47 protein-coding genes, 1 tRNA gene and 1 pseudogene (2 of these 49 cut by a window edge) are annotated in these 57,671 nt (G+C 44.6%); 28 read left to right on the top strand and 21 right to left on the bottom strand.

What is annotated here, in order from left to right:
- Both ppk1 and BQ7400_RS07520 read right to left on the bottom strand, forming a co-directional pair.
- Positions 1-686, bottom strand: the start of a protein-coding gene (gene ppk1 / locus BQ7400_RS07525; protein WP_072470010.1) for a polyphosphate kinase 1. Its footprint begins 1,465 nt before the window's first position; only the first 686 of its 2,151 coding nucleotides appear in the window; it begins with the start codon at positions 684-686; the stop codon falls past the left edge of the window.
- Positions 673-1,611 (bottom strand): Ppx/GppA phosphatase family protein, encoded by a 939-nt coding sequence (locus BQ7400_RS07520; protein WP_034439348.1) that lies wholly within the window; start codon positions 1,609-1,611, stop codon positions 673-675. Before BQ7400_RS07520 ends, ppk1 begins: the two co-directional genes overlap by 14 nt.
- Positions 1,612-1,768: 157 nt before the next feature.
- On the opposite strand from BQ7400_RS07520, the gene BQ7400_RS07515 reads away from it, so the two are divergent.
- Positions 1,769-3,331, top strand: a complete 1,563-nt coding sequence (locus BQ7400_RS07515; RefSeq protein WP_072470009.1) for a ClC family H(+)/Cl(-) exchange transporter — start codon at positions 1,769-1,771, stop codon at positions 3,329-3,331.
- 45 nt (positions 3,332-3,376) lie between these two features.
- On the opposite strand, the gene BQ7400_RS07510 is transcribed toward BQ7400_RS07515, so the two are convergent.
- Together BQ7400_RS07510 and BQ7400_RS07505 are read right to left on the bottom strand one after the other, a co-directional pair.
- Complete coding sequence (locus BQ7400_RS07510; RefSeq protein WP_072470008.1) at positions 3,377-3,943, bottom strand: pyridoxamine 5'-phosphate oxidase family protein; 567 nt, start codon at positions 3,941-3,943, stop codon at positions 3,377-3,379.
- Between the two features lie 9 nt (positions 3,944-3,952).
- Positions 3,953-4,837: a YitT family protein gene (locus tag BQ7400_RS07505; RefSeq protein ID WP_083553303.1), complete on the bottom strand. Its 885-nt coding sequence runs from the start codon at positions 4,835-4,837 to the stop codon at positions 3,953-3,955.
- 257 nt (positions 4,838-5,094) lie between these two features.
- Here BQ7400_RS07505 and BQ7400_RS07500 point away from each other — a divergent pair, with 257 nt between their 5' ends.
- The 4 genes and pseudogenes from BQ7400_RS07500 to BQ7400_RS07485 all read left to right on the top strand — a co-directional run bounded on the left by BQ7400_RS07500 (position 5,095) and on the right by BQ7400_RS07485 (position 8,264).
- A complete protein-coding gene (locus BQ7400_RS07500) occupies positions 5,095-5,784 on the top strand; it encodes a SagB/ThcOx family dehydrogenase (RefSeq protein WP_072470007.1) in 690 nt (229 codons plus the stop codon).
- Positions 5,785-5,832: 48 nt separating this feature from the next.
- Positions 5,833-6,372 (top strand): flavodoxin family protein, encoded by a 540-nt coding sequence (locus tag BQ7400_RS07495; protein WP_072470006.1) that lies wholly within the window; start codon positions 5,833-5,835, stop codon positions 6,370-6,372.
- Between the two features lie 10 nt (positions 6,373-6,382).
- On the top strand, positions 6,383-7,687 hold the full coding sequence (locus BQ7400_RS07490; RefSeq protein ID WP_180371969.1) for an aldehyde dehydrogenase family protein: 1,305 nt from the start codon (positions 6,383-6,385) through the stop codon (positions 7,685-7,687).
- Positions 7,684-8,264: pseudogene (locus BQ7400_RS07485) on the top strand (DNA-3-methyladenine glycosylase). Before BQ7400_RS07490 ends, BQ7400_RS07485 begins: the two are co-directional and overlap by 4 nt.
- A gap of 376 nt (positions 8,265-8,640) precedes the next feature.
- On the opposite strand, the gene BQ7400_RS07480 reads toward BQ7400_RS07485, so the two are convergent.
- The 5 genes from BQ7400_RS07480 to BQ7400_RS07475 all read right to left on the bottom strand — a co-directional run bounded on the left by BQ7400_RS07480 (position 8,641) and on the right by BQ7400_RS07475 (position 10,708).
- Positions 8,641-9,627, bottom strand: a complete 987-nt coding sequence (locus BQ7400_RS07480) for a DUF3644 domain-containing protein (RefSeq protein WP_245759423.1) — start codon at positions 9,625-9,627, stop codon at positions 8,641-8,643.
- A 166-nt stretch (positions 9,628-9,793) separates the two neighbouring features.
- Positions 9,794-9,949 (bottom strand): LexA family protein, encoded by a 156-nt coding sequence (locus tag BQ7400_RS10935; protein WP_308844299.1) that lies wholly within the window; start codon positions 9,947-9,949, stop codon positions 9,794-9,796.
- Positions 9,950-9,971: 22 nt separating this feature from the next.
- Positions 9,972-10,124, bottom strand: a complete 153-nt coding sequence (locus BQ7400_RS10930) for a LexA family protein (protein WP_180371968.1) — start codon at positions 10,122-10,124, stop codon at positions 9,972-9,974.
- Entirely contained in the window at positions 10,102-10,224 is a 123-nt protein-coding gene (locus BQ7400_RS10925) for a hypothetical protein (RefSeq protein ID WP_281245081.1), read from the bottom strand. The genes BQ7400_RS10930 and BQ7400_RS10925 overlap by 23 nt, the downstream gene beginning before the upstream one ends.
- A 408-nt stretch (positions 10,225-10,632) precedes the next feature.
- Positions 10,633-10,708, bottom strand: a tRNA-Val gene (locus BQ7400_RS07475).
- Between the two features lie 109 nt (positions 10,709-10,817).
- Between BQ7400_RS07475 and BQ7400_RS07470 the strand changes: the two genes are divergently transcribed.
- A complete protein-coding gene (locus tag BQ7400_RS07470) occupies positions 10,818-11,057 on the top strand; it encodes a hypothetical protein (protein ID WP_034439335.1) in 240 nt (79 codons plus the stop codon).
- 29 nt (positions 11,058-11,086) lie between these two features.
- Here the strand turns inward: BQ7400_RS07470 and BQ7400_RS07465 are convergent, their stop codons facing one another.
- Complete coding sequence (locus tag BQ7400_RS07465; protein WP_034439332.1) at positions 11,087-11,503, bottom strand: copper amine oxidase N-terminal domain-containing protein; 417 nt, start codon at positions 11,501-11,503, stop codon at positions 11,087-11,089.
- Between the two features lie 123 nt (positions 11,504-11,626).
- On the opposite strand from BQ7400_RS07465, the gene msrA reads away from it, so the two are divergent.
- The 8 genes from msrA (at position 11,627) to tnpA (BQ7400_RS07420) (ending at position 34,167) form a co-directional block, all read left to right on the top strand.
- A complete protein-coding gene (gene msrA, locus BQ7400_RS07460) occupies positions 11,627-12,562 on the top strand; it encodes a peptide-methionine (S)-S-oxide reductase MsrA (RefSeq protein ID WP_072470003.1) in 936 nt (311 codons plus the stop codon).
- The gene (locus BQ7400_RS07455; RefSeq protein WP_072470002.1) at positions 12,559-13,377 is read left to right on the top strand and encodes a tRNA lysidine(34) synthetase; all 819 of its coding nucleotides are present in this window, start codon (positions 12,559-12,561) and stop codon (positions 13,375-13,377) included. The genes msrA and BQ7400_RS07455 overlap by 4 nt, the downstream gene beginning before the upstream one ends.
- Before the next feature lie 93 nt (positions 13,378-13,470).
- Positions 13,471-14,691 (top strand): FprA family A-type flavoprotein, encoded by a 1,221-nt coding sequence (locus BQ7400_RS07450; protein ID WP_072470001.1) that lies wholly within the window; start codon positions 13,471-13,473, stop codon positions 14,689-14,691.
- A gap of 64 nt (positions 14,692-14,755) precedes the next feature.
- A complete protein-coding gene (locus BQ7400_RS07445; RefSeq protein WP_072470000.1) occupies positions 14,756-15,817 on the top strand; it encodes a copper amine oxidase N-terminal domain-containing protein in 1,062 nt (353 codons plus the stop codon).
- An 852-nt stretch (positions 15,818-16,669) separates the two neighbouring features.
- Positions 16,670-21,580 (top strand): hypothetical protein, encoded by a 4,911-nt coding sequence (locus BQ7400_RS07440; protein WP_072469999.1) that lies wholly within the window; start codon positions 16,670-16,672, stop codon positions 21,578-21,580.
- Between the two features lie 90 nt (positions 21,581-21,670).
- The gene (locus tag BQ7400_RS07435; protein ID WP_072469998.1) at positions 21,671-29,077 is read left to right on the top strand and encodes an Ig-like domain-containing protein; all 7,407 of its coding nucleotides are present in this window, start codon (positions 21,671-21,673) and stop codon (positions 29,075-29,077) included.
- Between the two features lie 61 nt (positions 29,078-29,138).
- Positions 29,139-33,275: an S-layer homology domain-containing protein gene (locus tag BQ7400_RS10350; RefSeq protein ID WP_083553301.1), complete on the top strand. Its 4,137-nt coding sequence runs from the start codon at positions 29,139-29,141 to the stop codon at positions 33,273-33,275.
- A gap of 433 nt (positions 33,276-33,708) precedes the next feature.
- The gene (gene tnpA / locus BQ7400_RS07420; protein WP_072469997.1) at positions 33,709-34,167 is read left to right on the top strand and encodes an IS200/IS605 family transposase; all 459 of its coding nucleotides are present in this window, start codon (positions 33,709-33,711) and stop codon (positions 34,165-34,167) included.
- Between the two features lie 661 nt (positions 34,168-34,828).
- Here tnpA (BQ7400_RS07420) and BQ7400_RS07415 read toward each other — a convergent pair.
- Genes BQ7400_RS07415 through BQ7400_RS07405 form a run of 3 tightly spaced genes read right to left on the bottom strand, consistent with a single transcriptional unit; the run spans position 34,829 to position 37,074 of the window.
- A complete protein-coding gene (locus tag BQ7400_RS07415) occupies positions 34,829-35,581 on the bottom strand; it encodes an Mrp/NBP35 family ATP-binding protein (protein WP_072469996.1) in 753 nt (250 codons plus the stop codon).
- Between the two features lie 16 nt (positions 35,582-35,597).
- Entirely contained in the window at positions 35,598-36,272 is a 675-nt protein-coding gene (locus BQ7400_RS07410; protein WP_072469995.1) for a hypothetical protein, read from the bottom strand.
- Positions 36,265-37,074: a histidinol-phosphatase HisJ family protein gene (locus BQ7400_RS07405; protein ID WP_072469994.1), complete on the bottom strand. Its 810-nt coding sequence runs from the start codon at positions 37,072-37,074 to the stop codon at positions 36,265-36,267. The genes BQ7400_RS07410 and BQ7400_RS07405 overlap by 8 nt, the downstream gene beginning before the upstream one ends.
- 176 nt (positions 37,075-37,250) lie before the next feature.
- On the opposite strand from BQ7400_RS07405, the gene BQ7400_RS07400 reads away from it, so the two are divergent.
- The 8 genes from BQ7400_RS07400 (at position 37,251) to tnpA (BQ7400_RS07365) (ending at position 43,696) form a co-directional block, all read left to right on the top strand.
- Entirely contained in the window at positions 37,251-37,808 is a 558-nt protein-coding gene (locus BQ7400_RS07400) for a YtxH domain-containing protein (RefSeq protein ID WP_072469993.1), read from the top strand.
- A gap of 18 nt (positions 37,809-37,826) precedes the next feature.
- Entirely contained in the window at positions 37,827-38,318 is a 492-nt protein-coding gene (locus tag BQ7400_RS07395) for a hypothetical protein (protein ID WP_072469992.1), read from the top strand.
- 202 nt (positions 38,319-38,520) lie between these two features.
- Complete coding sequence (locus tag BQ7400_RS07390; RefSeq protein ID WP_083553300.1) at positions 38,521-39,417, top strand: diacylglycerol/lipid kinase family protein; 897 nt, start codon at positions 38,521-38,523, stop codon at positions 39,415-39,417.
- An 11-nt stretch (positions 39,418-39,428) separates the two neighbouring features.
- Entirely contained in the window at positions 39,429-40,439 is a 1,011-nt protein-coding gene (locus BQ7400_RS07385) for a LacI family DNA-binding transcriptional regulator (RefSeq protein ID WP_034439313.1), read from the top strand.
- Complete coding sequence (locus BQ7400_RS07380; protein ID WP_072469990.1) at positions 40,417-40,884, top strand: response regulator transcription factor; 468 nt, start codon at positions 40,417-40,419, stop codon at positions 40,882-40,884. The genes BQ7400_RS07385 and BQ7400_RS07380 overlap by 23 nt, the downstream gene beginning before the upstream one ends.
- A 7-nt stretch (positions 40,885-40,891) precedes the next feature.
- The gene (locus tag BQ7400_RS07375) at positions 40,892-41,404 is read left to right on the top strand and encodes a cob(I)yrinic acid a,c-diamide adenosyltransferase (RefSeq protein WP_034439310.1); all 513 of its coding nucleotides are present in this window, start codon (positions 40,892-40,894) and stop codon (positions 41,402-41,404) included.
- Between the two features lie 13 nt (positions 41,405-41,417).
- Complete coding sequence (locus BQ7400_RS07370) at positions 41,418-42,995, top strand: S-layer homology domain-containing protein (protein WP_144019928.1); 1,578 nt, start codon at positions 41,418-41,420, stop codon at positions 42,993-42,995.
- A gap of 242 nt (positions 42,996-43,237) precedes the next feature.
- Positions 43,238-43,696 (top strand): IS200/IS605 family transposase, encoded by a 459-nt coding sequence (tnpA, locus tag BQ7400_RS07365; protein WP_072469988.1) that lies wholly within the window; start codon positions 43,238-43,240, stop codon positions 43,694-43,696.
- Positions 43,697-43,830: 134 nt separating this feature from the next.
- Here the strand turns inward: tnpA (BQ7400_RS07365) and BQ7400_RS07360 are convergent, their stop codons facing one another.
- Complete coding sequence (locus BQ7400_RS07360) at positions 43,831-45,444, bottom strand: SH3 domain-containing protein (RefSeq protein ID WP_072469987.1); 1,614 nt, start codon at positions 45,442-45,444, stop codon at positions 43,831-43,833.
- A gap of 109 nt (positions 45,445-45,553) precedes the next feature.
- Between BQ7400_RS07360 and BQ7400_RS07355 the strand changes: the two genes are divergently transcribed.
- Complete coding sequence (locus BQ7400_RS07355; protein ID WP_072469986.1) at positions 45,554-46,387, top strand: alpha/beta fold hydrolase; 834 nt, start codon at positions 45,554-45,556, stop codon at positions 46,385-46,387.
- Complete coding sequence (locus BQ7400_RS07350) at positions 46,384-47,316, top strand: NAD(P)-dependent oxidoreductase (protein WP_072469985.1); 933 nt, start codon at positions 46,384-46,386, stop codon at positions 47,314-47,316. Before BQ7400_RS07355 ends, BQ7400_RS07350 begins: the two co-directional genes overlap by 4 nt.
- Here BQ7400_RS07350 and BQ7400_RS07345 read toward each other — a convergent pair whose 3' ends face one another.
- The gene (locus BQ7400_RS07345) at positions 47,317-48,396 is read right to left on the bottom strand and encodes a pyridoxal phosphate-dependent aminotransferase (RefSeq protein ID WP_072469984.1); all 1,080 of its coding nucleotides are present in this window, start codon (positions 48,394-48,396) and stop codon (positions 47,317-47,319) included. It abuts the gene before it with no gap.
- 74 nt (positions 48,397-48,470) lie between these two features.
- Here BQ7400_RS07345 and BQ7400_RS07340 point away from each other — a divergent pair, with 74 nt between their 5' ends.
- Positions 48,471-49,496, top strand: a complete 1,026-nt coding sequence (locus BQ7400_RS07340; protein WP_072469983.1) for a threonine aldolase family protein — start codon at positions 48,471-48,473, stop codon at positions 49,494-49,496.
- Positions 49,497-49,631: 135 nt separating this feature from the next.
- On the opposite strand, the gene BQ7400_RS07335 is transcribed toward BQ7400_RS07340, so the two are convergent.
- The 4 genes from BQ7400_RS07335 to BQ7400_RS07320 are packed head-to-tail and all read right to left on the bottom strand — an operon-like array spanning position 49,632 to position 53,593.
- Entirely contained in the window at positions 49,632-50,897 is a 1,266-nt protein-coding gene (locus BQ7400_RS07335) for a dihydroorotase (RefSeq protein WP_083553298.1), read from the bottom strand.
- Positions 50,898-51,401 carry a nucleoside 2-deoxyribosyltransferase gene (locus BQ7400_RS07330; RefSeq protein WP_072469982.1) on the bottom strand — a complete coding sequence of 168 codons (504 nt, stop codon included), beginning with the start codon at positions 51,399-51,401 and terminating at the stop codon, positions 50,898-50,900.
- A 16-nt stretch (positions 51,402-51,417) separates the two neighbouring features.
- Positions 51,418-52,269 carry a hypothetical protein gene (locus tag BQ7400_RS10630; protein ID WP_072469981.1) on the bottom strand — a complete coding sequence of 284 codons (852 nt, stop codon included), beginning with the start codon at positions 52,267-52,269 and terminating at the stop codon, positions 51,418-51,420.
- Between the two features lies 1 nt (position 52,270).
- Positions 52,271-53,593 carry an MATE family efflux transporter gene (locus BQ7400_RS07320; protein ID WP_072469980.1) on the bottom strand — a complete coding sequence of 441 codons (1,323 nt, stop codon included), beginning with the start codon at positions 53,591-53,593 and terminating at the stop codon, positions 52,271-52,273.
- 179 nt (positions 53,594-53,772) lie between these two features.
- Here BQ7400_RS07320 and BQ7400_RS07315 point away from each other — a divergent pair, with 179 nt between their 5' ends.
- From BQ7400_RS07315 to BQ7400_RS07305, 3 genes are read left to right on the top strand one after another with little or no spacing between them, the layout of a single operon-like run.
- A complete protein-coding gene (locus BQ7400_RS07315; protein WP_072469979.1) occupies positions 53,773-54,570 on the top strand; it encodes an amino acid ABC transporter substrate-binding protein in 798 nt (265 codons plus the stop codon).
- Positions 54,567-55,217, top strand: coding sequence for an amino acid ABC transporter permease (locus BQ7400_RS07310; protein WP_072469978.1), 651 nt, complete (start codon positions 54,567-54,569; stop codon positions 55,215-55,217). The genes BQ7400_RS07315 and BQ7400_RS07310 overlap by 4 nt, the downstream gene beginning before the upstream one ends.
- The gene (locus BQ7400_RS07305) at positions 55,204-55,833 is read left to right on the top strand and encodes an amino acid ABC transporter ATP-binding protein (protein WP_072469977.1); all 630 of its coding nucleotides are present in this window, start codon (positions 55,204-55,206) and stop codon (positions 55,831-55,833) included. Before BQ7400_RS07310 ends, BQ7400_RS07305 begins: the two co-directional genes overlap by 14 nt.
- Here the strand turns inward: BQ7400_RS07305 and BQ7400_RS07300 are convergent.
- Together BQ7400_RS07300 and BQ7400_RS07295 are read right to left on the bottom strand one after the other, a co-directional pair.
- Positions 55,814-57,628 carry a bifunctional metallophosphatase/5'-nucleotidase gene (locus tag BQ7400_RS07300; RefSeq protein ID WP_072469976.1) on the bottom strand — a complete coding sequence of 605 codons (1,815 nt, stop codon included), beginning with the start codon at positions 57,626-57,628 and terminating at the stop codon, positions 55,814-55,816. The two genes, BQ7400_RS07305 and BQ7400_RS07300, sit on opposite strands and share 20 nt — an antisense overlap.
- A 16-nt stretch (positions 57,629-57,644) precedes the next feature.
- Positions 57,645-57,671, bottom strand: the end of a protein-coding gene (locus BQ7400_RS07295) for a nicotinate phosphoribosyltransferase (protein WP_083553297.1). The gene runs 1,452 nt beyond the window's last position; 27 of the gene's 1,479 nt are visible here — the last part of the coding sequence; its start codon lies off the right edge, out of view — the gene reads right to left on this strand; the stop codon is at positions 57,645-57,647.

The following is a 57,671-nucleotide window of genomic DNA, read 5'->3' as shown; positions in this document are numbered from 1 at the left end:
CCATTCCGGGTGACCCGAATCAGGGCCACTTCCTTGACTGTGTACTCCTTGAAAAGAGAGGGTGCATAGTAGGCGTGGACCTCTTCGCTTAAAATATACCGGGTTTTTTCGTCATTTAAAAAGATGATCTTTTTGGACTCTTGGGGGATGGCCACCAGGCCAAAGTAGTCCTTTCCATCCCGGTGGAGCCTTAAAATGGCATGGGTGTGGTTGTTGTCAATAAAGGGAAAAGGATTGTGAAAATCCACAATTTGCGGAGACAAGACGGGCTTGATGTGGGACTTGAAAAAAGCCTTGGCTCGGGATTTTTCTTCCTTGGAGACCTGGTCCATGGTCAAGTGGTAGATGCCCTTTTCCCGAAAGGCTTCTTCCAAGTCTTCCATGGTTTGGTCCTTTGTTTCATAGAGGTCCCGAACCCTGGCAAAAATCATATCCAGCTGGTCCTGGGGACTCAGGCCCGTTCGGCGTTCACTGTTGTCTTCGTCTAGAAGGGTATAGTCGCTTAAGCGGCCTACCCGGACCATAAAGTATTCAGTCAAATTGCTTTGGTAGATAGCGATAAATTTCAAGCGTTCCCCCAAGGGGACTCCTGGAGTGGCCCCTTCTTCTAGGACGCGTTCATTAAACTTGAGCCAGGAAAGTTCCCGGTTTTTCATATAGATAGGGGGCTGGTTATTCTTTTCCATGGTCTTGATCTAACCTCCAAATTAAGTAACCTTCACGAATTCCACAATTGCTTACCATGATTTCCTGGCAGGAAAAGACCTTGGCAACCTCCTGGAGGATTAGGATTCCAGGAGTCAGGGTGTGGATCCTAGAGGGGCAAACTCTCAGGACATTTCGGACATACACCGGGTCAAAAGTCATAAGGCCCTGGCTAATGGACTTACTTTGGGCCAGGCTAAAGCGGCCTGGAAGGTCTTCTCCGTCAGAGGAAAATTGGTAGTCAACAGGTTCAAACAACTCTGAGCACAGGTTGTTGCAGGCCCGGATGGTGCCACCAACACCTACAATGGGTAGAGAGCCCTTGACCTTGGGCAGGTCTAGGTCCTCTAACTTTCCCCGGATATATTTTTTGATTTCCTTACTTTCTTTCTTGTTAGGGAAAATACGTGAGACAAATTGCCGGTAGAGGGAGAGAGACCCCTCATCTAAACTGTTTTTATAGAGGACCTTGTCCTTTTTGTGGATTAAAATTTCCGTAGAACCACCACCAATATCCACATGGACACCTGCATCCAGGGTAAAGGAGGAATGGACCCCCAAATAGCCCAGCTCAGCCTCCATGGGACCGGAAATCAAGTCCACATTTAAGCCGGTGGCTTCCTCCAAGGTCTTTAAGACCTCCTTGGAGTTTTTTACATTCCGAATAGCTGCTGTGGCAAAGGTAAAGATAGCCTCTGCTTGAAAGAGCTTGTAGATGGGCTCATAGGTCTTTAAGACATGGACCAGACGCCAAACTCCCTGCTGGGTCATCTTGTTTCCCTTGATATAGTCAGCTAGGCCAACTTGTGATTTCTTCTTCATTAAAACTCTTGGCCGCCCATCCACAAGGTCATAAATCGTTAGGCGGATGGTGTTGGAGCCAATATCTGTTACAGCATATTTCATAGACTTCCCCCTTCTTACTTGTATTTTATCACAGCTGGGGGTCAAAAAATGTAAAGTTCATGAAAAGTTTTACCATTTCTAGAGGCCCTCCAGACTTGTCGACCCTTTCTCCTTTTTTCCCAAAGTGCTATACTATAAATAGATAAGGGAGGGAGCTATGAGAATAGACGATATAAATCAAGATCAAGACCTGGACCTAAAAAGGGTCAAGGGGATGGAAATATTGGGAAAATCCTTGTTAATCGGCATCTTAACAGGCCTGGTGATTAGTGGCTACCGGCTCTTGGGTTCCCAGCTGGGAGACCTTTTTAAAAGTGTCTACCTCTGGTCCTGCCAAGGGCCCCTGTATTTTGCCCTGGTGGCCTTGGTCCTGGTGGTCCTAGCCGTCTTGGTGGACTTTATGGTCCAAAAGGAACCCATGATTTCCGGGTCCGGGATTCCCCAAATGGAGGGAATCCTCCATAAAAAAATCCACTACAATTGGTTCAAGGTCCTCCTCTACAAGTTTATCGGCGGCATCATATGCCTGGCTGTAGGCATGAGCGTGGGCCGGGAGGGTCCCTCGGTCCAAATGGGGGCTTGCCTGGGCCAGGGGGTATCTGAAAAGAGCAAGGACTCGAAAAAATTGGACAATTACTTAATTACTGCTGGAGGGTCTGCAGGCCTTTCGGCGGCCTTTGGGGCTCCCCTGGCCGGGGTTTGCTTTGCCCTGGAAGAAGCCCACAAGAACTTTTCCTACTATGTCCTCCTGGGCTGTATGCTGTCTTCGGTGGTGGCGGACTTTATTACCAAAATCGTCTTTGGCATGGAACCCTCCCTGCAATTTCGGGAGCTGGACCTCTTGCCCCTGGAAGACTACTGGGCCTTTGTCCTCTTGGGCCTGGCCGTAGGGGTAAGCGGGGTTATCTTTAACCAGGGGATTTTAAGGACCAAGGCCTTTATTGGCAAGCAAAAGCTCCCCAGCTTTGTCCCCATGGCCCTGGCCTTTTTACTCAGTGCCGGGATCTCCATCTACCTGCCCATCCTGGCTGGGGGAGGTCACGAAACCATTATGGACCTTAAAACAGGGGATATGGCCATCCTCTTCTTGGTCTTTTTACTCCTGGTAAAATACATCTTTACCTTTATCTGCTTCGGGTCCAATGTTCCCGGGGGGATTTTCTTTCCCCTCCTGGCCATTGGGGCCCTGGTTGGCAGCATTATGGGGAAGATTTTTATCGGCCTGGGAGTGGACCAAAGCTTTTATGTCAACTTTGTGGTCCTGGCCATGGCTGGCCACTTTGCCGCCATTGTCAAGGCGCCCTTAACGGGCCTCATCCTGATTTTCGAAATGACCGGGTCCATGAGCCAGTTCCTGGGCCTGGCCCTGGTGGTCTTGGTGGCCACAGTGACAGCAGATATCCTAAAGGGAGAACCCATCTACGACGAACTCTTAAAGGCCATCCTCAAGAAAAAGGGCCAGCTGGGGGCCTCCTATTATGAAGAAAACTACCTGAAAATCACCGTCCATACCGGGAGCCTTTGCTCCAACCAAAGGGTCATGGACCTGGATTTTCCATCCTATGTATGGATTACAGAACTCCAAAGGGGCAAGCACCGGATCCTCCCTACCGGGTCCACCGTCCTTTTGGCCGGAGACCTCTTGATCTTTGCCACAGATGAGGACCACTACCATGATGCAGAAAAAATCCTGGAAGACATGACCCGGGAAAGACCATAAAAAAAGGAGTTAGCCTAGAGCTAGCTCCTTTTTTTGACCATATTTTCAGTCCATCCTCTGCCACTTCATTTCTTCCCCCTGGGCATCCAATTTTTTTCTCTTGCCATGAATTTCTTGGATATCCAGGGCATAAACTAGGATACGGGACCCACCAACAGCCATGGCTTGGGGGAAAAAGTCCATCTTGTCCCCGGTATATTTTTTGCAAAGGGCCTCCATGGCCCGGGTGATTTCCTCCGGGTCCCGGACCAGGCGGAGGCGGCCCAGGACATGGGCCGAGGAATATTCTGTGGTAAAGACCCGGCTTAAAAGGAGCCCTACTTTTCCCGGCTCCTGGGCCAGGGCCTGCAACTTGTCCCTGGAAAAGACATCCGGCACCTGGGCATAGGAAACAAAGGACAGGCCGTAGGAGTCGCCTTCTTTTAAAAGGTCCAGCTTGTAGCCGGCCTTGGCAGAGTGGAAGTAGAGGCAGTCTCCTAGCCGGACCAGGGAGAGGTTGACAGAATAGGTTTGTTTCTTGTCCGGATCATAAAGGGCCAGGCTCCCGTAGGAGCTTTGGTCAATGACCTCCCGGGCAAAGTCTGGGTTCATTTCTCGATCTTTTCTACGCATGGTTTCCTCCTAAACTTGGATGTGGCTAAAACCCCGGCCCTTGACTTCCACGGTTTCGCTAATGGTCATAAAGGCTTCTGGGTCAATAGAGTCCACAATTTTTCGCACCTGGACAAATTCGTGGTTGTCCACGATGCAATAGATGATGTCCATGTCCTGGTGGCTATAGGCCCCGGTACCCTTGAGGTAGGTAACCCCCCGGTGGAGTTCCTTCATAATGGACCGGGCAATGGGCTTGGACATATTGGTCATGATAAAAATTTGCTTCATCTGGCCCACCCCCATCTGGATCCGGTCCAGGACCTGGTAGGCAATAAAGAGGCCAATGAGGGTGTACATGGCCCGGTTGAAACTGAAGACAAAACCGGAAATGGTGATAATGACCCCGTTGACTCCCAAGAGGACCTTGCTGATATTGATGCCGTAAAGCTTCTTGGTCAGGGCTGCCACAACATCCAGGCCCCCCTGGCAGGTTCCGTTACGGAACATAATCCCCATGCCGGCCCCATTGAGGATGGAGCCAAAGACGCAGCTTAGCAAGACGTCGTCAGTAATGTGGATATAGGAAGCCAAAAAGTCGAAAAGACTCATGTAAAGAGAAAAAATAAACATGGACAGGGTGGAGTAAAGGATAAAATTTCGGTCCAGGACCTTGAGGGACAGGACCATAAGGGGCAGGTTAAAGAGGAGGACGGAAATCCCCAAGGGGATGCCGAAAACCGTATTTAACAAGACGGAAATCCCGCCGACACCGCCGCCAATCATCTGGCCCGGACGCAAAAATAAAATCAGGGCCATGGCACACAAAAAATTTCCAACCAGGATGGACAGGTACTTGGAAAGAATGACCTTTTTGTTGTATTCCCTCCAATGCATGGTTTCTTCCTTAATCATAGTCTTTTAAACTCTCCTTCATTTCCTCTAAAAGTGGAAGGGGCCTTGCGGATGGACCCGGCCTTCCTTCTTCATACCAATAAGTATAGCATAAAACCAGGCTAAATTCTCTGAAATTATAGCCTTCTTAAGGAGACTTTTCCCGCTTGAAAATCCTTCCACTTAAGTGGGGAAAGGAGTGTTCAATTTGTCCTTAAAATGCTACAATGAACTATAAAGAAGAATAAAGATTCAAAAACGTTTAGAAAGGAAAAGCAATGATCCAATCCACATTTCCCTTGACGGCAGAAGAAAACAAGCCAGTCGATTTGATAGATCCAGACCTCTATACAGGTCGGGAAAGCAAGCTCCCTCCTCCAGTCCAAAAGGTCCATGAAAGTGACTTTACCGTCCTGACCCAGAAGAGGAAGTCCGGCCGGGCCTATTCCAAGGCCATTATGACCCGCAAGCAACTGAGCTACATCCTCTACAACAGCTACCACTTATTTCAAGACCAAAGAAGCCACCTGCCAGTGCCCAGCGCTTGTAACAGCCGGCCCCTAAGGGTCTATGTCTGCATCTTAAATGTCCTGGACCTGGAAAAGGGGATCTACCGCTACCATCCTCAAAACCACAGCCTCTTTTTGGTCAAGCGCTTTGCCGATGCCCGGGAAGAATTAAAGGACATCTTTCTCAACCAGACCTTTATCCTCCAAGCCACCTGCCTCATTGGACTGGGAGCCAACCTGGAGGCAGCAGGCTACCGGTACCCCTCGGAAGCGGAAAAATTTGTCCTCTTGGAAGCAGGCCATGTAGGACAGCAAATTCAACTCTCGGCAGAGTCTTTAAACCTGGCCTCCTGTCCCATTGCCCGCTATGAACAAAGACTCATAGACCAATTTTTTGAATCCCAAACCAGCCCCATCACCTATGTCTTTTCCATTGGAAACCGGGGCAACTTGGACTAGGAGTCGATAGATGAAGAAGGATAGAAAAAATTGCCTTGGGGGGAAAAGATGCAAGTAACCGTTGTCTATAGTAGCAAGTATGGGTCCACAAAAAGATATGCAGAAGAGCTCCACCGGAGGCATCCCGGGGCTCTTTTAGAGCTGAAAGACTTCCGGCCCAAAAGCCTCCGGGGGGATGTGGTGGTCTTTTTCGCCCCCATTTATGCCTTTGGCCTCTTAAATCTCAGCACCCTGGAAAGGGACATCAGCCGGATGCAAGGGAAAAAAGTAGCTATTTTTTGCGTGGGAGCCAGCAACTACAACAAGAAAGAATTTCGCCGGCTCTACCGCCAACACTTTGATGGTCCCCTAAAAGACGTACCGGCCTTTTACGGACGGGGAGCCTGGCAAAGAGACAAGATGACCCGGATGGACAAGGTCCTTTTGCGACTCAACTACCAGACAATCAAAAACAAGCACAAGGACAAGCTCCAGCCCTGGGAAGAAGAGTTCCTGACCATCTATGGGAAAAACTGGGACTGGGTAGACTTTTCCTACCTGGATGCCCTGGAAGAATGGCTCAAGGCCCGGGACCCCTTTGACGATTAAAGGAGAGAAAATGGATCTTAAAAACCGTATTTGCAAGCTAAAAAACCTGAAAAAAGAACTACAAAGAAGTCGGCAAGAAATCCTAAAAGCCCTGGAAGCTGACCTGGGTAAGTCCATGGAAGAAGCCTACCTGTCCGAATACCTTATGACCCTGGAAGAGCTGGACTATACGATAGCCCAAGTCCCCAAGTGGGCTCGGCCGGACAAAAAGCCCACTCCTTACTATCAATTTCCCTCCAAGGGGGAAATCCACCATAGGCCCTACGGTCGGGTGGCTATTGCTGCCCCTTGGAACTACCCCTTCCTCCTGGCCATGGTGCCAACCATTGGAGCCTTGGGAGCAGGCAACCGAGTGGTTTTAAAGACCTCTCGAAAGGCCCCGGCTACATCCCAAGTGGTCCGAGATATCCTTGGCCGAGTCTATGATCCGGAAGAAGTCCTGGTCTATGGCCTGGGCCCCCAAGACCGGGCCCGCTTTATGGCTGAAGACATGGACTTTTTATTCTTTACAGGGTCCACCCGGGTTGGACGGGAAATGGCCAAATTGGCTGGGGAAAAAATGATTCCCTGCGTTTTAGAATTGGGAGGAAAAAGTCCTGTCATCGTCTTTGGGGACCAAGACCTGGAAACCACTGCCAAAAGAATCATCTGGGGCAAGACCCTCAATGCCGGCCAAACTTGTGTGGCTCCAGACTATTGCTTGGTCCAAAAAGACCTCCGGGACCCCTTGATTCAAGCTATGAACCAGTCCATCCAGGATTTTTATGGCCCCAACCCCCTGGAAAGTTCCTACCTGGCCTCCATCATCGACCGAGACCACTTCCATCGTCTGGAAGACCTGGCCAAGGCCCAGGGCTTAGACATGGAGGGAAAGGCCTGGCTCCAAGGCTTGAAATTTGCCCCTCAAGTCTTCCCGGCAGACCCTTCAAGCCCCTTTATGGAAGAGGAAATCTTTGGCCCCTTCCTACCAGTTTTAACCATTGACGACTTGGAAGACTGCCAAAAGATTATTAACCTCCACCCCAACCCCCTGGCCCTCTACCTCTTTAGCCAGGAGGAAAAAGACCTGGACTACATCTTGGACACCATTCCCTTTGGTGGTGGGGCCTTTAATGACACCCTGACCCACCTGTCCACCGTAACCCTGCCCTTTGGTGGCGTGGGTCAAAGCGGCATGGGAGCCTACCATGGAAAATACTCCTTTGACACCTTTAGTCGCAAGGTCTCCATCCTAAAGAAGTCCAGAAAGATAGACCTGGATATGCGCTATCCTCCCTATGAAAACTTTGACCCAAGGAAGTTTTTTAAGAAATGAAAAAATTAAGCCTAGACTACTACCAAGCCAATGCCCTGGACCTGGCTCCGGACCTAATTGGCAAGATCCTCTGCCACAGGGAAAAAGACCAGGTCCTTATGGGGCGGATTATCGAAAGCGAAGCCTACCTGCAAGACGACAAGGCCTGCCACGCCTACGGGGGCAAAAAAACCCAGAGAACCGCCCCTTGTTCTTGCTGGGCGGCCACATCTACACCTACTTTACCTACGGCATCCACACCCTCTTTAACATCGTCACCGGACCTGAGGGGAATGCCCAGGCCGTTTTGATCCGGGCCCTGGACCCCATTCAAGGAGAGGAAACCTTCTACCAAAGACGGTTTGGAAAAGATAAGGACCAGGCCACAGGTTACCAGAAGAAAAACCTCTTAAACGGTCCAGCCAAGCTGACCCAGGCCCTGGGCATCAGCCTGGAAGACAATAAAAAGACCCTGGACGGGGACATCTACCTCTTGGATGACGGCTTCCAAGGCCCTGTTGAAGCCACAAAACGCATTGGCATCGACTATGCCCAGGAGGCCGTAGACTACCCCTACCGTTTTATCCTGAAAAAATAAAAAATATAAGGTTGAATTTGTAGGGGCGGTCCTTGAAGCCCTAGCCCGAAATCTTTGATTTCGTCGGCAGGTCTCATGCCAAGATTTCCTGTAAAAGCTTCGCTTGAACAGCTAGAAATCGACGGCTGGGCCGCCCCTTTTTGTATAAAAGGGAATAATTTATGTAGGGGTTATGTATTTATATTCTTATGGGAAGTCGAATAAAGATAAATTTAAATTATTTTACTGAAAATACTATTGAACTCTATGTATCATATATTGACTGAGGGTGTGTTAGCATATATAATAAAGATACTAAAGATAACTTGTGAAGGAACAACACTGGGTCCCAAAAAGGGGTAGGTACTTTGTACCGAGCATTCCTATGTGCCTGGGGTTATCTTTTTTTATTTATACCTAATTTTAAGCTTTCAACAATATTAAGTGGGTCTTTTTCAATTTCTTTAACAATAAATTCTACACAGGATTGAGAATAAGTATAGGATTTATTGTTTCCAACAATATGACAATAGGTATATTTTGGATTGGATTTAATGTTGTAAAAGTTTATAAATAAATTCAAAACGTAAGAATTAAATCCTTGCTTATAACCGATAGTTATATTTTTCTTTTTTAAACGTTCTTGAACTGCTGTTATAACAAGTCCATGTGCATATTTATGTGTATCAGCAGGATCTTTCAATTCTTTTATTATATTCCCTGCATTTATGGCGGATTTATCTATACGAATAGAAAAATCCGCTTCGTCCTTTTTCTTTGTAATGTAAAGCATTTGTTTTATATTAATAGAAAACTTATCTGAATTATACTCTTCGGTTAACACGTCGATTTCATTGGCTTGTTTGATAAATCTCTCAGCAATTTCAGCAGGATATTTTATTTTAATTTCTTCGTTAGATAATGGTTCTATTGTAGCTGAAATAGTTAAAAAGTTTTGAGCGACATACTTTGTTATATCAATTTTATGGAATCTGTTAATCTCATGAATAAAATTCAGAACACAAGCTTGAAATAAAGGTGCATACTTTAATTCATAATCTTGGGTTATAAAATGTGTACTAATATTTCTTAGGTCAATTATTTTTTCTAAATTTAATCGGATTCGAGTATTTTTATCAGTATAGATTTTATTTACAGTTTCATTCAGGCTAAGGGTTCGCTCGGGATGATCTTTATAGTATAAAGATTCATTTTTATTTATCAATTCGGCTTTTAACATTAATTCCCAGGCATTACATATGAAAAAGCTGAACCCTTCTATTCTATATTTTATTGTGGGCTTATTATAAATTTCTAAGCCCATGATAAAAGCTTCGACGCTTTTTTCTATTAATTGGTTCTTCAAATTATTTTTGATAGACACGAGTACCTCCTTAATATACTATTTAAACTTTTTGGAATAGATTGGGGGACTAAGGACTAAAAACTTTTAGGTTATTTCATATCCAACTTTTTTCATTTTGCTGCCTTTTTGTCTACTGGTTTGCTTTCGTTTGATTTTTTAAACATGATAAAACCTTCTAAATAACTTATAAAACTTTGCTTAATTTATACGTTGCTTTTCCTAGAATCAAAACACTTGTATCCCCATTTAGAGTAATTGGCTTGAAAGATGGGTTTTCCGCTCTTAACTGAACAATATCTCCGATTTTATAAATCCTTTTGAGAGTAGCTTCTTCATCAATAAGTACAGTTGCAATTTCCCCATCATCTATATTCAGATTGATTTTTTATAAATACAATGTCTCCATCCAGGATGTTGGTATTAATCATGCTTGCCCCATGGACTCCCAAGCAAAAATCAGCCTGAATTTTTTTGTCAGCGTCGATATAATCTTCAAAATTTTCTTCCGCCAACAAAGGTGTTCCGGCCGCTATTGTTCCAAGCAGTGGGATCGTCTTGATTCATCCCATTTTCTTCGCGTAAGTCTTTGAATATGGAATTAAAATCTTTATCCACCTTTACATCTCCTTTGTACATGCATAGTATACAACAGTTTGTTTACAAAAAACAAGAAAACCTATGTAAAGCATTGATAATAAGAGATATATCGGAACAGGAATGTGGTAACAAATCGTTGTTTAAAAGAGGATAGGCCTATAGAGTAGGAGTGACGAGGGTGCATAAAAAGCGGTGAACTTAGCCTTCAATCCACTACAATTGATGTGAGACTGATAGCCCCATCCGACGAGAGATGTTCAAGTCGTGGATTGTCTATTTCCTATATTAAATATCAAGCTTTCAATTTCACACGGGATTTCACACGGGGTCCTTCTATAAATTTAAGCAAATTCCACCCAAGCCATAAAAAATCAAAAATAAAAATGGCTAAATTGCAAATCTCATGCAACCTAGCCATCTATAAATTGGTGGACAGTACTGGACTTGAACCAGCGACCCCTACGATGTCAACGTAGTGCTCTACCAGCTGAGCTAACTCTCCACATATTGGATTACTTCTATTTTACTAGAGCTTGCAGAAAAGTGCAAGCCCTTTTCTTTTCATTTTCGGACAAGAAGGGTATAATGAAGGGAAGAAACAAGGAGGGCGTATGAAAGATAAACTGGGTCCCATAAGTCGGGCCATGGAATTTATACTGGTTTTAGGGATGGTTTTTCGGTCCCTGCTGGTGGGGCAAGTGGACCGGGTCTTTTTTCTGATGATGGCGGCCTATTTTATCCTGGCCGGCCTGTCTAATTTTTTAAGATACCTGGAGGAGGGGGACCAAATGTCTCTTTTCCTAGCCTTGAGCCAAGGCCTTGCCGGCTTTTTATTCTTTTTCATCCAATAAAAAAACGCCTTTGCAGGCGTTTTTTCAAATTATTTGTTGATAATGACCTTGTTTCCCGTAGGGTTCCATTGGACCTTGTAACCCAATTGTTCTGAAATGAAACGAATGGGGACAAAGGCCCGGTCTCCCCGAATTTGGACAGGAGCGTCCAGGTCCAGGGTCTTGTTACCGACATAGGCCTTGTTGCTCCCAACAAATAATTTAAGGGTAGGAAAGTTTTTCCTTTGGATAATAATTGCTTGTTGTTCTTCAATCCAGTCCACCGTAAAGCCCAACTCTTCCGTTATATAGCGCAAGGGTACATAAGTTCTACCAGATTCGATGTAGGATTTTGGCAGTGCAGGAACATGTTGACCATCAATAAAAATTGCCGCGTTACCACTGGCAAAGATTGCATTGGACCATAAGCTGACAATGAGAAGAACAAAAAGAAATCTTTTTTTCAAGACAGTTCACCTCATTTTCTATAAATTTATTATACATGATTTTTATCCGGAAAAAAGGGCAAACACCATAGTAACATTAAACTGTAACATACTTGTAATAGAAATTTTTTAGGAGGAAATTCTATGAAAAAAATTGTCTTTGCTGGAGGCTGTTTTTGGGGCGTCCAGGCTTATTTTAAACGCATTCCAGGAGTCCTGGATAGCCAGGTGGGCTATGCCAATGGCCAGGGGACAAATCCTGACTACCAGGAGGTCTGCCGGGGCCAATCTGGCTTTGCAGAGGCTGTGGCCTTGACCTACCGGCAGGAGGAAATTTCCTTGGAGGACTTAATCCGCCACCTCTTTCGGATCATTGACCCCACCAGCCTAAACCGCCAAGGCAATGACTGCGGGGTCCAATACCGGACGGGGATTTATTTTCTTGACCCAGTAGAGGAGGCAGGGATTCAAAAGACCCTGGCTTCCCTGGCAAAAAACTACGCCAAGCCCCTCCAGGTTGAAGTCCAGGCCCTGAAAAATTTTTACCCGGCTGAAGACTACCACCAAGACTATTTGGACAAAAACCCCCTGGGCTACTGCCATGTGGACCTGACCCTGGCAGACAAGCCCCTGGATGACCCAGAAGAGGAAAGGGAAAAGTTAGGGACCCTGGGCTACCAAGTCTTAAGGGAAAATGCCACAGAGGCTCCCTTTTCCCACCCCTATTACAAGAAACAGGGGCCGGGAATTTTTGTAGACAAGTTGACCCGCAAGCCCTTGTTTTTATCCAAGGACCAGTATGAACCGGGCTGTGGCTGGCCCTCTTTTACTAAACCCGTTAGGGAGGATGCCCTGGACTACCGCCTGGACCGGTCCCATGGCATGGTCCGGCAAGAGGTCCGGTCCCGGTCCTCCAAGGGACACCTGGGCCATGTTTTTGAAGACGGGCCCCGGGACCAAGGAGGCCTCCGCTATTGCATTAATGGGGCTGTTTTAGACTTTATCCCCCTGGAAGACATGGAAAAAGAAGGATACGGCCAATATATTCAAGACCTAAAGGAGTTGGAAGAAAAATCGTGAAGAAGTCTGTAGGAGAAATCGAGAGAAGTATCATTAAAAGCTACCGCAAAGAGCTTTGGGTCCGTTTTATCCGGGCAGTTAAAAACTACCGCCTGGTGGAAGAAGGAGACAAGATTGCCGTGGCCATTTCCGGGGGAAAGGACTCCCTAACCCTGGCCAAGCTCTTCCAGGAATTGCAAAAGCACGGCAAGCAATCTTTTGACCTGGAATTTATCTGCATGGACCCGGGCTACCGGCCGGAAGTGAGAAAACAGGTGGAAGAGACCTGCCAGGGCCTGGGGATTCCTGTCAAGGTCCACGATAGCGACGTCTTTGAAGTGGCGGAAAAGATGACAGAGGGCGGGGCCCCCTGTTATATGTGCGCCCGGATGCGCCGGGGCAACCTCTACAGCCGGGCCCAAGACTTGGGTTGCAACAAGCTGGCCCTGGGTCACCACTTTAACGACGTCATTGAAACCATCCTGATGAATGTCCTCTATAGCGCCAACTATAAAACCATGATGCCCAAGTTGAAGTCCCAAAACTTCCAGGGCCTGGAGCTTATCCGGCCCATGTATTTAATCCACGAGGAAGACATCATCCGCTTTATGCGGTCCACGGGCTATGAAGCCATTGACTGTGCCTGTACAGTAACCCAGAAAAAAGACTCCAGCACCCGCTTTAAGATCAAGCAGATGATTGAGGATATGAAAGAGGACAATAAAAATGTGGAAATTTCCATCTTCCGGTCGGCGGAAAATGTAAACCAAGACGCCATTATTGGCTGGATCCAAAATGGGGAGAAAAAAAGCTTTTTAGATACTTACGGGGATTAAAAAAACTTTTAAAGTCTTGAAGAAAAGCCTTGCATGGAGTAAAATGAACTTAAGTTCGTTTGTTAAAGAAATAAAAGCAGAAAGGAAGATTGAATGAACAACCCATTAACTGTAAAAATTAATGACCATTTAACCTATATTGGCGTCAATGACCGCTATACCCACCTTTTTGAAGGCATGTGGCCCCTACCCGACGGAATCAGCTACAACTCCTATCTTTTAGATGGAAAAGACCAAGTTTGCCTCTTGGATTGTGTAAAAATTCCCTCGGTAGACGAATTTCTAGAAAACATCTACTCCGTTTTAGGAGACCGGGACATTGACTATGTTGTGGTCAACCACATGGAGCCGGACCATACATCTTCCCTGCCAGTCCTGGTAGAGCGGTTTCCAAATATTAAGATCATTGGCAACAAGAAAACCAAGGACTTTTTGGACCATTTTTACGACCTGACAGAAAACATCCTGGTAGTCAAGGATGGGGAAGAAGTGGCCATTGGCAATACTTCCTTGACCTTTTACACCACCCCCATGGTCCACTGGCCTGAATCCATGGTAGCCTTTGAAAAATCCACAGGCACCCTCTTTTCCCAAGATGCCTTTGGAGGCTATGGCACCCTGGACGGAGCCATCTTTGACGACGAAATCAACTTCGACTTTTACAAGGACGAAACCATCCGCTACTATACCAACATCGTAGGCAAGTATTCCGGTCAAGTGGTCCGGGCCCTGGATAAGTTAAAAGACCTGGACATCAAGACCATCTGCCCCGACCACGGAATTGTATGGCGGAAAAACCCCGGCATCATTGTGGACCTATATTCTAAGTTGGCCAAGCAAGAAACAGAAAATGGGGTCTTGGTAGTTTACGGGTCCATGTACGGCCATACAGAAAAAATGGCAGAAATGATTGCCCGGAGCATGGCCGAAGAAGGCATCTCCAACATCCGGATCCGCAACATTTCAGAATACCCCTTGAGTAACCTCATTGCAGAATCCTGGCGCTACCGGGGGATCCTACTGGGTTGTCCAACCTACAATGTGGGCCTCTTCCCGCCTATGGCTAATTTCGTAGCAACCCTAACCAAGCAAAAGATGAAAAACCATACCCTGGGCTACTTTTCTTCCTATTCCTGGGGTGGCGGAGCAGAAAAAGAATTTGCCGCCTTTGCTGAAAAGTGTGGTTGGGACCTTTTAGAAACCACGCCCAATGTCCAAGGGTCTCCCAAGAAAGAAGACATTGAAGAGTGTATGAAGCTGGGTCGAGAAATGGCAGCCGCTTTAAAGGAAGCCTATCCGGACCAATACAAGTAAAAATAAAGTGAGCATGCTAAAGGAAAGGGGAGCCCCTTTCCTTTACTTGAATAAGGAGGACCTCATGAAGAAAAAATGTATACTTACAGCCCTTTTAGCAGGCCTGATGGTCTGCCTTCCCACCCCATCCAAGGCAGCCAGCCCTGTCCGGATCTGGGTCAAGGGAAACTTTGTAAAATCTGATGTTGCCCCCTATGTCGACCAGCAAAGGACCATGGTTCCCCTGCGCCTGGTTTCTGAAAACCTGGGGAAAAAAGTGATTTGGACACCAGAAGACCCAAACCGTATCGTCATTAGCAATGGAAAAGAAGGCAAGGACTACCAATCCATCGTCATGACCATAGATAAGACCCGGGTTGTTATCCAGCTCCAAGGAGGGGAAAAACACCTGGTCCTGGACCATGCTCCCCAGCTAAGACAAAACCGGACCTTTGTGCCCCTGAGACATGTGGCAGAGCTCTTTGGAGAAAAAGTCTCTTGGGACCAAGACAAGCAAGTGGCCATTGTAGGAGAGGGCTATTCCATGGGACAGGACAAAGGCAAAGAAGTTGTCAGCTCCAAGGACCTCCTTCCCTACCTCTACGATCAAAAAATGGCCCAAGCCAGTTTGGCAGAAAAAATTGCCTATGAAAAAGCCATGGGCAAAAAATCCTCTCCAGACTTTCCCGGCCATACTAACAAGGATGTAGAGGTGGCCCTGGCTTGGTTGTCCTACCATGCAGCTGGTCGCTTCAACGACTTTTCCATCAAGCCAAGGGCCCTGGACCTTTTAAAGGAAGGCAAGCTCAGCTACAGTGTCACTGCTCCTGGAACAGAGCTTGGCGCCCGGACCAAACCGGGAGACCTGACCTATCCAAGAAGATACACCGGACTCTATAATGACGACTGCATGGCCTGTATGGTCCATTTTGACTACTATCCAAACTTTGATGGAAGCATAGATACTTTCCGCTTCCCCCTTCATGACTACTTCGTGACGCGGGAAGGGACCCTTTCCACCTACCAAGAAATCTTCAACAACCCTGTAAGAGTGCCCCTGGGAGACTTCTCCAAGGCAGAAATTCAAGAAATTCTAAATAGGGTAGATGGGGACCTTAACATTCAAGACCGTACAGAACCCTACTAAGATGGAAAAAGCATAAGACCATATAAAAAATCCGCCCTGGAAGATGTGCACCCGCTTTACTGGACAAACCAGTAAGGAGGATATTTTTCGGATGGTTTGTAGGAGCGGCCCTGTGCCGTCCGTTTCACAAACCCGATTTTGTTTATATAGGAGAAAATATTTATTTCATTGGATCCCTAGATTAATAGGTTTTGGAGACAAGATATTGACCTAGAAGTGATATTCATTTTAGCCTGATATAGAGATCCAGAAGACTGTAAAAAAGAAACTGGTTTTGGGCTAAGGAAATGGTTTTTTTACTAGAAATAAACTTGTAAAAAAACAAATAAAATTCATTGGACGCTTTTATTTTATTAAATATATGATAAAATATAAATATATATATACATATATATATGTATATATAGAACTTTATTCATTCACCCTTTGTGAAAAAGAAAGTAAACCTATGAAGATGGCCATTTTTATAGGTTCTTACTTGCACCCAAGACTAAGTATAGTAAAAATCTATACCTGGCTAAGTTGCGTTTTAGAAAATGAAAAAGCGAAATTTTTTAGGGAGACCTAAAAAAACTAAACGAAAAGGAAAATAAGATTAGAGATTTAGATTGATTAGACGAAAATCCTCAAGATAGAGAAAGGAAATAAGTAGGATGGAAAAATTCAAAACCAGATTACCTGGTTTTAATTCAAGACCTAAATAGGCTCCCTTGAAAAAGCTGAGGAAAGAAAAAATTCTTTCATTCAGAAAGACTACCTAGAAGAGGCATACCAATGTATAGGACACATCCAGCATGTGCTTTAATATAGATTTATGCGCTTTATACGCAAATAAATAACTAAGGAGGAAAAATGAAAACAAGTAATTTGAGCGGCTTTAAGAGAGCCTTTGCGCTTACCTTGGCCATTCTGATGCTCGTGACGGTGGTGCCCTTTCAGGCATTAGCCGAAGTTGAGCCGGCCAACTGGGTAGACGACGACGAAACAGCAAGATACTGGCCAATTCCTCACCAAGGAAGATTGGTAAAAGTATCTACAGCAGAAACTTTAAAAAACCCATCCCTAAGATACATCGGGGGCTACACTAGACCAGACGGAAGGGAAGTAGTAAGACTTGCTTTTTCTGGATACTCAGGAGCGGTTACTGATGTGTGGCTAAGACTTATACTAAAGCCAGACAACAACCTAAACCAACTAATTGATTGGGACCTATCAGGTATTGGTAAAAAGAGAACTGAACAATTTACCAACAATCATGATGGTTGGAGCTTTAATGAAAAATTTATTAAGTTCGATACTTTATCAGCCAAACAGGGAGGATCAGGAAATCTACATTATGTAAGTCTTGGTGAAAAGGGGACACAAACTGTAAGAACTGGTTTACTAGGAGTTCACTTTGAAACACCTATTGACCTAGTTATTAAAGAAGGAAAAACTGTTAAGAATTTAAAAAACAACCCTCTTATCCAAATGAGGCTTATGGATAGTAATTTCGAACAAATTTATTCTACAACTATATCTGAAAATGAAGAAGTTCCATATTCATCCTACACTATGTCGACCTTCGTACCTGTAAGGGTAGACCTTAAAAAAGGAATTCTAAATACAGACGTTGCCCGTAATACAGAAAACACCTTCCAAGCTGCTTCTTCCTATATTAAATATAATGAAGAAAAGGGATATGTTGACGTATACACTAGAAGAACTCAAGGATCTGTAGGATCCACAGCTGACTCCGGTGGTGCCTTCAACGCAGCTGATAAGAGAAACGAAGGTGACTATGGATTTATGCAAACCTTCGACAAAAGCTTTATAGATATCCTAAAACCACAAGACGAGTCTGGAACAGTAGCGCAAATCTTTGCTGCTAACAGTAAAGATAAAGTAAGCTACCCATCTTCTGACCCAACAGTTCCACTTCCTGCAAACAGGATTGACTATTCAATAAATGATATTAGAAAGATTGGGGATGTAGGTGTAGTCAAGGTTACAAACAACACACCAGACAAGACCTTCATGAGAACAGGTACAACCCTAACAGGCTATGGCACATCTACTGTAGTTAGATACTTTATCGACAAAGACAAGCTAAAAGAAAGTTTCGGATCTACAGACATTGTATCTTACGAATTCTTCTCAACGGTATTTGCTACCAATCCAACAGGTATAGAAGAGTTCAAATCAGTTCCAAGGGATGAAGATATAGACCTAAGACGCGGAGACACTATCGACATCCGTTTTGATGGGAGACGTGATCTTATCACACTTGGTACTTTTGATACCAATGGTTCCGTCATCCAAATAGGCGACGACCAATATAAGTTTGGAATAAGGACGACTGGTGACAAGGCTAAGTATGTTGGCGGATCTGGTAGCTACATGCGTAAAATGACCGTGTCAGTTCCATTTGATATCAAAATCAAAAAGGACACACCCCTTACAATCTTCTCAAGAAAGACTAAGCTTATGGAAGTATCTCCTGGCATGACAGTTACATTTAACTACTCAGCACAGGATGAATCTGGAGCTAAAATAACTAAAAGCAAGACCTATCGATTTGAAAGACCTCTAATAGATGGCTATACAAGAAATGAAAAGGGCGAAATCTTTAAAGATGGTCAAAAGATAAACGATCCACAACAATCATTATTTATTGACAACCACGACCCATTAATGGTATCTCGTCAAGAAAACTTTGGTGGCGGTATTCTAACAAGAACAGCTGACGCACCAGACATCGACGAGATCTTCACAGACTCCGAACACCTAACAGGTCGTTCAAAATACGATAGAGTCTATGTATATCCATACGATGCTAACAAAAAGGAAGTTACTACAGCAAAGAGACTGGGAACTATCCAAGCTTCCGACCAAAAGATAGAAATGAGTGTTAACGGCGATGATGTTCAAGGTTTCGAATGGACATCTGCTTCTAACGATGCTCAACATAAGATTAACAAATCCTATTGGGCAGTAAAAGATACGCCGCTATACTTCACCAACCAAGACGTTTTAGCAAACGCACTTGAAAGTGAAAACCCAGTTATGGAACAAGTTCAAGCCAAGGTAACCTTTAACCTTAACGGTGGTACCCTTGATCAAAGCGTTATTTCCTATAAAGGAGTCGACAGAGACCAAAAAGTTGGTACAGAACACGCTTATATAACAAATAGAACTAACCAACAAGAAGAAGTTGTTCGTATAGCACCGATGAACGTAAAGTTTGCCAACCAAGAAGGCTATGTAGCCAACGGTTTTGAAGGCAAGAATGTTGACCTAAAAGACCACAATGGCAAGAACTTTGAACAAAGCATTGCTGCACTTAATGAAGCGATTAATGAAGCAGCAGGTGAAAAGAAAACAAATCTTCAAAAGGTACTAGCTAGAACTAAAGAAGCTTTTGCAGTCAGAAAGTTTGTAGCAGAATCACCAAAAGTTTCTGGCAAGACCTTCCTAGGTTGGACAACTAAGCCTTTAACAGGTACACCACAAGAAGTTACAGAAGCTTTCTTAAAATTAAAGAAAGCAGATTCAGTAGATAAGTATCTAAGTGGAGATAACCTAATCTTTACAAGCACCTCGCCAATTACTGAAAACATGACTGTCTATGCAGCTTATGGTTCACCGCTTGTAACCTTCCACACTAATCCACCAGCTGGATTGAAAGGCAAAACTGACGAAACTGTAACCCAATCGCTAACAGAACAAAACCTAACAGATAGATCAGTGCGTCTACAAAAGAACTGGGGAGATTCTAAGTTCAAGATGGAAGGCTATTCTCTAGTAGGTTACTCAACCAATCCTGATGCAGATATTCCTGATGAAAATAAAACAGGTACGGGTGTTAACGTTGATAACTACCTACGTGATGGAGACCAATATCCACTAACTGCCGATCAAATCAGAGATGGCGTCGACCTCTATGCGGTATGGAAGAAGAACTACCACGTAGACGTTGAAAAAGTTTGGGACCAAGGAACAGATAGAGACAAGAACATTGGCAAGCTTTACGTAGGTCTTTTAGCAAGACCAGCAGTAGGAGCAGCAGGCTTCGAAATTGTAGACCAAAATGCAGTTTACAGACCGGTACCGGGAACAGTGCAAGCATTAACAAGCGCAACGCCTGAAACTGGCAAACTAAATTGGAACGACCTACCATCTTATGACGAAGCTGGCCACAGAATGTCCTATATCGCAGTAGAGCTTACAGATTCAACAAAAGCTTTATTTGAAAAGGGTAGTATAAGTTACAAGGATTACGGTGCAACCATTGTAAACACCAACCAAAACAAGGGTCTGGGTGGATACAAGGCTCAACTTGTAAACACAGACGGTGTCGATGCCATGTCAGCAGCTACATTGCGTAGCCACTATACAAAAGATGGAAAACTTATCAATCCTAACGAAAATAAGACTATGCAGTACTTTGACACTTATGGCTATAGCATCAAACTTACAAACTCTAAGGTAGATGTTCAACCACCTACAATCGATCCGATCAAGTATGACGCAACACAAGTAGTCGTAAGAAAAGTTGGAAATCCAAGCAAGATTGTTACAACCCTACCAGACAGTAAAACAGTAGTCGTTACAAAGGATGTTGGAGGAACTCTAGTAGTAGACAATGTCAATAGTACTTTTAAAGGAACTGTAAATGTAGATGCCAATGGAGTAATCACTATTCAAACTGGTCAAATGCAAGCAGGACAAATCGTTAAGGCTCAACAATTCAAATTAATTGGACAAGCAGAAACTCCATCTGCAATAGTAGAAGCAAAAGTTCAAGAACAACCAGTTTCACACAAAGTAGTAGAAAAAGAACAACTTCCAAAGGATAAGGACGGCAACGCAGTTGTAGAATTCAACGTGCCAAACCATCCACTTCTACCACCTAAAGCAGGATCAAAATATACTCTAGGATACTTCAAAGAAGAAGGTGGAGTAAAAACTTTCGTTCCACTAGCACCAGTTGGTGGCAATGGTGATATCGCTCCAGTAGTCTTAGACAAAGATATGAAGTCTGACGACACAACAGAAGTTAAGAGACAAATCTTAATTCCTGCAGATAAATTCGATGAAATAAATAAGCTAAAGGAACAAGGTATTAATCTTGTTATCCAATCGGATGAAGCGGGCAAAAAACCTAACTACTCAGATGGATTTACCCTAGACTTAACAGCTCCGACAGCTGAAGCAAAACCAAGAGAAGATATGTGGAGACGTTGGGTAAATGTAGATCTATCGAAATTCAAGGAAGATACACAAGTAATTGTTGTTAAGTACAAGAACAATGCAGGTACTCAAATCCTTCGTTTACAAAATGAAGCTGAATTAAAAGCTACTATAGAAATGCTCAATCGTTTCGGATTTAAGGACGCTGACATTTCAGTAGAAGATAGATTTGGCAACGCAACAATCCTTGATCCCCAATACAATCCGAGCAAGATTATCGACATCATGGTTCGTAAGGAACGTATCGGAAAAGACTATGTTCATGTAAGAGCCTATGAAGAAGGAGTAACTGTTACCGTAAGAATTTACGACATTAAGGATCTTGAAGACGTTAGAACAAAAGCTGACGGCTACCAAAAAAAGGCTAAAGTTATGATCCAAGCTACTGTCGGCAAGAAATATCAAAAGATTATGCTTACAGACCCTCAAGGTAATCCTTACAAATTACAAGCCGGCGAAATTATTGAAATCATCGGTACTAATGTAGAAGGTGCTTACACCAACCCCTATGCAAAAGTACTGGGACAATAGTTGCTGCAGTATTGAGAAATAGCAGATGATAGTCGGCGGAAAGATAGTAACCGGGGGAGGGATTCCCTCCCCTCATAATGAGGAGGAAGAATGAATAATACAAAGCATAGATTTCTAACCTTGCTTTTAGTTTTCGTTATGTTCTTTACTACATTGCCCCTAAATGTCTTTGCGGCTTCGGGCGTAAGTACAGAGAAAAACGAAATCACCGACATAAAAACGGTCGGCGACAAGCAAGTTATTAATCTAGGAAAAGTACAAGGAAAATCTAGTTTTAGATTTTTCTCAAGAAGCGCTAGACTTTTTGGAGCAACAACTCAGCAAGCTGGCAGTTCAAGCGAAACTGTAGCCCAAAAAGTTGAGATCAGTCTCGAAACCCTAGGTCTAAACCTTGGAGATAATGAATTTGACCCTTCAGCACTAACTGAAGCAGGTTCATTTGATGTAGAGATTACTTTCAAAGAATTAGGCGGAAAAAGAACTGAAACAAGAACCATGACCTTCCAAGCGGGAGAGACTAAAAAGACTGAAACTTTTTATCTTCCAAAGGACATGGGCCAAGGTGTTGTTGAAGCAGAAATCCCTAAACTTAAGGACACCATAGCCCTAAGAGTTTATGTAAGTGCTAATAACACAACAAACTTCAACTTGGGTCAAGACATGACTTATAAATTTGAGTTAAGTCAAATTATCCACCCAGTCATTGATTTAAAAGTTGTAGACCCATATGGAAAAGAACTTCAAGAGAATATTAATCAAGCCTTAGGATTAAAATTAGCTTTAGAAGACGAGCATGATTTTATTCTAAGAGCAAATACAAAGACTTTTAATATTAGAACGCTTTCAGACTTTGCAGGGAATGAAATCGAGCAATTAAACTCTACTGGAGCTAATCCAACATTAAGCCTTACAACACAACTTGACGCAAACAAAAGACTAAAAGTTGGTGACAAGACTTATAAGCTAAACAAAATCACTTATAATGCCCTAGGTCAAGAAGTTGAAATCAACGGTCAAAAGCAAAAAGTTGGTGGCTACATTGAGTTTGCTACACAACCAAAGATTATAGTTCCAACACCAGACGATAACGGCAACCTACCAAAGACTCCAGACGGATACAAACGCCTAAGCTTCCACGCTGAATCAAGTCCTAACGCACAAGACGGTAGATTTAAAAACGGCGAAAAGCTTAAAGTTATCGATGTTCTGGAAGGCACAGAATATACCGACAAAGACCTTCAAAATCAAATAAAAGGTATTGGACAACCTACTCCTATCATTAATGGAAGAGTAGACGACAACAAAAAGTTCCTAAAATGGAAACCAGAACTTCCAACAACAGGACCAGTAGCAGATACAGACTTCTATCCGGTTTACCTTAAAGATGGTGGAGAAATTACACCGGGTGAAAAACTTCCAGACGGAGTATTTGAAGTTAAAGTAACTAAGGACGATACCATTGCAAAAGATCCACTATATGGCAAGTCCTACGGAGTATTCCAAGGATCAAAACTTGCCAGAGACAAGTTCCCGGACCTAGAAGCTGCAGCTGGCCACCAAAATCCCAAGTGGACAGCAACACCAGAAGGCGAACAAACTGTAGATGAAGCAAAACCTTGGAATAGAGTAATTGATAAAAATATAGAATTTAAGGCAACTGCTTCAAAATTACCAGACATTATAGAAAACCCAACAAAACCAACTCCGGAAGGATACGTAAGAGTAAGCTTCGTAGCTGGCGAAGGTGTAGAAGACTTTAAGGATGCTAAGACTTACGATGTTAAGGAAGGCACAGCATTAACTAAAGAACAATATCCTACTGCTAAAGCTAAAGTAGGATATAAAGATCCGAAATGGGACGTAGCACCAGGGACTCCTATAACAAAAGATAATGCAACTATCACAGCAACAGCTACTAAGGAAAAAGACATTATACCTGGTGGAGACAATGTTGAAAAACCGGCAGGATATTATGTAGTTGAATTCCTTGAAGGAAAACGCGGTGAATTTAAACCAATAGAAGAAAATGGAACTAAAAAAGCTCAAGTAACTGTATACTATGTAAATCCTGAAGCTAAAGTTAAAATGTCACAAATAACAGCACCAACAGTAACAGCAAAAGTTGGCTACAAATTTGACTCATGGTCAAAAGAATACCAACCGGACACTGTTATTACTGGTGACAGACAAATAACTGCAGTATATATACACGTAGATGCAGTTTCAACAGTACCAAAAGAAGGTTGGACAAAAGTTACTTTAAAATCAGGAGATAAAGGACAATTCACAAAGACTACAAACGTATCTGGTGGACAAACTAAAACAGAAGAGTTTGACGACCTTGTGTACTACGTAGATCCAGAAAGAGAAGTAACTATTCCGGCGCCAGTAGTTAAAGCAACAGTAGGTAATACTTTCACTGGTTTTGACCAATCTCTAACAGGAACATTCAAGACAGAAACAGTTATCACTGCTAAGTATCTATCAACTAGTGATGTTATTGAAGATAAAACACCAGGCGATGATACTGAAAAACCTGAAGGCTATGTAACAGTTAAATTTGAAGCAGGCCAAAACGGTACATTTGCTCCAAACTCAGTTACAAAGTTCTTTGTAAATCCAGAGAAAGAAGTTGAAATCGGAGCACCTGGAATTGAACCAAACAAAAACTTCGTATTCAAAGGCTTCTTCAACGGCACTGAAGAACATTCTTCAGCTAAAAAGATGTATAAACAAGATGTAACATATACAGCTAAGTATGAAGACAAGTCAAATGAATCAATTATCCCTGGCGATCAGCCAAAACCAGGCGGATGGGTAACAATAAGCTTCTCAGCAGGAGAACATGGAACATTTGAATTAGTAGAAGGTAAACAACCAACTATTGCATACCATGTAAATCCTGAAAAAGATATTGTATTAAAAGATAAAGCACCTGCGATTAAAGCTAATGACGGATACAAATTTACAAACTATGATCCAGATGTTGAAACTGCAAGAAAGTATACAACTGAAGGACAAGTAATAACAGCACAATACAAGGCGACTGTTGTAACAAAAGATCCTAATGATGCAGAACACTACGCAAAAGTAGAATTCTTACCAGGAGATCAAGGTAAATTTGAACAAGTCGGCGGTAAAGATCAAGTAACTACTTTCTGGGTATGGAAAGGCGAAGAAGTAAACTTCAACGCACCTAAAGTAACTGCTAATGATGGCTTTGTATTTAATACTTGGGACCCAATACTTCAAACAAAATATACTGACAATCAAACTCATACTGCTAAGTATGAACCTAAATCAGATATTTCAGATAAACCTGTAGCAGGTTTCCAAGAAGTTAAATTCGTTTCCGGCAAAGACGGAAAATTTGAAGGCGACAAGACCGAAAAATCGGTTTGGGTTAGACCTAATGTACAAGTTGACCTTACAACAAAAGCACCAAAGGTAATTGCTGACGAAGGTAAAGTTCACACAGGATGGAAACCATCACTTATAGGAACATTTACTAAGTCAGACACAGCTACAGAAATCACAGCTCAATACAAAACTGACGCTGATAAAAATGGTATTGCTGATGAAGACGAAACAACAGCAACACCAACAGTAACAGCAAGAAACATTGGAACTGATAACAAAACAACAGTAGAAGGAAAAGCACCAAAGGGATCAACAGTTACAATCAAGTACACTCCTGAAGGTGGACAAGAAACTACTAAGACTGTTACAGCAGGCGAAGATGGAATTTACAAGTTAGAAATCGAACCTAAGCTTCCAGTAGATACAGAAGTAAAAGTAACAGCTAAAGATGGAGAAAAGAAAGTTTCTCCAGAAGTGAAAACTCAAGTCTTTGACGACAAAGATAACGATGGAAAAGACGACAGATCACAAAACTTCGATATCACAAAAGCAGATAAGATTGAGATGGTATATGATCCAGCTAAGATGGACTACCTAGTAACATCTAAGGATGGTAAAGTAGCTCTTGAAACAAAGGGTATGGTAGTAAAAGTAACAGACAAAGCTGGCGTAGAAAAGAAATTCACTGCAGAAGAAATTGCTAAGGATACTAAAAACTTCACAGTAGAACCAGCAGATGGAGCTGACCTAACAATTGCAGCCAATAATGGTCAACCAATTAAGGTAACTCTAAATGTTAAAGGTGCAAGTGTAACAGAAGCAAAAACATCTAACCTATCAGTAAAACTTGATGCTAATAACAATGGTATTGCTGACGAAAAAGAAAAGTTTGACATAGCTAAAACAACTAAGGTAACTATCATCCAAGATCCATCAAAGATGAACTATCTAGTTAACGAAGCTAATGGAACAACTCCATTTGAAACAGCAGGTGTAGTTATCAAACTAGAAGATGCTAGCGGAAAAACTGTAACTTACAACGCTGAAGAATTAAAGAATCTTACAGATAAGATTACACTTTCACCAGCAGAAGGAGAACAACTTGGTTTAGACAATGGTAAGACAAAGACAACTCCTTTCACAGTTACTATTACTGGAGCAGAAGCTACTGATAAACCAACAGCAACTGGTGGAAACGTAGTTGTTAAACTTGATGCAGATCAAAATGGAACCGCTGACGAAGATGAAAAGACACCAGAACCAGAAGTATACGCACGTAACATTGGTAAAAACCCAGATAAGACAACTGTAGAAGTTGAAACTGAAAAGAACGCTGACGTTACAATCGAATACAAAGATGCTAATGGTGAAACTCAAAAAATCGTAGCTAAGGCAGATGACCAAGGTAAATTAACTAAGGAAATCAAACCAATTCTTAAAGATGGTACTGAAGTAAAAGTTACTGTCAAAGATGGCGAAAAACAACCAACAGAAAAAACTGTTAAAGTATTCGACGACGTAGACGATAACAAAATACCAGATGATCAAGCAGGTCAAACAGAAAGACCAGCAGCTATTGCTTCAAACGTAGGTAGCAAACCAACATTTACAACTATTAAGGGTAAAACTGAAAAAGGTGCAACCATCACCGTTACTGTAAAAGTAAAGGGTGAAGAAAAACCTGTTACTGTTGAAAACTTGAAAGTAAATGATGACGGAACTTACACTCTTGAAGCTAAATACGACAACAAACCGTTAGAAAATGGCGCAGAAATCTTTGTATATGCAGAAAATGCACCTAAGAAAATTTCTGAACCACAAACAACAACAGTATTTAACGACGTTAACAAAGACGGCAAACCAGACGGTGGCAAGGTTGACTTAACAGATGTTAAAGACATCCAAGTAATCGCACCTGATAAGATGTCTTACACTCAAGGCGAAAAACTTGTCGGCACAGGCCTAAAAGCTGTTGTAAGAGACAACGGTGGTAACATCGAAATCTTTGACTACGACAACACAACAGGCAAATTCAAAGATGCAGATGGCAAAGAAGTTGCAGACATTACAGCAACAGTTAATGGAAAAGCTATTAAAGATCTTCTCCTAACAGAAAAAGATCACAATGGCAAGGCTATTGATGTAAAAGTTGGAGACAAAACTGGTTCAACAAACCAAAAACTTGAAGTAAAACAACTTCAAACACCAACACCTACCATTGAATTTGCAGCTAACCAAAACACTGTAGGATCTGATGGATCAACTCCAACAGGAACTGCAAAACAAAAGACCACCGTTAAATTCACAGTTAAGAACAAACCGACCAAGGTTTTTGTAAAATACACTGTAAACGGTGAAGCTAAAGAAGAAACTTTTGAAATTGGAGCAAATGAAGATGCTACTAAGACTGTAGACCTAGCTGTTAAATTACCAGTAGGAGCAGAAGTTAAGGTTCTTGCAAAAGATGCTGACAAGACACTTTCTGAAGCAGCTACTGCAACAGTTGTAAGAGATGCCGACAACAACGGCAAAGCTGATGACAAGACAGAAGTTGGTAAGGCTGAAATTGATCCTATCAAGGCTCAATCAGAAAGCATCACAGTTAAGCCAGCAGACAATGCTACAGAACTTGTAATTAAAGAAACTGACAAGAGTGGCAACACTCCAAAAGGTTCAAAAGAAATTACAGTTACAAAAGACAAAGATGGAATTTGGAAGATTGGCGACGATATAATCAATCCAGATAAAGATGGCAAGCTTACAATTCCAACTAAGGATAAGCTAAAACTTGACGAATACAATGTTGTTGAAGTTGAATCTAAGGGTGACCCAGATACAACGACACCTTCCACAGCGAGAGAAACAGTCGTCCAAGCAGCAGATATAACCGCTCCGGATAAGCCTGTTGTTGATCAACCGGTAGATGGCGACAAAAACATCAAGGTTAAGACGCCTACCGATAAAGACGCTAAGACGATTACAGTTGAAGTAGAAGTACCCGCTAAACCTGGTGAAGACCCAACAACAAAAACTGTAGTTATAACTAAAGACAATGACGGTAAGTGGAAGACTCCTGACGGAAAAGACGTTCCTGAAGAAAATGGCAAACTAGTTATCCCAGTTGACCCAGCTGTTAAAACTGGCGACAAGGTAACAGTTGAAGTTAAAGACGAATCAGGTAACGGAAGCAAGTCAGATCCACAAACAGTTGTAGAAAGACAAAAATTACCAGAACCAACAATTAATCCAATTAAAACTGGAGGAAAAACAGTAGCTGGTACAGCAAAAGATGCTACAACAGTTGATATTTATAAGAAGGTTGGAGATAACTACGAACTTATTAAAGAAGGCGTAGGTGTAAACTCTGACGGAACTTATAACTATCCAGGAACAACAGAATTCAAAGACGGCGACGTCATTAGAGTTGTAGCTAAAAAGCCAGGCATGACTGAAGCTGCTGCTGAAACAACAGTAGGAGTAGACACAACTGCATTAGATAAGGCAATTCAAGATGGTAATGACGCATTGGTTAAAACAAATGACGGAACACCAGAAGATAAAGCCTTAGAAAAAGCAATTAAAGATGCAGAAGATCTTAAGAAGAAAACTGATCCTAAACCACCAACACAAGAAGAGTTAAACAATGCTCAAAAAGAAATCGAAAAAGCTATTGAAAATAAGAGAAAGACAGACGAAGAAAGACAAAAGCTAAAAGATATTATTGAAGAAGCAGAAAAAGAAACTCAAAAAGAAGGTTATAAGGATAAACCAGGTAAGGACAGAAGAGAGCTAGAAAAAGTGATTAAAGAAGGTAAAGAAAACTTAAAGAACAATACTAAGATCACTGAATCTACAACTAAAATTGAAAAAGCCTTAGAAAAAATAAGGAAAGAAACTGTCCAAGTAGGTCTTATAGACACTAAAGTTGGTAATCAAAGTATAACAATTACAACTTATCCAAACTTCTGTAAAGTAAAAATATATATAAATGATGTTTATATTGATGAAATAAAAACAGATGGATTCGGAACCCTTAGGTTCACATTGGATAAGCCAATTGAGTCAGGTACCACTATTGAACTAAAAGCACACAAAGATGGGTACAATGATGATAGTTATTGGACGAGAGTAAAATAGCAAATTAAATATTACAGGGAAGGTATTTGCCTTTCCTGTAATAAAACTTAAAGGAGGAAAAATGGATAAAAAGAGAGTGGTCTCATTTATTCTCTCTCTTCTTATGTTACTTGGAACATTTGCAAATCCTGTATTTGCAATCTCAAGTAATTCAAGTAAAGGAGAGGAAGCAAACTTTGAAATCCAAGAAATTGATGGAAAGACCTATAAGGTTTATAAAGTTTCTGACCTAGGATTAAAAAATCCTGAAAAATTACTAACACCTAAATATAGGACCAGGGCAGCTGGAGATCCAATGGAGGATTGGGTAAAGCTTAAACTTAATTCAACGACAGTGGGCTTAACGCTTGGAAAGGACTTTAATGTTGAAGTCTATGTTGCATTAAGAAAAGATGATACTAAAATAGCAGTAGCAAAAATCAATCCTACTGAAGAATGGATAGAAGGTCAAATTTTTCACTTTGTAAAGACAGAAGCATATGATGAAAACAATCCAGACCATCAAGATCCTGATAAGTGGTATCTATATGTAGAAAATGATTTTCAGTATGATATAAGACTTAAATATGGGGAAAGTGGAAATTTCGGTAGTGAAACTATGACTATGACAATTAATCAAAGAGCTGTCCCACTATATAAAGCTGTCTGGTTCACTAATAACCAACAAAGACCAGTTGTAGACGCGTTTTACAATGATGGTGATAATATAGCAAATCCTGTAAAATTAAACACTACAGATTTTGCAGAAAACGAATATAAATCATTTTCTAGTGAGAAAATGCCATTTTATGTAGGTCAAAAGGAAGTAATTGTTAAAGAAGAAAACTTAGGCACTGTAGATAAAGAAAAATTCTTAGTTAGTGACAAAAAAGGGGCTGCCCTTTGGAAACTTCTAATAGACCAAAATGGAGAAAAGAAGACTCAAGGTTTTGTTAAAGATGGAGATACAAAATACCACTTCAATATAACTGGAGACTATAAGACACCTTTCGTTGCTACAATGAGGGAAGAGTTAAAAGTTAAATTTGATCCAAATGGAGCTACATTTGACCCAGCTGTTAAGACAGAACAAGCAATTGGACACTCCATGAAAATTGGAGAAGCTTTTGGAGATCTAGAAGCTGTTAAAGTTCCAACCAAAGATCAAATCTCAAACATTCCACAAAAAGATAACAAGGACCAAGAATTCGTTGGTTGGGTTGTTGATGAAGAAAATAAAGATCTAGACTTTAGCGAAGGAAAGAACGCAGATAAACTTGTAAATCCAAATGGATATGAAGTTAAGAAAAATGAAACTTTCTATGCAGTTTATGCACCAGTAGCACAAGGTAAGGTCAATGTTAAGTACCAAGACATGGATGGCAACCCTATTGATGCTAAATACAAATTTATTTCTGATAAAGCTGGGGAAGACGAAGTAAAAGTAGTTAAAGAAGGAACAGAAACTACAAGAAAATTAACTTTAGATGAAAAATATCCAACAGAAAAAGAAGGAAACAAGGGAAAACCTATAACAGATGAACACTTAAACGGAGCTCCTGTATTCTTAGGATATGAGTTTAAAAAAGTTGAAACTAAACCAGTACCAGAACCACCTGCAACAGCAAATTATGCTGATCCAGCTAAATACACTTTAATATACAAATATAATAAGCTTGATTCAGTAATTCCTGAAAAAGATCCTAACGGTGGAGATGACAATACAAAACCAGATGGTTATGTAACTGTGACTTTCCATGCCGATAAGGACGAAAACACTGGAGATAAACAACGTGGTAAACTTTACAAGACAGATGAAAATGTTGTAGAAGATAAAATTGTTTATTTCGTTAACCCAGCAGATGGTATTATGCTAAGCAACGATAAACTTGTTGCTAAAGTAAAACCTAACAAGGGATATAAAAATGCAGAAGGTTTACAATTCCAAGATAAGGCTGAATCTTTAGATAGTTTAGATGTGATTATTACTACAGATAGCGATCTTTATGCTCAATATGTAGAAAAAGATAAGGTTGTTAAACTTGATGATCCTGAAAATCCTACAAACTTCCCTAAAGATCCTAAAGACAACAGCAAGAATGACGCAGACTATGTAACTGTAAAATTCGTAGCTGATGCTAACGGTAAGATCAAAGAAGGCGAATCTGAAAAAACTAAGGGTATTGCTTATGCAGTATTGAAGAACACTGAATGGGCAGACGCTGTTAAAGCTGGAATTGTAGTTCCAGAAGAAAATGCAGAAGGAAACGCTCCGAAACTTGTAGGTAAGGATAAATTCCATTCATTCAATGAATGGCAAAAAGATGGAAATAAAGTTACAGAATTTGCTAAAGTAGATGCTGACGTAACTTATACAGCTGTATTTGGAAAAGCTGATGAATTAACTGTAACTTACAAGCTAAATGCACCAAAAGATTTAACAGTAGGAGGAAAGGCTCCAACTGATGATACTAAGTATCTAAAGGATGAAGAAGTTACAGTTAAAGCTTTAGAAGCTGATAACAAAATTGCTGGATACCAATTCACTGGCTGGAATACTCAAGCTGACGGGAAAGGTACTGCTTATGAAGCAGGTGCTAAATTTGCTATAAAAGCCAACACAGAACTTTTCGCACAATGGGAAAAGACAGCAAAAGATGTAATTCCTGTTGACAATGAAAATGATAAAAAAGGCAAAGACGGCGAAGAAATTCCTGATAACTATGTATTTGTAGAATTTAAAGTTAAAGATACAGATGCAGACAAAGCTGAAATCAAAGCTGATCAACAAGCTAAGTTCAAAGTTGATCCTAAGGCAAAAGTAACATTAACTGCTCCGGAACTAGAAGTTAAAAAAGCATATAAAGTTTCTCACACTGCTAGCTTCAACAAGGATGACTACACTGATAAGAAATTTGAACAAGCAACAACTATTTGGGCTTCAGTTAGTGAAAAAGGCAAGATTACTGTTAAATATGTATTTAAAACTAATCCAAATACTAAAGCTCTTCCAAAAGTTTTAGATGATTTAAAACCAACTGACCTTGAAGGTAATACAGCAGTTTATCCAGAAAATGCACCATCAAAACCTGATGCACCAGCAACTACATCATTTGACGTAGTAGAAGATGGAAAGAAAGTAGGAACATGGGAAGCAGGATCTTGGTCAGAAGCTGTTAAAGATGATAAGGGTAATATCACTTATACTTTAACTTGGACTTTCGAAGAAGTTGGAAAATCTAAGACTCCAGATGTAAACCCAATTAAACCTGGCGATAAGGAAATTAAAGGTAAGGGTAAAGCTGGATCTGATATCGAAGTTAAACTTCCAGATGGAAAAAAGGTACCAGGAAAAGTTGACCAAAATGGAGACTGGACTGTAAAAGTTCCAGAAGATAAGAAACTTAAAGATGGTGACAAAGTTATTGTTACTCAAACTGAAAAAGATAAGAAACCATCTGACCCAGTTGAAAAAACAGTAACAGCAGATAAGAAACCTGAACCAAGACCATCTGCTCCAGCCATTACCTGGAGAGGCCTATGGTTCTTGGGAGACAGCAAGTCAGAACCTGTCCAAGAAATGGAAACTGGTCGCCACTACAAATACCTCTATGGTTATGTAGACAAGACCGTCCGTCCTGAAGGCATGATCACCCGGTCTGAAGCGGCAGCCTTAATTGCCCGCCTGGCCAACCTAGACATGACCGACAAGACCAAACCAAACTTCAAAGACACCCCATCTGCCTGGTACAATGGAGCCATCAATGCCATGGTATCCAAGAACCTCATGTTTGCAGATAAAGATGGCAACTTCCGCCCCAACCAACCCATTACCCGGGGAGAATTTGCTAGAGCCCTTTACTATATTGACAAGAAGAACGACAAGGTCGCACCCTTTGCCGATGTGAAAGGCCACGAATTTGAAGACGCCATCAACCAAGCCTACGGCAACGGTCGGATTGCAGGTTACCAAGATGGTACCTTCAAACCTAATGCAAACATCCAAAGAGCAGAAGCCGCCAGAATCTTAAATCAATTCGCAGACAGAAATGTAACCCTTGCGGGCATGGCCAATGTGAAAAACGACCTGGTTCGTTTTACCGACATCAACGAAAGCCATTGGGCTTACTGCGAAGTCATGGAAGCAGCCAACAGCCATGAATACCAAAGAGCAAAAGGCACCTTGGCAGAAACATGGTTAAAGATTTTGGATAAGTAAGAGTGGAATTGATAAGCATAAAGAAAAAGAGTCCCTAGGGACTCTTTTTCTTTGTGGGGATATGTTGATATGGGGGAATCGTGGTTATTGATATGATTGCCTATGTCTAAATACCCTGTTTACCAATGCGGGCCGGACAGGCCGGCCCCTACATGGATTTTCTGGGTATTTATATTATGCCCTAGTAGGGGCGATTTTATATCGCCCTTTTTGCAATGGGTATATGTTTATATAGGGAGAAGGTGATAGGGAATTTTGTAGGGGCGGCCCTGTGCCGCCCTTTTTATTGATGACTTTAGTCAGTTGAGCACGCAAAGCGTGCGAAACAAAAAACTACCCGCTATGCGGGTAGGGAACAAAAGGTTATACCAAAAAATCACCTCAGCATTATAATAGAGTTGTTCAGACCTAAAATAATGAAGAGGTGACTTAAATGGCTCAAAAGGCAAATTCATTATCACACACAAAGTGGATGTGTAAATATCATATTGTCTTTACACCAAAGTATAGACGAAAAATAGTATTTAATCAATACCGAGATAGTTTGGGAGAAATATTTGGGACATTATGCAAATACAAAGGAGTGGAAATAATAGAAGGACATTTAATGCCAGATCATGTGCATATGTTAGTTAGTATTCCCCCAAAAATATCAGTGTCAAGTTTCATGGGATACTTGAAAGGAAAAAGTGCACTAATGATGTTTGACAAGCATGCAAACCTAAAATACAAATTTGGAAACAGACATTTTTGGGCAGAGGGATATTATGTAAGTACGGTAGGATTGAATGAACAAACAATAGCAAAGTATATAAGAGAGCAAGAGCAACACGACATAGCAATGGATAAATTAAGTGTAAAAGAATACGAAGATCCATTCAAAAGAAGATGAAGTAAAGCCCTTTCAGGGCTAGCTAAAGAGGCAAAAACAATAAGGTTTGAACAAAGTGAAAACCAGCGCCTTGAGACGCTGGTTGGTATTACTCGGGCTTATAGCCCGTGATCAAACCACCCGTTTGACGGGTGGTTATGATAATAGGGAATATATTTATATAGGGGAATTGTGGTTATAAATTTTGTTTTCTATATTTATATATCTTGTATACGAATACGGGCGACACGAGGTCGCTCCTACAAGGGATTTTCTGGGTATTTACATTATGCCCTATGTCTAAATATTCTGTTTACCAATACGGGCGATATGAAATCGCCCCTACAACTGGTCTTTCTGCTTATTTATATTATTCCATATGTCTAAATACTCTGTTTACCAATGCGGGCCGGACAGGCCGGCCCCTACATGGGGGAATCGGGATATAAATCTGATTCCCTATACTAATCTATTCTGTTTACCAATACGGGCGATATGAAATCGCCCCTACAACTGATCTTTCTGCTTATTTATATTATTCCATATGTCTAAATACTCTGTTTACCAATGCGGGCCGGGCAGGCCGGCCCCTACATGGGGGAATCGGTCCAGGTCATGAACAAGGTCGCCCCTACAATTGGGTTTTCGGGCTATGGCTTCAAACTGGCTCCTACATTAAATTCTAATCCAAAGATAGGGCAAAGAGGTCCAGGTCAGATAGGTCTATATATTCCACCAGGCCCTGGTCGACTTTTTTGGCAAAGTCGGGGTTGATGGGGAGTTGGAGGTACTTGTCAATGCCGTAGCGCCGGGCCATGTCTTGGACCTTGCTGGGGCCGTAAATTTCTGTTTTTTCGCCACAATGGGGGCAGGTGAAATAGGACATGTTTTCCACCAGGCCCAGGATGGGAATATTCATTTGGGCGGCCATGTTGGCAGATTTTTCTACAATCAACTCCACTAGGTCTTGGGGGGTGGTAACTAGGACCAGGCCATCTACCGGCAGGGATTGAAAAACCGTCAGGGCCACATCTCCGGTACCTGGAGGCATATCCACCAGGAGGAAGTCCAGGTCTCCCCAGGAGACATTTTCGTAAAATTGCCGGATGGCCTTGCTGATAATGGGGGCCCGCCAAAGGACGGGACTGGCCGGGTTATCCAAGATCAGGTTGACGCTCATGACCTGGATTCCTCCCTTGGACTTTTGGGGGATCATGTTGACTCCGTCACTAGTGGCATGGTCTGTAATACCAAAGGCCTTGGGGATGGAGGGGCCGGTAATGTCGGCATCTAAAATACCCACCCGGTAGCCTTGTTTTTTTAGGGAAGAGGCCAAAAGGCAAGAAACCAGGCTCTTGCCCACCCCGCCCTTGCCACTTAGAACAGCAATAACTTTTCGGATGGAGGATTGGTCGTTGGTTTTTAATTTTTCCATGGAAATTCCTTTCTTTCTACAACAAAATATAGTCTCCTTTGGGACTTTGGTAGGGAGTGCCGAGTTTTTCAAAGATGACCTGGCCAGTCTTGTCCCGGACCTGGAAGTGGTTATAGTAGCGGTAGTCTGGGCCTTCCAGTTCTTCTTCATGCCAAGCAGACCCGTAGAAAAACTCGCCGTCAAAATACTCCAGGCTCTCATTGTCTTTTAGGGAAAAAGAACTTTCAAAGGGATAGAGAAGGTGGAAAATCTTGCTTTCTTCCAGGTCTTCTAGGGCATAAAAGGTTAAATCTGGACCCAATAGGCCGTAAAAAAGCTTTAAATCCCTTCTCAAGTCCAGCTGGCAGACTTCTTTTTCTTGGCCACTTTCCGGGTCAAGGCGATAGATAAAGGCCTGGAAGGATCCTAGGTCCAGGCGAAAAAAGGCCAAAAGGCCTTTAAAAAAATAGGCTGGAGAGTAAAAGGTATTGGCCTGGGCTTCCTTTCTTAAAATCCAGGTCAAGGAGGTGAAGTCGAAAATATCCAGGCTGTTTCCCGGGACCTGTCCCCGGCTTTGGAAGTCTTCAAAAAAGTCGTATTGGGTGGAAAAGGCAGGTTTATTTTCATATCCAAACCGGCTGGTGCCCTGAATTTTTTCCAAATAGCCCCCTTGGGCCTGGAATATTTCTTGAAAAAAGAGTTTGTCAGTCAAGGGAAAACTCCTTTTTAAAATCGCCCTCTTTAAAGGCAAAGACTTCTTTAAAACCAGCATCTCTTAATTGTTGGATGGCTTCCCGGCTATAAGAGGCCAGGTCTTGGGCCCTATGGGCATCGGACCCAAGAGTGATGATCCGTCCTCCCAGGGCATGGTATCTTTCCAGGATCCAGGGTTTTGGATGGCCATAGCCCAGGCCCTTACGAAAGCCCCCAGTATTTAATTCAATCCCCCGACCGGACCGGATGACTTCCTTAAGGACCTCTTCAATAACCGGGGCAAGGGCCCGGTCATCCAGGGGTTGGGTCTGGCCCGGAATATAGGAAACATAACGGTCAATATAGTCGATATGGCCCAGGATATGGAAGAAGTCGTAGACCTTGACGCAGTCTAGCATAGCTTCATAATAGAGCCGGTAGGCTTCCTCCAAGGTCCGGCCTGGAAAGAATTCACCGCTGCCAATGTCTTGGAGGTCCGCCGAGTGGACACTGCCAATGATAAAGTCAAAGGGGTACTGGGCCAGGTCCTTCCGGTTCTTGTCCACCATTTGGGGGATCATGCCCAGTTCTGCCCCGATTTGGATGTCCAGTTGAGGATATTTTTCCCGGTAGGAGGGCAGGCTGGCAAAGTAGGCATCCTTGTCAAAAGTAAACAAGTTCCTGTCTGGGTCCGGAAAGGGGTCCAGGTGGTCAGTAATAGCTATAGAGCTTAGGCCCAGGTCACAAGCCCTGGTAAAAATCGCATCCAGGTCTTCGCTGGAATCTGCTGAAAATTTTGAATGAATATGGTAGTCAATCATAGAAGCCTCCAATCTATCTTCATTATACTCTACTTGCCCTTATTTTACACAGGGTCCAAGAAAATAGGGAAAAGTTTTTGGAATTTTTGGAAAAACTGATTGAAGATTTTACTTGGGGGGTATGATTAACTTAGCAGGATAAAAATCCTAATGAAAGATACTATGGAGGAGATAAAATGAGTTTATTTGATTTATTTGAAGCTAGAAGAAGAGAATATGAAAGAAAAAAAAGACTAGATACAGCTGGTAAATTAGCTGTAGGATCCATCATTGGCGCTGCAGCAGGAATTCTCTTTGCTCCCAAGAGTGGCCAAGAAACCAGGGCCGACATTAGCGAAAAATCGAAAGAATTGGCCCAAAAGGGAACTGAAATGGCCAAAGACACAGCTGAAACTGTTCAATTTAGAGCCTATGAAGCTGGGGAAGCTGTCAAAAATACCTACCAAGATTTAAAACTTCGGGCTTCTTTGAAAAAAGAAGACTTGAAAGATGACATTGAAATTGCCAAGGCAAAGGCCAATGCCATTGGAGAAATCGTCAGAGACAGCGGGTCTGAAATCAAGGATGAATTAAAAAATGTTGGTGACGAAGTAAAAGACGCTGCCAAAGAAGTAGGCAAAGAAGCCAAAGAATCCGCTAAAGAAGTCAAGGAAGAAGCAGAAAAATCAGCCAAAAAAATTGGCAAAGAAGTAGAAAAATCCAGCAAAAAAATTGAAAAGGAAGCAAAGAACTAAGAATAGAAGAGGTGGACTTTGGAAGTAACAATAACGCTTAGTGATTTACTTCAAATTATTTTATACCTGGCAGGGGCAGCAGCCTTAATTTACCTGGCCCTGGCCTTGAAAAATATTGTGAAAATCACAGGCAAGATTAAAGACGTCTTAGAAGAAAATGAAGTGGCCATCAACGATACGGTCAAGAGACTCCCCTCCATTAGCAATAATGTGGACAAGATCTCGACAGATGCCGCATCCATTACAGGGGAAGTCAATGGTCTAGTCACAACCATTAAACCGGAAGTGGAAAAGCTCTCTGGAACCCTGGCCAAGGTAACAGACACCGTAGATGACCTGACAGGACGGGTGGATGCCACCTCCCTGCAAGTGCAAAATACCCTGACAGACATTTCAGGTAGTATTTCCGACACGGCCAAGACCATTTCTGTCAATGCCAACAATGTGATTGACTATTTCTACATCATAAGAGAAGTGATTGAAGCCCTAAGGGATGTTTTTCTAAAATAAAAGATTTGAGACTCGGCAAATGCCGGGTCTTTTTTTGCCCCTTGTAAATGGGAACGAGTCCCTTTTTAGGGAGAATGAAAACCGGGAAATTTTTTAAAAATCAGGAATTCAGGCGGAGGAAAACAAGGAAAATAAAATTTATGAAATCCTTTACCCACTAGACAAAATCAGGGCCTGCGAGTATAATATTAGCAAGGAAGGGATGATACCTTTGAAGAAAATCAAAATTATTGCAAACCCATCCTCCGGAAGAGAACAAGCTCTACATAAGATCAACCAGTTGCTGGCCTATATGAGTCGGGACCCCTGGGACATTCAACTTCTATTTACCCGGGAAAAGGACGATGCCAGCCGCTTTGCCATGCAGGAAGACCAAGAAGATGTCATTGTCTGTATAGGTGGTGACGGGACCCTAAACGAGGTGGCCAATGGGATTTACCACAAGGAAAGGGCCGTTCCCCTGGCTATTTTACCTACAGGGACTGTCAATGATTTTGGATCTTTTTTGAATCTTCCCCAAGATGTCGGTGGATTTTATCAACTGCTGAAAAGGAACCAGGTGGAGGCAGTGGACCTGGGCCTGGCCAATGACCGGGTCTTTGTCAATGTAGCTGCCGGAGGCTTTTTAACAGAAATTGCCTATACGGTGTCCGAGGACCAAAAGGCCAAGCTGGGTCGGATGGCCTACTATCTGGAAGGGGCAAAGGAACTTGTAGGGGGGATTGTCCGAGGGGACAGGACCTGGGAACTGGAAGTTGTCAACAAGCAATTTCACAGGACCTTCCAGGCTCAAATGTTCATCATTGCCAATTCCACATCGGTGGGGGGCTTTAAAAACTTAGCTCCCACGGCGGAAGTCCAAGACGGTTTATTTGATGTCCTGATTTTAGAAAATTTGGACCTGAACGAAATAGTTGAAATACTCACACAGTTTATGACCGGTCGTCACATTCACCATGACCGGATGACCTACTTACAAACAGACGAGATTACCTTGTCGTGCAAGCAAGATATTATTGTAGACCTGGACGGGGAAAGGTACCAACCCCTCCCCATGACCTTTAAGGTCATCCACAAGGGTCTACAGGTGCTAGTCTAAAGGAGGAAAGAATGGCATCCACAATTAAAGATGTTGCAAAAATGGCCGATGTATCCATTTCAACGGTATCCCGGGTCATCAATGATTCCAAACCCGTAAGTCCCGAAGCCAGACGGAGGGTCTTGCATGCCATTGAAGTTTTGGACTACAAGCCCAACGAAGTGGCCAGGAGTCTGGTAACGAAAAAATCCAACCTAATCGGGGTTATTGTCAATGACATTGGCAATAGCTATGTTTCCCAGGTCCTAAGGGGCGTGGAAGAAATTGGCCGGATGTTTAACTACGACATCCTCCTGTCTTCCTCCTATGGGGACCTGGAAGTGGAAATGAAGTTTGCCAACCTCTTTAGCCAAAAACAGGTAGAGGGGATTATCTTGATTTCTGACATTCTAAACGAACGCTTGATGTTTAAGCTGGATGAGTTAAAGATTCCCTATGTGGTTATCAACCGCTTCTACACCATTGACGAGGCGGCTACCGTGTCCATCAACAACAAAAACGCCACCTACAAGATGACTCAAAGTCTCATTGAAGCCGGCCATAAAAAAATTGGCTATGTGGCCTTGAGAAAGGACATGGACCGAACCAATGAAACCTACAAAATCAAGGGCTACAAGGAGGCCATGCGCCAATGCAACCTAAAGCCCCACGTCATCTATTCTGAAGGCCTGGACCGGGAAGACGCCCTGGAAGTCATGGAAGACATTGTCGATGACATCAAGGACCAAAAATATACGGCCCTCTTCTGTACCCAAGACATCCTGGCCATCCACCTCATGAATGCCCTTTTTGACCAAGGGATTCGCGTGCCAGAGGATATCAGCATTTGCGGCTTTGGTGGGACAGTCCTATCCGAAATTGTCCGGCCCACCCTCACCACAGTCAAGGAACCCTTTTACGACATTGGGGCTGTGGCCATCCGCAAGCTCCTAAAGAGTGTGGACTCCAAGGAAGAATTAAAGAGAGATACTGTATTTTTACCTGTAGAGATTTTGAAACGTGACAGTGTCAAATCCCTATAAAAAAGCAGTTATTATTGCAAAAACCTATCTACCAGCCCTGGGTTTGGGTTGGGAGCTGACCCAAAGGGGAATTCCTACTGAGGTAACCCAAGAAAAGGTCTCCCAAGTGGAAGGCACCCTGACAATCCTGGAAGTGGATGGATATTTTACTTTTTCCTTAAATGTAACAGACAAAAAACTCCCCCTGGATGCAGAGAAAAAAGAAGTCATCCCCTTTATCGATGAAATTTTAAAGAAGGTTCCCCTGGAATTTGATGACTTAACAGACAGGGAAAGGCGGTTGGTTCGTGGAATACTACAGGGTTTCACCAACAAGGAAATCGCAGGGAGACTCTATTTAAGTGAAAAAACAGTTCGCAACAACCTCACAGCCCTTTACCGGAAGTTGAAGATTCAAAGCCGGGAAGAGCTGGTGGTGAGATACAATGGAAATTTGAAAGATTGAGGCAAAAATGGAAGGAAAAGTACAAGTTTACACAGGCAATGGCAAGGGTAAGACCACAGCAGCCCTGGGGCTGGCTGTCCGGAGCCTTTGTGCAGGCAGGAAGGTGGTTATCGGTCAATTCGTCAAGGGGATGACCTATAGCGAATTGAAGCTGCCGGACTATTTTGAAAACTTAAGTCTGGAACAATTTGGCCGGGACTGCTTTGTCTACCGCAAGCCTACAGAAGAAGACTATCAAAAGGCCGCCGACGGCCTGGCCCGGATGAAGGCCTACCTGGAAGATGAAAGCATAGATCTTTTAATTTTTGATGAAATCAATGTGGCTTGTGAATACAAGCTCGTCGACCCCAAGGTGGTCATTGACCTGCTTAAAAAGAGACCCAAGACCATGGAAGTTGTTTTAACAGGCCGCTATGCCCCCCAAGAATTTATCGACTTTGCCGACCTGGTTACAGAGATGAAGGAGATAAAACACTACTACAAGCAGGGGCTCAAGGCAAGGCTAGGGATTGAGTATTAAGGAGTTGGTCCACTTGAAAAGAATAGTATTGGTATGTTTGTCTATCCTCCTGGTCCTACCGGCGGCGGTTTTCGCCCAAGATGTCACCGGGAGCCTGGTCCAGCCCGGGGTCTATAATGCCAAAAAAGGCCAGACCCTGACCTATAGCTTTGAAATCAACCTAAAGGACGGCTATCAAAAGCGGCTAAAGTCCTTTAATGTGTCCCTGATGATGGACCAAAACTTGGCAGTCAAATCCGTAAAACCAAGAAACCTGCAAGAGGGCAAGGCTTGGCGCCTTAGCCAGTCCAGCTTAAATGGCAAGGACGTCATTAATTTTGCCGTAGATGAAGTCAACCAACTGCCCAAGGTTCAAAAACTTATTTTGGACATTGATGCCCTGGTAAAAAAAGACATCAAGGGGAGCGGAAGCTTGAAAAACACCTATGTCCTCTACTTTGCAGACCGGGAGGGCAAGGAATCCTCCGACCAAAGAGAACTCATTACAACCCCTGCCCAGGAAAAGGGCAAGCTCCAGGTGGAAGACCTGTCTTCCAAGGAAAATGTCCTAAGGGGCCGGGGGCCTAAAAATGCCAAAATCCTCCTCTACCGGGGAGACAAGGTCATTGGCGAGACCTACAGTTCAGCCAATGGGGACTTTGAAATTGTCATCAACCCCCAAGTGCCGGGAACCCGGCTCAGGGTCCAAGCCCTGGATGAAAACAAGCAAGTCCTGAGTCGGGACCTGGTGGTGGACCAAAAGTCCAGCAGCCAAAATCCGGAAAAACCCCCGGTGGAAATGGGCCTGTCCATGGAAAAAAGTCAAAAGTTAAAAGACTTTTTAGACTATAGCAAGACCCTGTCCCTAAGGGGCCAGGCCATTGAACAAGTCAACCGTTTCAAGGCCTATACAGCCATGGGGGACTATATCTTGGTGAAAAAATCGGCCAAGGATGGGGAGGCGGACCAAGTCATTGGCCAATTAATTGACGCCATCAAGGAAATCCAACCCCCCTTTATGAAGGGCAAGTCTCAAAAGACCTTTGCCCCAGATGACACCATGACCCGGGCCGAGGTGGCCAGCGTCCTCTACCAATTAAAGGGCCAAGGGGCCAACCCCTATTTTTCCAACTTTATGGACGTCAAACAGGAAGACTGGTATGCGGAAGCTGTGGGCTTTGTAGAGGGAGCAAACCTCATGACAGGGACTGGCAAGGGCCGCTTTGAACCCAAGAGAAAAATCACCAAGGGAGAATTTGCCGCCATTATGGCCAAACTTCTTCCGGTGGAAGAAAGTCCATCCTTCTTTGTCCAAGTGCCCCAAGTGGGGGACAACTTCAAGGATGTCAAAGAAAACGACTGGGCCTACAAGGCCATCCTGACCATTAAAAATCGAGGCATTGTCCAAGGAGACCAAAATGGCCTCTTCCATCCCAAAAAGACCATGTCCCGGGCCGAATGTGCCACCATGTTGATCCGGGGAATCTACACCCCCTCCCCCCTGGGGAAACAATATGGGACCAACCCCTATAGTGACCTGAAGCCAGGACACTGGGCCTATGATGCCATCCTACAGGCTACGGGAAATGACCTGGGAGCCAGGGAAAAATAAGTATATGAGATTAAAGCCCGGGAGTTTTCCCCGGGTTTTTATGTTTGGGAAATTCAGACCAAGAAAAAAGCAGGTTAGAAACCTGCTTTTTTCTATTTGGTGACTTTAGTCAGTTGAGCACGCAACGCGTGCGAAACAAGAAACTACCCGCTATGCGGGTAGGCAACAAGAGGTTATACCAAAAAATCACCTCAGTATTATAATAGAGTTGTTCAGACCTAAAATAATAAGAGGTGATTAATATGGCACAAAAGGCAAATTCATTATCACACACAAAATGGATGTGTAAATATCATATTGTCTTTACACCAAAGTATAGACGAAAAATAGTATTTAATCAATACCGAGATAGTTTGGGAGAAATATTTAGAACATTATGCAAATACAAAGGAGTAGAAATAATAGAAGGACATTTAATGCCAGATCATGTGCATATGTTAGTTAGTATTCCCCCAAAAATATCAGTGTCAAGTTTTATGGGATACTTGAAAGGAAAAAGTGCACTAATGATGTTTGACAAGCATGCAAACCTAAAATACAAATTTGGAAACAGACATTTTTGGGCAGAGGGATATTATGTAAGTACGGTAGGATTGAATGAGCAAACAATAGCAAAGTATATAAGAGAGCAAGAGCAATACGACATAGTAATGGATAAATTAAGTGTAAAAGAATACGAAGATCCATTCAAAAGAAGATGAATGAAGCCCTTTCAGGGCAAGCTAAAGAGGCAAAAACAATAAGGTTTGAAGAAAGTGAAAACCAGCGCCTTGAGACGCTGGTTGGTAATACTCGGGCTTATAGCCCGTGATCAAACCACCCGTTTGACGGGTGGTTATGATTTTGACTTGGGTCCTTCCAGGGTGTGGCTGGAAATCCAACCTTGGACCATGTCCCCTTGGGGAGTTTCCACTTCCACATGGCACCAGATCCGACTGGTTTTTTCAATGACAGTTTCGTAGACATAGACGTCTGAATTTTTTGGAATGCTGGCCAGGATTGGGGCATCCAGGCTGGGGCTCTTTCTGAGGTTGGCCTTGTCCTCTTCAACGACTTGGAAGGAATGGAGGAGTTCCAAGGCCTTATCACTAAGGGCCGCCCGCTTTTTGTCTTCGGAAGTCAGGACTTGCTTGCTTTTTTCCTCTGCCTTTTCCTTGATTTTAATCTCATTGAGTCGCTTTCTCTGGGACTTGGAAATCTGGTCGCTTTTGATGATTTGGTCCAGGAGGTTGAGGCCCTCTGCAGAGTTAGGCAGGACGTTTAAGAGCCGGTGGAGGAGGTCCAGGGCTTCGTCCACCCTATTTTCTTCCAGGTAGACCCGGGCCTGGTTGACAATGGTCCCCTCCAAGAGGGCGATTTCTTCATGGGCCTTGGCATAGCGGGAGTCATCTTCTGGCAGGACCTTGGTAAAGTGGTTAAGGGAAATAAAGGGATCCTTGAGGTCCAGGGAGGCCAGGCCCATTTCATAGTGGACCTTGGACTCCATAAGGTCGTTTAATTTTTCCTGCCGGGAGGCCAGGTCTTCAGGTGGGTTGGCAGACAGGCCCAGGTAGATTTTCTTGGCCCCGGGGAAGTCGTCTTTTTCAATGAGCCGGTCAGCCTGGCTCAGCTGGTGGTTTTTATAGATGTCCGTGGTCTTAAATTGCTGGTAGCCTAAAAAAATCAAGAGGATACTCAAGACCAAGACCAGGCCCAGGACCAGGATGTCCATCTTGGCCCCCTCGTTGAGGCTGTTGAGGGTTTGGCCCCGGATTTTTTCCATCAGCTGGATGGAGGGGGGAGTGAGACTGGGGCTTTCAGGGGTTTCCACAGGAGCCGGAGCCTTTTCTTCCGGACTAGGATTTAGGCTGGCTGCAATTTTTTGGTCCACCAGGTCCTGGGTTAGGTTATTTAAGACATAGTACTTGTTCCTGTGGCAATTGCTGCATTCAAATTCCGCCCGGAGGTTAGTGGCTCCACAAACACACCGCCAGGCTGTTTTTAAGTTTTCCCCATAGGTCATACAGTCTGGAGCCAAAAAGTCCTTCATCTCCTGGAGCCTTTCCAGGGGGATCATGGGCAGCTGGTAGAGGTCTTGGTCTGAAGTCTGGTAGACCGACTCCGTCTTGTCGGAAAAGACCACAGACTGGATGCCAATTTCCAATTGCCGGGCCGTATGGAAGCGCTCGTCCAGGATAAAGGGTTCGAAGTAGCAAACTTGGTGGGGCTTAACCAGGCTGTCTTCTGCAGAAAAAGTAAAGACTGTTCCGTCAAAAAGAGCCTTGGAAAATTCATCATAAAATTTTACTGAAAAAACAAACTTGCTTGCCTCTACATTGGAGATGTTTAAAACATCCACCATGAGGCAAAAATTGTGGTCCAATTGGGCAAGGTTGGCCCCGATAATCTGGACACGGTCCCGGGGGTTCAAGAAAACCTTGCTGGGGCCCGATATAATGATTTGGTCCAAAGTCTACCACCTCCTTCTTATCCTATTATACCGATTCCCCGGAACCCTTTCAATGAATGAGAGGTTAATCTCTTAAAAAATAGGGTAAATAAAAAACGGAGGATTGAAAATGCAAAAAGTAGAAGGAAAAAATATCCAATTAAAAAATGGCGAGACCTATTTCTACCGGGAGGCAGGCCGGGGACCGGGGGTCCTCTTTCTCCACGGCAACATGTCGTCCAGTGCCTTTTGGGACAAGACCATGGAGGCCCTGGCCCAGGACTACCATTCCCTGGCCCCGGACCTTAGGGGCTTTGGCCAATCCAGCTACAAGACCCCCATTGGGTCTCTTTGGGACTATGTAGAGGACCTCAAGGACTTTATGGATAGCCTGGACCTTAGCCAGGTCCACCTGGTGGGTTGGTCCCTGGGTGGGGCAGTGGCCCTGGGCCTGGCGGCCTCTTACCCAGACCGCTTTAAAGACCTGACCATTGTCGGTGCCTTGGGCCTGGCTGAACCCAAGCAAAGACTGGTGTGGAAGCTGCCGGGCTTTGATGATGTTTTGGGGAGCCCCTGGCCTGAAAACAGACATTCCAAGGACCCCCTTTTGGGCTATGCTGTGGAAATGCTCTGGCAGTCCACCATGTACCATGTGAAAAGACCCACCCCCCAAGACTATAAAAAATACCTGGACGCCAGCTTGGCCCAAGTCAACCGCAAGGATGCCATCCGGGCCCTGAGAGACTTTTACCTTACCCATGACCAGTGGAAGAAAATCCAGGTCCCCTGCCAGGCCATCCATGGCAAACTAGACCGGATTGTCCCCTATTCCCCAGAAAGTCGTAGGCCCCAAAATTGCCAGGTCCACCTCCTGAACCAATGTGGCCACTTTGTCATGAATGACCAATTTGAAACATACTTAGACCTCTTAAAAAATTTTTTCCAAAGACAGGAGGACCAATGACCAAAGTTTTATTAACCCGAGAAATCAACCAGACCTACCGTGAAAAAATCAAGGACCTGGGCTACCAAGTCCAGCTGATGGAAGAGGGAGACCCCTTGGAAGACATAGACCTGGCCCTGGGAGGCCTGGCCTTAAGAAACTTAGATTTTAGCCAGTTAAAAAGGCTCCAGGCCGTCTTTCTAACCTCCATGGGAGTGGACTACCTCCCCCTGGATTATTTTTCAAAAAAAGGCATTATCCTAGCCAACAACCAGGGGGTCTATGCTGAGACCATTGGGGAGTTCATTGTCTTTAACCTCCTACAGCTCCAAAAGGCCAACCGGTTTTTTATCCAAAAGCAAGAGGCCCATCTTTGGGAAAAACCAAAGACAGGCCTGGGAACCCTAAAGGGGAAAACTGTTCTGTTTTTTGGGACAGGGTCCTTGGCCCAGGCTGGAGCCAGAAGGCTGGAGCCCTTTGGAGTCCAACTCTTGGGCTATAGGAAAAGTCCCAAACCCCAGGCTCCCTTCCAAGAAATTGTCACGGACCAAAACTTGGACCAGGCTTTAAAAAGAGCCGACTTCCTTGTCCTGACCCTGCCCAAGACCAAGGAAACCTACCACTTGATCAACCGGGACCTCCTGGCTAAAACCAAGCCGGGGGTCAAAATCATTAATGTGGCCCGGGGGGATATTATCCAGGAAGAGGCCCTGGTAGACTACCTAGAATCCGGCCATGTTGCCGGAGCCTGCCTGGATGTCTTTGAAAAAGAACCCCTGGACCCGGCCTCTCCCCTATGGGACATGGACCAGGTCTACATCACGCCCCACCACTCCTATAGCAGTGAAGGGGACCGGGAAATTGAATATAAGACCATTATGGAAAACCTCAAACGCTTTAAAAAAAATCAACCCCTTATCCATGTGGTTGACACAGACAAGGGGTATTGATTAGGCTAAAATTTCTTCCAGGGCATCTAAAAGGGCGTCGTTGGCCTCCCGGCTCAAGATACAAAAACGGAAAAAGTCCGGCCCCAGGTTGGGGAAGTTGGCACAGTCCCGAATAATGAGCTTCTTGGGCAGGAGCCTTTCTCTAAGCTCTTGGGCTGTCAGACCATCTTTCAACTGGCAAAGGACAAAGTTTCCCTGGCTGGGATAGACCCTTAAGCCGGGGAGCCTTTCCAGGCTCTGGATCATCCGAGCACGCTCTGACTTGGTATGTTGGTAGACCTGGTCTTGGTAGTCCTTGTTGAGGAACATTTTTTCTCCCATCATCTCAGCATAGATGTTGATGCCCCAAAGGTTTAACTGGTCCTGGAGGGCCTGGAGGTGGGATCCGTGGGAGAGGACACCATAGCCCAGGCGGATGCCGGGACTGGCGAAAAATTTACTGGTGGACCGGACCACAAAGAGGCGGTCATAGGTAGAGGCCAGCTGGCAAGCCGTATAGGGAGCCAGGTCGGTGAACTCGATATAGGTTTCATCGATTAAGAGGTAGGCCTGGGTTTCTTGCAAGATCCGCTCAATATCCTTGGCTTCCAGGATGGACCCTGTGGGATTGTTGGGGTTGGTCAAAACATAGAGGTCAATATCCAGGTCCTTAATTTCCTTAATAATGGCCTCAGGGTCCAGAGCAAAATCCTCGTCCCTGTCTAAAAGATGGTGGTGGACACGAGCTCCAACCTTCTTGAGCTCCCTTTCATATTCACTATAACAGGGGCTGTTTAAAAGAGCATTGGCCGGGTGGACCAGGGCAATATAGGCAGAAAGTAGGTTGGTAGTTCCTGCTCCCAAGACAATTTGGTCCGGGGGACAGTGGATGTAGCCGGAAAGGACAGACCGCAGCTGTCTATATTCCGGGTCGGGATAGACCTTGGCCCGGTCAATATGTTGGACCAGGTAGTCCAGGCTGTCTCGGTCGGGACCGAAGGGGTTGACGTTGGATGAAAAGTCCATGATTTCGTCAAGGGAAAAACCGTATTTTTCTTGCAATTCGAATAGGTTGGCACCATGTTGAATTTTATTGGCCATTGTAACCTCCTTTATTTCTATGTCAATCATAACCCAAAATTTTTTAGAATGCAATTCAGAAAGGATGAAGTAAAATGTACGAATTTCGAAACGACTACAACAGCGTAGGCCATCCCAAGGTCGTGGAAAGACTTATGGACCAAGTCCACACCGTCTATCCGGGCTATGGCTTTGACCAAGCCTCTGACCGGGCCAAGGAAATGATCCAAGAAAAAATAAAAAGGGACGTGCAAATTAACTTTGTCCCCAGTGGCACCAGCGCCAATATCCTCTCCCTAACGGCCACTTTAAAGCCCTATGAAGGAGTGGTGGCAGCAGAATCCGGCCACATTGTCAATGACGAAGCCGGAGCCCTGGAAGCCGTAGGCCATAAGGTGGTCTTTGTGGAATCCCAAGACGGAAAGATCAAGCCCCAGGCCTTAGAAGACTACCTGGCCCAAGACCATGACTTTTTTAATATCCTACCCAAAATCGTCTACATCTCCAATAGTACAGAATTGGGAACCGTCTACCGCAAGGCCGAATTGGAAAGAATCTACAAGGCCTGCCAAGACCATGGCGTCTACCTCTATATCGACGGTGCTCGCATGGGGTCTGCTCTCATGAGCCCGGCTTGTGACTACAGTTTAAAAGACCTGGCTGGCCTTTGCGACATCTTCACCCTAGGTGGAACCAAAAATGGAGCCCTTTTTGGGGAAGCAGTGGTCTTTTGCAACAAGGCCTTGGGAGAAAACTTCCACTATTATTTGAAACAACACGGAGTCCTAACGGCCAAGGGCTTTTTAATGGGCCTCCAATACCAAGCCCTCTTTACAGACGACCTCTATTTTGAAAATGCCAAGATTGCCAACTCCATGGCCATGAAACTGGCAGAGGGGGTCAAAGACCTGGGACTGGACTTTGCCTATCCGGCAGAAAGCAACCAAATTTTCGTTAGTTTGCCTGAAGGCAAGCTAGAAAAATTGGCCCAAACAGTCACCTTTGAAGACTTTGGTCCCCTGGAAGGAGACCGGAAATGTGTTCGTTTTGTCACTACCTACCATACCAAGGAAGAAGAAGTTCAAGGCCTTTTGGACAGCCTAAGAAGTCTTGTGGGATAAATTTAGAAGAGGAAAAGGGAAAGAGGGATAGAAAAAGTGGACCAAGGCTCTTCCCAAGAGTCATGATGAAAAAATCCATAAACTAGAAGATAAAAAAACCCGGAAAGATACAAGGTCTTTCCGGGTTTTTTATCTTTAAGCTTGGTAGACAATTTTTCCTCTACAAAGGGTGTAGAGGACCTTGCCTGGAAGTCTTTGGCCCAGGAAGGGGCTGTTGGATGACTTGCTAAAGCTAGAATCATAGAGCCAGTCTTGGCGGGGATCAAAGATGGCGATATCTGCTGGGCTACCAATTTTTAGGTTGCCTCCTGGAAGTTGGAAGTAGTCTGCAGCATGGCAGGACAAAAGCCCCACCAGGGCCTTGTAGTCCAAAAGGCCTTCTTGGACCAACTCTCGAATGCTCAGACCCAGGGCAGTTTCCAGGCCAATAATGCCTGAAGGGGCCTTAAGGAGGTCTTGGTCTTTTTCTTCCTTGCTATGGGGAGCATGGTCTGTGGCAATAAAGTCAATGGTTCCCTTGGCAATATGGGCCTTGATCCGGTCCACATGGTCCTGGGACCTAAGGGGTGGGTTCATCTTGGCCAGGCTGCCATAGACTTGGGCAGCATCCCGGTTGAGACTAAAGTGGTGGGGGGTGACTTCACAAACCACGGGGGCTCCCAGGTCTTTATAGTGGGCAATGATGTCGGCACTGTCGGCGGAAGACAGGTGCTGGATGTCAATGGGGGCCTGGTGGGATAGGGCCAGGGCGCAGTCTCTTTGGACAAAGGAGTCCTCGCTTTTACTAGGTGCTCCCTGGATGCCCAGAGATTGGGCAAAGGGCCCATGGTCAAAACCAGGGCAGTCAATCAGGGCCGGGTCCTCTTCATGGAGGGAGATGGTGAGGCCCAATTTTTTGGTCCTTTCCAGGGCTTCTTCAAAAAGGGCCTGGTCCTTCAAGGGGAAGCCGTCGTCGGAAAAGGCCACAGCTCCGGCTTGGGCCAGGGCCTCCAGGTCATTGAGCTCTTGGCCCTTAAGGTCTCGGGTCAAGGCCGCCACGGTGTAGAGGCGGATGGGGAGGTCTTGGGCTTTTTGGTAGAAATTTTTTAGGTCCTGGACAGTATTGATGACAGGCTTGGTATTGGCCATACAGATGACGGAGGTGTAGCCTCCTCGGGCGGCGGCGCGAGCCCCGCTTTCCAGGTCTTCCTTGTGGGTAAAGCCTGGGTCCCTAAAGTGGACATGGACATCAATAAAGCCGGGACTGACGATGGCGCCATGAGCTTCTAGGACTTGGGCTCCCTGAGGGTCCAGGTCCTTATCCATTTCTACAATCTTTCCCTGGTCCAGACGGAGGTCTAAAATTTGGTCCAGGTCTTGGCTGGGGTCGACCAAGCGGCCCCCTTGGATTAAAATTGACATTTAATGCTCCTTCATAAAGTCTTGGATGGTTTGGATGGTTTCTTGGATGTAGGTTTTTTCTCCAGGATAACCATAGATGACCCGGCCGTGCTCTTGGATCTTTCCTATAATCATCTGGTTACGGTAGAGGCGGTTGTCCCCAGTTCCCTGGGACCTCATATCTGTCAAAATGCCCAAAATCAGCCGGGGAAAGTGGATGCCATGGTCTGCTTCAAATTCGGCCATGACTCCATGGGCCATGATTTCTGCTGCCACGCCGTCGTCGATGCTAAGGCCGTCTAGGCAGGCAATAAGAATGTTGGCTTCCTTGAGTTTTTGGGTGTCGGCCTTGGAAATGGCTAGGGCGGTAATGGTGTCGTCCTTGTTTTTCTTGTCGTTGATGTCTGCATTTCTTTGGGGGACATAAAGGTCCAGTTGGGTTTGGGCTTCAATGGCCCGGGCAAAGTTTTCCGTCCATTGGAACATGGCGTCGTTAAAAAAATGGGAGGCAAAGTATCCTTTCATGGTATCCTTCTTTCTATTAAAGTTTGGTATAGGCCAGGCAGAGGAGTTTTTGGTCCTGGGCCTGGGGAAATTCCCGGGCCAAGGTCTGGCTGAAATTTTCTCGACAGGGGAGTTTTTTAAAGGTCAAGACCAGGTTTTTAAAGGTTTCTTCAGGGTCGGCCAGGTCTTCCAGGGCAGATAGGTCCCGGCTGGGCAGGGGGATGGGCCGGGTCAGAGATAGGAGGTAGAGGATTTTAAGGTCCTTGGCCTTGAGGGGGTCCCGGCTCCTGTGGACCAGGTCCAGGGCCCGGTCTACCCGGGTCCAATCTTCTTTTAAATAGTAGAGGCGTAAGACCTGGTAGACTTGCCGGCGAGAGAGACTTCCATCTTCCAGGACCAGGGAAAAATCCTCCCGGCGGTCCATAAATTTTTCCAGGCTGTCTTCATCTAAGATATCCAAGAGGGCCTTCAGGTCCTCCAGCCTGCCCCGGGGGAAGAAGTCCACCAAAAGATCCAGGAGGTCATCTTGGCTGGGGCCCTCTTCCAGGTAGGAAACCAGGGCCCTGGGCCAGAGGTCCTGGCCACCCCTTTCCAGGGCTTGGATCAAGCAGTCTTTTGGTCCCAGGTCCTCTGGGACCTCTTCTTTTTCCGGGCCGGGACCTTCAGCAAGGACCAGCTGGTCCTCTGGGTCTTTCTTTTTGGGGAAGAGGCGGCGGAAAAATCCCTGGGCCTCATCCTCCTGTCTTTGTCGCTGGGAAAGCATCTGGCAAACCCGGTCAAATTCCTTTTGGAGGACGGCATTTTCTTTTTTTAATTGGTCAATTTCTTGGTCCTTTTCCTCTAGCTGTCTTTGAATGAGGGCAAAGGCGGACTCCAAATTTTCTTTCATATCATAGCCTTTCTATTTGCCCTGGCTGGGCAAGGTCTTTTCTCAGCTGGAGGATGGACAAAACCGTCACCACCAGGGTGGCCACCTCGGCCAGGCTACCAGCCAGCCAGATAAAGTTGGGGGCCAGGGCCTTTAAGAGGTGGAGGAAGATAAAGATGAAGATAAAGCCCCGGGACAGGGAGATTAAAATCCCTAGCCTGGGCTTGTTCAAGGCGGCGGACATGCCGGAAACCAGGATATTGTAGCCCAGAAAGAGGTAGGAGATGGAATAGAGTCTCAGGGCATAGATGGCCAGGTCAAAGGCCGCGGCTTCCGTCTTAGGGATAAAAATGCCCACCAGGAGGGCCGGGGAAAATTGGGCCGGCAGGAAAAAGAGCATACTGGCCACAAAGACCGTTGCCAGGGCCGAGACAAAAATTTTTCGGATGGCCCCCAGGTCCTCCTTGCCATAGTAGAGGGAAAAGAGGGGCTGGGACCCCTGGGTGATGCCGGACATGGTCATAGTCAGGAGGAGGGAAAAATAGTTGATAACCGTGTAGGAAATCAAACCCGTCTCCCCGTAAATGGCCAAGAGGTTGCGGTTGAAGAAAAACAAGATGGCCGAATAGGAGAGCTCGGTTAAAAAGTCTCCAAAGCCAATCTTCATGGCCTTGGTCAGGGAAACCAGCTGGGGCTTGATCAGTAAAATCCTCAGCCGGCCCTTGTGGTAGAAAAAGTGGCGGAAGAAGATGACAAAGGATAGGATTTGAGCCAGGCCTGTGGCAAAGGCCGCCCCCTTGATTCCCCAGCCGAAAAAGCGGATAAAGACATAGTCTAAAATAATGTTGGTCAGGGCCGAGGACAGGACCCCAATGGTGGACAGGATGGGCATGCCGTCGACCTTGACTATGATTTCCAAAATATAGGACAAAATAAAGAAAAAGGTAAAGGGCAGGACCAGGTAGAGGTAGTCCACCACTAGACCGTGGAGGTTGCCGGTGGCCCCCAAAAAATGGGCCAGGGGCTCAATAAAAACCATCAGGAGGATGGAGGTTACCAGGGCCAGGAGGCCGGCGCCAAAGAGGACAGAAGAAAAAATTTCATTGGCCTTGTCCACCCGGCCCTTGCCCAGGTTAATCCCAATCCGGGTGGAAGTCCCTACAGACACCAGGATCCCAAAGGAAAAAAGGGCATTGGTAACAGGCATGGCCAGGTTGACGGCGGCAAAGGCTTCAGGTCCCACAAAGTGGGCCACAAAAAATCCGTCCACCAGGGTGTAGATGGAAAAAACCCACATGGCCAAAATGGTTGGAATGACATATTTAAAAAAAGTTTTGCTATTCATTTTTTCGTCCTCAATCGTATTTTTTTCATCCTACAACTTAGCTTTAATTTAAGTCTATTATTACATATCCTAAGAAAAAACAAAAGTTTAAAGAAAAGGCCTTTACAAAAAAATTTTAGATGGTATACTATAAATAATTTTATAATTTACTACAATAAAGTAAGAAAGGAGACTTACTTATGAAATCAATCAAATATTTGTTCGCTGTTTTACTTTTAGGAGTCTGCCTAACGGCCTGTGGAGGAGGACAAGACCCAAATCAAGCTGGGGAAGCTTCTGAAGGATTAGATAAAAACAAGACCTATATCATTGGTCTAGACGACACCTTTGTCCCCATGGGTTACCGGGACGAAAAGGGCGACTTGGTAGGTTTCGATGTGGACCTGGCCCGGGAAGCAGCAAAGATTATGGGGATCCAGGTGGACTTTATGCCAGTGGATTGGAACTATAAGGAAGCGGAATTAGAGGCCAAAAACATTGACTTTATCTGGAATGGCTACTCCATTACCCCAGAAAGAGAAAAGGCTGTTTTATTTTCCAAGCCCTATATGGACAATACCCAGTTAATTATTGTACCGGAGGATTCTCCCATTGAGACCAAGGCTGATTTTAAAGGGAAAAAAGTAACCCTCCAAGCAGATAGTTCTGCCCTGGAAGCTGTGAAAAAAGACCAGGCCTTTGTGGATTCTTTAGGAGGTCCCCTGGTGGAATATCCTACCAACATTGAAGCCTTTAAAGATGTGGAATCTGGCCGTAGTGACGGTCTTGTGGTAGATGAAGTCTTGGCTCGGGACTATTTAAAGAAAAATCCCCAAGTTAAGATGAAGATATTAAAGGAAAACTTTGGCCAGGAAGAATTTGCCGTAGGTATGCGAAAAGAAGACAAGGCCCTGGCAGAAGAATTAAACAAGGCCCTGGACCAACTGAAAGAAAATGGAAAATTTGAAGAAATCAGAGGACGGTATTTCAGTAAATGAACATGTTAAGAATGCTCCTGCCCCTTTTGGGAGAGGGGATGAAGATGACCCTGGGACTTTTCGTCCTGACCCTGGTCTTGTCTTTGCCCCTTTCCCTGCCGGTGGCCCTAGTAAGGATCCAATCCAACAAATTCATCCAGACCTTGACCCGGATCTATATTTACATCATGCGGGGGACCCCCTTGCTCTTGCAAATGCTCTTTGTCTTTTTTGGTCTCCCTCTTTTGGGCCTGACCCTGTCTAGGAACGGGTCCATTGTCCTGGCCTTTGTTTTAAACTATACGGCCTATTTTGCTGAAATCTACCGGGGTGGAATCCAGTCCATCCCCCAAGGGCAATGGGAGGCCGGCAAGGTCTTGGGCCTATCCAGGTCTTTTACCTTTTTCAAGGTCATCCTGCCCCAGGCCAACCGGGTGGTCCTACCCTCTATTGGCAACGAGGTCATTACCCTCATCAAGGACACCTCTCTGGTCTATACCCTGGGAGTCATGGATATACTAAAGGCGGCCAAGACAACCTCCATGAATTTTTCTTCCTTGGTTCCCTATATCTATGTAGCCGTGGTCTACCTGGCCTTGGTGGCTGTAGTTTCAGCCATCCTCAATAAAATCGAAGCAAGAGGAGGTGGGTCCTATGTTAAAAATTAAAGGCTTTAAAAAATCCTTTGGAGACAAGGTCCTTTGGGAGGACCTGTCTGTGGAAATTCCTCCTGAAACCATTACCTGTATCCAAGGAAAGAGTGGAGAGGGGAAAACCACCTTCCTCCGTTGCCTCCTGGGCTTGGAAGACCTAGATGCAGGAGAGGTTTTTTGGCAGGACCAAGTCCTGGAAAGCAAGGACATTGGCCTGGTCTTTCAAGACTTCCAGCTCTTTCCCAACCTCAATGTAGAGGAAAACTTGCTTTTGGCTTCCAGATACCACAAGAGGGACCTCAAGGCAGCCAAAGAAAAAGCCCAACAACTCTTGGAGCTGATGGGCATGGAAGATAAAAAAGAGGCCTATCCGGAAATCCTGTCCGGGGGGCAAAAGCAAAGAGTGGCCATTGCCCGGGCCTGTATGGAAAATCCCAAGGTCCTTTGCTTAGACGAGCCAACCTCGGCCTTGGATGACCAAGCCAAAAAGACTATTTACGACCTCATTAAGGGCCTGGTCCAAAGGGGGATGACCATTCTCATTGTCACCCACGACAGTCATTTTGCCAAAGAGGTGGCCGACAAGATCCTGACCATCCAAGATGGCCACTTTATAAGCCAAGAAAATTAAGGCATTTCAAGTAGACCTCGCCCCGTCGGGCATCCTCTTGGGGATAGTCCTCCAGGCCCAGGCGGTCAAAGAGGTCTTTTTGGTCTTGGACAGGCATATTTTCATAAATATTGATGCTTTTACTAGGGCTGGGGTCTAGTTTTAAATAGCCCAGCTCCAGAAGCCTTAGGCCGGCTTGGGCCTCTGGGGAAGAAGTGTCCGGTCCCACCACCGTCATGGAAGAGTGGAAATGATTCCCTAAACTTCCCCGGCGACGGACATCTTCCTTTAAGAGGTCTTGGATCCGGCCTTTTTTTGGTCCCAGCCGGTCCTGGTCTGTGGTGGCATAGAGGAAGGGGACCTCCTCCCCGGCCAAGACCCCGTTTTGAGATAGGAGGGCCTTCATCCGGTAGGAGTTAACCCCTAGCCGGACCCGGTCATGGTCTTGAAGGGGCCGGCCGTCGGGCCAGGTCAAGCTGACAATCCTTTGGCCCCCAGGTTGGTTGTAGTCCACCCGGTAGTCCAGGCCGGCAAAAAAGTCAAAGGTTGAATACTTTAACCGGGCCCTTTGGGGCTGGATACTCAGGGTGATGTCCCCGGGATGGAGGCGGTTGAAATAAGAAACCGACCACTCCATATAGCGCTTCAACTGCCGGCCCTCAAGTTCATAGACAGACATCTCCCCGCCAGCATAGTGGTAGTTGCGGTAGATGTCTTTTTTTCTGAAGGGACCGGGGAAGATTTGAGGGTAGGGGTTGTCCAGGTGGAAGGCCACTAGGTCCGCCCCAGACGCCTCCAAGAGGACTGACCCAATCCAGGCGGTCCAGGCAGAGGGATAGGAGGCAATGTGGGGGTAGTTTGCAATGGAACTTGGAGCCACCATGGCCTGGTCCACCTGGCCCAAGACCTCTTCCGAAGTCTTTTTGGCCTTGAGGTGGTAGGGCTTTAGCAAGTCAATAATTTCCTTGTCCGGTGCCAGGATATCTCCGTCCTGGTAGATGGGGATGAGAGAGGAAGACCTCTGGGATATATAGGTAGATTCCGGGGTCTTTTTAAAGTGCAAGTCCATTTTCAAGAGGTGGGTGGCAAACATACCTGCCTCAGCCACCAGGGTCTTGTTAATTAAAAGGCCCCTTTCCAGCTGGTGCATATGGGCCCCAGCCACCAGGTCAAAAGAAGTGGAAATCTTTTGGATAATATCCCGGACCCCCGTATTGGGGTGGGCATTTTCATTTTGGATCCCCATGTGGAAGATGCCGATTTTTGCATCCACTGGGGGCATGTCAGCAAAGACTCTTTCCAGGGCTTGGACCGGGTCTTGAATGGTAAATTCTTCCAAGACGGACGACTTTTCCTTGAATTCCCCCACCAGGGGGGTAATGAGGCCCACAAGGGCCACCCGGATTCCGTCAAATTCATAAATTTTATAGGGTTTAAAATAGGGCTTGCCCTCCTTGTCCAGGAGGTTGGCCAAGAGGATGTCCCCTTGGAAGAGGTCCCGGGCCCGGTGGATAAAGTCCGGCCCGTAGTCAAATTCGTGGTTGCCCAGGACCCAACCGTCATAGCCAATGGCATTGAGGGCCAGGATTCCAGGATGGACCGGGTCCTTGGCAAAAAGACTAGAGGCATTTCCCTGGACCAGGTCCCCGGCATCAAAGGTCAGGACATGGTCACAGTCCCTTTTGATGGCCTTGATGGCCGTAGCAAGCTGGGCCAAAGACCCATGGACGTCCTCTTCATCCTTTGTGTAATCCCAGGGTAGGTACCAGCCGTGGATGTCTGAACTGATTAAAAGACTGAGAGAAGTTTCCTGCATAAAAAAGATCCTTCCCCTAGTTCTTTTTCACAGAAGAAGCCTT

The organism is Urinicoccus massiliensis (assembly GCF_900120405.1).
In the GTDB taxonomy this organism is placed as follows: Bacteria; Bacillota; Clostridia; order Tissierellales; family Peptoniphilaceae; genus Urinicoccus; species Urinicoccus massiliensis.
This window is presented reverse-complemented; position numbering and strand designations above follow the sequence as displayed.

What these genes read in the sequence shown, in the direction of transcription:
- BQ7400_RS10630 (WP_072469981.1), bottom strand. Translation starts at nt 52,269, where the DNA reads ATGAAAGAAAATTTGGAGTCCGCCTTTGCCCTCATTCAAAGACAGCTA.
- BQ7400_RS07355 (WP_072469986.1), top strand. Translation starts at nt 45,554, where the DNA reads ATGCAAAAAGTAGAAGGAAAAAATATCCAATTAAAAAATGGCGAGACC.
- BQ7400_RS07300 (WP_072469976.1), bottom strand. Translation starts at nt 57,628, where the DNA reads ATGCAGGAAACTTCTCTCAGTCTTTTAATCAGTTCAGACATCCACGGC.
- BQ7400_RS07450 (WP_072470001.1), top strand. Translation starts at nt 13,471, where the DNA reads ATGAACAACCCATTAACTGTAAAAATTAATGACCATTTAACCTATATT.
- BQ7400_RS07445 (WP_072470000.1), top strand. Translation starts at nt 14,756, where the DNA reads ATGAAGAAAAAATGTATACTTACAGCCCTTTTAGCAGGCCTGATGGTC.
- BQ7400_RS10350 (WP_083553301.1), top strand. Translation starts at nt 29,139, where the DNA reads ATGGATAAAAAGAGAGTGGTCTCATTTATTCTCTCTCTTCTTATGTTA.
- tnpA (WP_072469988.1), top strand. Translation starts at nt 43,238, where the DNA reads ATGGCACAAAAGGCAAATTCATTATCACACACAAAATGGATGTGTAAA.
- BQ7400_RS07500 (WP_072470007.1), top strand. Translation starts at nt 5,095, where the DNA reads ATGATCCAATCCACATTTCCCTTGACGGCAGAAGAAAACAAGCCAGTC.
- msrA (WP_072470003.1), top strand. Translation starts at nt 11,627, where the DNA reads ATGAAAAAAATTGTCTTTGCTGGAGGCTGTTTTTGGGGCGTCCAGGCT.
- BQ7400_RS07495 (WP_072470006.1), top strand. Translation starts at nt 5,833, where the DNA reads ATGCAAGTAACCGTTGTCTATAGTAGCAAGTATGGGTCCACAAAAAGA.
- BQ7400_RS07345 (WP_072469984.1), bottom strand. Translation starts at nt 48,396, where the DNA reads ATGGCCAATAAAATTCAACATGGTGCCAACCTATTCGAATTGCAAGAA.
- BQ7400_RS07520 (WP_034439348.1), bottom strand. Translation starts at nt 1,611, where the DNA reads ATGAAATATGCTGTAACAGATATTGGCTCCAACACCATCCGCCTAACG.
- tnpA (WP_072469997.1), top strand. Translation starts at nt 33,709, where the DNA reads ATGGCTCAAAAGGCAAATTCATTATCACACACAAAGTGGATGTGTAAA.
- BQ7400_RS07510 (WP_072470008.1), bottom strand. Translation starts at nt 3,943, where the DNA reads ATGCGTAGAAAAGATCGAGAAATGAACCCAGACTTTGCCCGGGAGGTC.
- BQ7400_RS07350 (WP_072469985.1), top strand. Translation starts at nt 46,384, where the DNA reads ATGACCAAAGTTTTATTAACCCGAGAAATCAACCAGACCTACCGTGAA.
- BQ7400_RS07405 (WP_072469994.1), bottom strand. Translation starts at nt 37,074, where the DNA reads ATGATTGACTACCATATTCATTCAAAATTTTCAGCAGATTCCAGCGAA.
- BQ7400_RS07335 (WP_083553298.1), bottom strand. Translation starts at nt 50,897, where the DNA reads ATGTCAATTTTAATCCAAGGGGGCCGCTTGGTCGACCCCAGCCAAGAC.
- BQ7400_RS07470 (WP_034439335.1), top strand. Translation starts at nt 10,818, where the DNA reads ATGAAAGATAAACTGGGTCCCATAAGTCGGGCCATGGAATTTATACTG.
- BQ7400_RS07505 (WP_083553303.1), bottom strand. Translation starts at nt 4,837, where the DNA reads ATGATTAAGGAAGAAACCATGCATTGGAGGGAATACAACAAAAAGGTC.
- BQ7400_RS07440 (WP_072469999.1), top strand. Translation starts at nt 16,670, where the DNA reads ATGAAAACAAGTAATTTGAGCGGCTTTAAGAGAGCCTTTGCGCTTACC.
- BQ7400_RS07320 (WP_072469980.1), bottom strand. Translation starts at nt 53,593, where the DNA reads ATGAATAGCAAAACTTTTTTTAAATATGTCATTCCAACCATTTTGGCC.
- BQ7400_RS07330 (WP_072469982.1), bottom strand. Translation starts at nt 51,401, where the DNA reads ATGAAAGGATACTTTGCCTCCCATTTTTTTAACGACGCCATGTTCCAA.
- BQ7400_RS07515 (WP_072470009.1), top strand. Translation starts at nt 1,769, where the DNA reads ATGAGAATAGACGATATAAATCAAGATCAAGACCTGGACCTAAAAAGG.
- BQ7400_RS07340 (WP_072469983.1), top strand. Translation starts at nt 48,471, where the DNA reads ATGTACGAATTTCGAAACGACTACAACAGCGTAGGCCATCCCAAGGTC.
- BQ7400_RS07375 (WP_034439310.1), top strand. Translation starts at nt 40,892, where the DNA reads ATGGAAGGAAAAGTACAAGTTTACACAGGCAATGGCAAGGGTAAGACC.
- BQ7400_RS07305 (WP_072469977.1), top strand. Translation starts at nt 55,204, where the DNA reads ATGTTAAAAATTAAAGGCTTTAAAAAATCCTTTGGAGACAAGGTCCTT.
- BQ7400_RS07435 (WP_072469998.1), top strand. Translation starts at nt 21,671, where the DNA reads ATGAATAATACAAAGCATAGATTTCTAACCTTGCTTTTAGTTTTCGTT.
- BQ7400_RS07310 (WP_072469978.1), top strand. Translation starts at nt 54,567, where the DNA reads ATGAACATGTTAAGAATGCTCCTGCCCCTTTTGGGAGAGGGGATGAAG.
- BQ7400_RS07315 (WP_072469979.1), top strand. Translation starts at nt 53,773, where the DNA reads ATGAAATCAATCAAATATTTGTTCGCTGTTTTACTTTTAGGAGTCTGC.
- BQ7400_RS07385 (WP_034439313.1), top strand. Translation starts at nt 39,429, where the DNA reads ATGGCATCCACAATTAAAGATGTTGCAAAAATGGCCGATGTATCCATT.
- BQ7400_RS07400 (WP_072469993.1), top strand. Translation starts at nt 37,251, where the DNA reads ATGAGTTTATTTGATTTATTTGAAGCTAGAAGAAGAGAATATGAAAGA.
- BQ7400_RS07390 (WP_083553300.1), top strand. Translation starts at nt 38,521, where the DNA reads ATGATACCTTTGAAGAAAATCAAAATTATTGCAAACCCATCCTCCGGA.
- BQ7400_RS07490 (WP_180371969.1), top strand. Translation starts at nt 6,383, where the DNA reads ATGGATCTTAAAAACCGTATTTGCAAGCTAAAAAACCTGAAAAAAGAA.
- BQ7400_RS07415 (WP_072469996.1), bottom strand. Translation starts at nt 35,581, where the DNA reads ATGGAAAAATTAAAAACCAACGACCAATCCTCCATCCGAAAAGTTATT.